This window comes from Bradyrhizobium sp. 482_C4_N1_8 (genome assembly GCF_052075965.1).
Classification (GTDB): Bacteria; Pseudomonadota; Alphaproteobacteria; order Rhizobiales; family Xanthobacteraceae; genus Bradyrhizobium; species Bradyrhizobium barranii.
Window position 1 is genome coordinate 1,575,348 of the sequence record NZ_CP197231.1, and the last position, 56,109, is coordinate 1,631,456.

Annotated in this window: 56 protein-coding genes (2 of these 56 running past the window's edge); 37 read left to right on the plus strand and 19 right to left on the minus strand. The window is 64.0% G+C overall.

The genetic code is table 11. From position 1 onward, the window contains the following. Nucleotides 1–1,004: the 5' portion of a sigma-54-dependent Fis family transcriptional regulator gene (locus tag AB7Z56_RS07405; RefSeq protein WP_063986104.1), read on the minus strand. It extends 874 nt beyond the left edge of the window; only the first 1,004 of its 1,878 coding nucleotides appear in the window; the start codon lies at nt 1,002–1,004; the stop codon falls past the left edge of the window. A 336-nt stretch (nt 1,005–1,340) separates the two neighbouring features. Here AB7Z56_RS07405 and AB7Z56_RS07410 point away from each other — a divergent pair, with 336 nt between their 5' ends. The 10 genes from AB7Z56_RS07410 to AB7Z56_RS07455 all read left to right on the plus strand — a co-directional run bounded on the left by AB7Z56_RS07410 (nt 1,341) and on the right by AB7Z56_RS07455 (nt 11,258). Beyond that, a complete protein-coding gene (locus AB7Z56_RS07410; protein ID WP_063981231.1) occupies nt 1,341–2,384 on the plus strand; it encodes an NAD(P)-dependent alcohol dehydrogenase in 1,044 nt (347 codons plus the stop codon). A 57-nt stretch (nt 2,385–2,441) separates the two neighbouring features. Beyond that, nucleotides 2,442–2,813 (plus strand): hypothetical protein, encoded by a 372-nt coding sequence (locus AB7Z56_RS07415; RefSeq protein ID WP_187387930.1) that lies wholly within the window; start codon nt 2,442–2,444, stop codon nt 2,811–2,813. Between the two features lie 20 nt (nt 2,814–2,833). After that, on the plus strand, nt 2,834–3,079 hold the full coding sequence (locus tag AB7Z56_RS07420; RefSeq protein ID WP_063986106.1) for a hypothetical protein: 246 nt from the start codon (nt 2,834–2,836) through the stop codon (nt 3,077–3,079). 150 nt (nt 3,080–3,229) lie between these two features. Then, nucleotides 3,230–4,900: an aromatic/alkene/methane monooxygenase hydroxylase/oxygenase subunit alpha gene (locus AB7Z56_RS07425; RefSeq protein WP_028156528.1), complete on the plus strand. Its 1,671-nt coding sequence runs from the start codon at nt 3,230–3,232 to the stop codon at nt 4,898–4,900. Between the two features lie 105 nt (nt 4,901–5,005). After that, nucleotides 5,006–6,046: a 2Fe-2S iron-sulfur cluster-binding protein gene (locus tag AB7Z56_RS07430; RefSeq protein ID WP_063986107.1), complete on the plus strand. Its 1,041-nt coding sequence runs from the start codon at nt 5,006–5,008 to the stop codon at nt 6,044–6,046. A gap of 49 nt (nt 6,047–6,095) precedes the next feature. Continuing rightward, complete coding sequence (locus AB7Z56_RS07435; RefSeq protein WP_063981232.1) at nt 6,096–7,199, plus strand: aromatic/alkene monooxygenase hydroxylase subunit beta; 1,104 nt, start codon at nt 6,096–6,098, stop codon at nt 7,197–7,199. Between the two features lie 46 nt (nt 7,200–7,245). Then, nucleotides 7,246–7,602, plus strand: coding sequence for an MmoB/DmpM family protein (locus tag AB7Z56_RS07440; protein ID WP_028150059.1), 357 nt, complete (start codon nt 7,246–7,248; stop codon nt 7,600–7,602). A gap of 111 nt (nt 7,603–7,713) precedes the next feature. Beyond that, on the plus strand, nt 7,714–8,757 hold the full coding sequence (locus tag AB7Z56_RS07445) for an amidohydrolase family protein (RefSeq protein ID WP_063981233.1): 1,044 nt from the start codon (nt 7,714–7,716) through the stop codon (nt 8,755–8,757). Between the two features lie 5 nt (nt 8,758–8,762). After that, on the plus strand, nt 8,763–9,551 hold the full coding sequence (locus AB7Z56_RS07450; RefSeq protein ID WP_256376462.1) for a metal-sulfur cluster assembly factor: 789 nt from the start codon (nt 8,763–8,765) through the stop codon (nt 9,549–9,551). Between the two features lie 78 nt (nt 9,552–9,629). Beyond that, entirely contained in the window at nt 9,630–11,258 is a 1,629-nt protein-coding gene (locus tag AB7Z56_RS07455) for a molecular chaperone GroEL (RefSeq protein WP_063981235.1), read from the plus strand. A gap of 94 nt (nt 11,259–11,352) precedes the next feature. Here AB7Z56_RS07455 and AB7Z56_RS07460 read toward each other — a convergent pair whose 3' ends face one another. Continuing rightward, nucleotides 11,353–13,278, minus strand: a complete 1,926-nt coding sequence (locus AB7Z56_RS07460) for a sigma-54-dependent Fis family transcriptional regulator (protein ID WP_063981236.1) — start codon at nt 13,276–13,278, stop codon at nt 11,353–11,355. A 440-nt stretch (nt 13,279–13,718) separates the two neighbouring features. Between AB7Z56_RS07460 and AB7Z56_RS07465 the strand changes: the two genes are divergently transcribed. Beyond that, entirely contained in the window at nt 13,719–13,865 is a 147-nt protein-coding gene (locus AB7Z56_RS07465; protein ID WP_187388109.1) for a hypothetical protein, read from the plus strand. Between the two features lie 116 nt (nt 13,866–13,981). Here AB7Z56_RS07465 and AB7Z56_RS07470 read toward each other — a convergent pair whose 3' ends face one another. The 7 genes from AB7Z56_RS07470 to soxC all read right to left on the minus strand — a co-directional run bounded on the left by AB7Z56_RS07470 (nt 13,982) and on the right by soxC (nt 21,137). Then, nucleotides 13,982–14,956 carry an HlyD family secretion protein gene (locus AB7Z56_RS07470; protein ID WP_063981237.1) on the minus strand — a complete coding sequence of 325 codons (975 nt, stop codon included), beginning with the start codon at nt 14,954–14,956 and terminating at the stop codon, nt 13,982–13,984. Next, nucleotides 14,943–17,273 carry an ABC transporter permease gene (locus AB7Z56_RS07475; RefSeq protein WP_354265729.1) on the minus strand — a complete coding sequence of 777 codons (2,331 nt, stop codon included), beginning with the start codon at nt 17,271–17,273 and terminating at the stop codon, nt 14,943–14,945. Before AB7Z56_RS07475 ends, AB7Z56_RS07470 begins: the two co-directional genes overlap by 14 nt. Beyond that, nucleotides 17,270–18,331: an HlyD family secretion protein gene (locus AB7Z56_RS07480; RefSeq protein WP_283017535.1), complete on the minus strand. Its 1,062-nt coding sequence runs from the start codon at nt 18,329–18,331 to the stop codon at nt 17,270–17,272. The genes AB7Z56_RS07475 and AB7Z56_RS07480 overlap by 4 nt, the downstream gene beginning before the upstream one ends. Before the next feature lie 153 nt (nt 18,332–18,484). Further along, entirely contained in the window at nt 18,485–18,820 is a 336-nt protein-coding gene (locus tag AB7Z56_RS07485) for a hypothetical protein (RefSeq protein WP_063981240.1), read from the minus strand. A gap of 32 nt (nt 18,821–18,852) precedes the next feature. Further along, a complete protein-coding gene (locus AB7Z56_RS07490; RefSeq protein WP_063981241.1) occupies nt 18,853–19,320 on the minus strand; it encodes a DUF302 domain-containing protein in 468 nt (155 codons plus the stop codon). 10 nt (nt 19,321–19,330) lie between these two features. Further along, complete coding sequence (locus AB7Z56_RS07495; protein WP_063981242.1) at nt 19,331–19,879, minus strand: c-type cytochrome; 549 nt, start codon at nt 19,877–19,879, stop codon at nt 19,331–19,333. Beyond that, nucleotides 19,866–21,137, minus strand: coding sequence for a sulfite dehydrogenase (gene soxC / locus AB7Z56_RS07500; RefSeq protein WP_063981243.1), 1,272 nt, complete (start codon nt 21,135–21,137; stop codon nt 19,866–19,868). Before soxC ends, AB7Z56_RS07495 begins: the two co-directional genes overlap by 14 nt. Before the next feature lie 220 nt (nt 21,138–21,357). On the opposite strand from soxC, the gene AB7Z56_RS07505 reads away from it, so the two are divergent. Further along, a complete protein-coding gene (locus tag AB7Z56_RS07505; protein WP_187387931.1) occupies nt 21,358–22,335 on the plus strand; it encodes an AraC family transcriptional regulator in 978 nt (325 codons plus the stop codon). Here AB7Z56_RS07505 and AB7Z56_RS07510 read toward each other — a convergent pair. Then, nucleotides 22,298–24,085, minus strand: a complete 1,788-nt coding sequence (locus AB7Z56_RS07510) for a peptide ABC transporter substrate-binding protein (protein WP_063981245.1) — start codon at nt 24,083–24,085, stop codon at nt 22,298–22,300. The genes AB7Z56_RS07505 and AB7Z56_RS07510 overlap by 38 nt on opposite strands. Before the next feature lie 263 nt (nt 24,086–24,348). Here AB7Z56_RS07510 and AB7Z56_RS07515 point away from each other — a divergent pair, with 263 nt between their 5' ends. Then, a complete protein-coding gene (locus tag AB7Z56_RS07515; protein WP_187387932.1) occupies nt 24,349–24,903 on the plus strand; it encodes a hypothetical protein in 555 nt (184 codons plus the stop codon). Between the two features lie 23 nt (nt 24,904–24,926). Here the strand turns inward: AB7Z56_RS07515 and AB7Z56_RS07520 are convergent, their stop codons facing one another. Continuing rightward, nucleotides 24,927–25,505, minus strand: a complete 579-nt coding sequence (locus AB7Z56_RS07520) for a TetR family transcriptional regulator (RefSeq protein WP_063981247.1) — start codon at nt 25,503–25,505, stop codon at nt 24,927–24,929. Between the two features lie 142 nt (nt 25,506–25,647). On the opposite strand from AB7Z56_RS07520, the gene AB7Z56_RS07525 reads away from it, so the two are divergent. Further along, nucleotides 25,648–27,093, plus strand: coding sequence for an MATE family efflux transporter (locus AB7Z56_RS07525; RefSeq protein WP_354132600.1), 1,446 nt, complete (start codon nt 25,648–25,650; stop codon nt 27,091–27,093). Here AB7Z56_RS07525 and AB7Z56_RS07530 read toward each other — a convergent pair. Next, entirely contained in the window at nt 27,067–27,300 is a 234-nt protein-coding gene (locus AB7Z56_RS07530; protein ID WP_354233139.1) for a hypothetical protein, read from the minus strand. The two genes, AB7Z56_RS07525 and AB7Z56_RS07530, sit on opposite strands and share 27 nt — an antisense overlap. Before the next feature lie 203 nt (nt 27,301–27,503). On the opposite strand from AB7Z56_RS07530, the gene AB7Z56_RS07535 reads away from it, so the two are divergent. The 10 genes from AB7Z56_RS07535 (at nt 27,504) to AB7Z56_RS07580 (ending at nt 39,016) form a co-directional block, all read left to right on the plus strand. Then, on the plus strand, nt 27,504–28,298 hold the full coding sequence (locus AB7Z56_RS07535; protein WP_028153283.1) for a MetQ/NlpA family ABC transporter substrate-binding protein: 795 nt from the start codon (nt 27,504–27,506) through the stop codon (nt 28,296–28,298). A gap of 123 nt (nt 28,299–28,421) precedes the next feature. Continuing rightward, nucleotides 28,422–29,456 (plus strand): putative FMN-dependent luciferase-like monooxygenase, encoded by a 1,035-nt coding sequence (locus AB7Z56_RS07540; protein ID WP_063981249.1) that lies wholly within the window; start codon nt 28,422–28,424, stop codon nt 29,454–29,456. 37 nt (nt 29,457–29,493) lie between these two features. Beyond that, a complete protein-coding gene (locus AB7Z56_RS07545) occupies nt 29,494–30,117 on the plus strand; it encodes a CMD domain protein (RefSeq protein ID WP_063986108.1) in 624 nt (207 codons plus the stop codon). Between the two features lie 12 nt (nt 30,118–30,129). Then, nucleotides 30,130–30,714, plus strand: a complete 585-nt coding sequence (locus AB7Z56_RS07550; protein ID WP_063981250.1) for an alkylhydroperoxidase domain protein — start codon at nt 30,130–30,132, stop codon at nt 30,712–30,714. Nucleotides 30,715–30,769: 55 nt separating this feature from the next. Continuing rightward, entirely contained in the window at nt 30,770–31,927 is a 1,158-nt protein-coding gene (locus AB7Z56_RS07555; protein WP_063981251.1) for an ABC transporter substrate-binding protein, read from the plus strand. A 56-nt stretch (nt 31,928–31,983) separates the two neighbouring features. After that, nucleotides 31,984–33,807, plus strand: a complete 1,824-nt coding sequence (locus tag AB7Z56_RS07560) for an ABC transporter permease (protein WP_441256179.1) — start codon at nt 31,984–31,986, stop codon at nt 33,805–33,807. Next, nucleotides 33,807–34,655 (plus strand): ABC transporter ATP-binding protein, encoded by an 849-nt coding sequence (locus AB7Z56_RS07565; RefSeq protein ID WP_063981253.1) that lies wholly within the window; start codon nt 33,807–33,809, stop codon nt 34,653–34,655. The genes AB7Z56_RS07560 and AB7Z56_RS07565 overlap by 1 nt, the downstream gene beginning before the upstream one ends. Beyond that, nucleotides 34,652–35,392, plus strand: coding sequence for an ABC transporter ATP-binding protein (locus AB7Z56_RS07570; protein WP_063981254.1), 741 nt, complete (start codon nt 34,652–34,654; stop codon nt 35,390–35,392). The genes AB7Z56_RS07565 and AB7Z56_RS07570 overlap by 4 nt, the downstream gene beginning before the upstream one ends. Before the next feature lie 254 nt (nt 35,393–35,646). Next, entirely contained in the window at nt 35,647–36,720 is a 1,074-nt protein-coding gene (locus tag AB7Z56_RS07575; protein ID WP_063981255.1) for a HoxN/HupN/NixA family nickel/cobalt transporter, read from the plus strand. Then, the gene (locus tag AB7Z56_RS07580) at nt 36,701–39,016 is read left to right on the plus strand and encodes a TonB-dependent receptor (RefSeq protein WP_063986109.1); all 2,316 of its coding nucleotides are present in this window, start codon (nt 36,701–36,703) and stop codon (nt 39,014–39,016) included. Before AB7Z56_RS07575 ends, AB7Z56_RS07580 begins: the two co-directional genes overlap by 20 nt. A 6-nt stretch (nt 39,017–39,022) precedes the next feature. On the opposite strand, the gene AB7Z56_RS07585 is transcribed toward AB7Z56_RS07580, so the two are convergent. The 4 genes from AB7Z56_RS07585 to AB7Z56_RS07600 form a co-directional block, all read right to left on the minus strand. Beyond that, nucleotides 39,023–40,534: an ATP-binding protein gene (locus AB7Z56_RS07585; protein ID WP_063981256.1), complete on the minus strand. Its 1,512-nt coding sequence runs from the start codon at nt 40,532–40,534 to the stop codon at nt 39,023–39,025. Between the two features lie 105 nt (nt 40,535–40,639). Beyond that, on the minus strand, nt 40,640–41,458 hold the full coding sequence (locus AB7Z56_RS07590; protein ID WP_063981257.1) for a YkgJ family cysteine cluster protein: 819 nt from the start codon (nt 41,456–41,458) through the stop codon (nt 40,640–40,642). Between the two features lie 242 nt (nt 41,459–41,700). Then, nucleotides 41,701–42,765 carry a ketopantoate reductase family protein gene (locus AB7Z56_RS07595; protein WP_063981258.1) on the minus strand — a complete coding sequence of 355 codons (1,065 nt, stop codon included), beginning with the start codon at nt 42,763–42,765 and terminating at the stop codon, nt 41,701–41,703. Nucleotides 42,766–44,134: 1,369 nt separating this feature from the next. Next, nucleotides 44,135–44,770 carry a MarR family winged helix-turn-helix transcriptional regulator gene (locus tag AB7Z56_RS07600; protein WP_063981291.1) on the minus strand — a complete coding sequence of 212 codons (636 nt, stop codon included), beginning with the start codon at nt 44,768–44,770 and terminating at the stop codon, nt 44,135–44,137. A gap of 616 nt (nt 44,771–45,386) precedes the next feature. Between AB7Z56_RS07600 and AB7Z56_RS07605 the strand changes: the two genes are divergently transcribed. Continuing rightward, nucleotides 45,387–45,563, plus strand: coding sequence for a hypothetical protein (locus AB7Z56_RS07605; protein ID WP_187387941.1), 177 nt, complete (start codon nt 45,387–45,389; stop codon nt 45,561–45,563). A gap of 56 nt (nt 45,564–45,619) precedes the next feature. Here the strand turns inward: AB7Z56_RS07605 and fliI are convergent, their stop codons facing one another. Genes fliI through AB7Z56_RS07620 form a run of 3 tightly spaced genes read right to left on the minus strand, consistent with a single transcriptional unit; the run spans nt 45,620 to nt 48,514 of the window. Beyond that, nucleotides 45,620–46,945, minus strand: a complete 1,326-nt coding sequence (gene fliI, locus AB7Z56_RS07610) for a flagellar protein export ATPase FliI (RefSeq protein ID WP_063981292.1) — start codon at nt 46,943–46,945, stop codon at nt 45,620–45,622. 36 nt (nt 46,946–46,981) lie between these two features. Further along, complete coding sequence (flgF, locus tag AB7Z56_RS07615) at nt 46,982–47,710, minus strand: flagellar basal-body rod protein FlgF (protein ID WP_063981293.1); 729 nt, start codon at nt 47,708–47,710, stop codon at nt 46,982–46,984. Between the two features lie 3 nt (nt 47,711–47,713). Beyond that, nucleotides 47,714–48,514: a DUF1217 domain-containing protein gene (locus AB7Z56_RS07620; protein WP_063981294.1), complete on the minus strand. Its 801-nt coding sequence runs from the start codon at nt 48,512–48,514 to the stop codon at nt 47,714–47,716. Between the two features lie 142 nt (nt 48,515–48,656). On the opposite strand from AB7Z56_RS07620, the gene motA reads away from it, so the two are divergent. The 12 genes from motA to flgI all read left to right on the plus strand — a co-directional run. Beyond that, complete coding sequence (gene motA / locus AB7Z56_RS07625; RefSeq protein ID WP_063981295.1) at nt 48,657–49,553, plus strand: flagellar motor stator protein MotA; 897 nt, start codon at nt 48,657–48,659, stop codon at nt 49,551–49,553. Further along, complete coding sequence (locus tag AB7Z56_RS07630; protein ID WP_028153460.1) at nt 49,550–50,491, plus strand: flagellar motor switch protein FliM; 942 nt, start codon at nt 49,550–49,552, stop codon at nt 50,489–50,491. Before motA ends, AB7Z56_RS07630 begins: the two co-directional genes overlap by 4 nt. Then, nucleotides 50,472–50,786, plus strand: coding sequence for a hypothetical protein (locus tag AB7Z56_RS07635; RefSeq protein ID WP_063981296.1), 315 nt, complete (start codon nt 50,472–50,474; stop codon nt 50,784–50,786). Before AB7Z56_RS07630 ends, AB7Z56_RS07635 begins: the two co-directional genes overlap by 20 nt. A 76-nt stretch (nt 50,787–50,862) precedes the next feature. Then, nucleotides 50,863–51,237: a flagellar motor switch protein FliN gene (gene fliN / locus AB7Z56_RS07640; protein WP_063981297.1), complete on the plus strand. Its 375-nt coding sequence runs from the start codon at nt 50,863–50,865 to the stop codon at nt 51,235–51,237. 2 nt (nt 51,238–51,239) lie between these two features. Further along, nucleotides 51,240–52,280, plus strand: coding sequence for a flagellar motor switch protein FliG (locus tag AB7Z56_RS07645; RefSeq protein ID WP_014492656.1), 1,041 nt, complete (start codon nt 51,240–51,242; stop codon nt 52,278–52,280). 13 nt (nt 52,281–52,293) lie between these two features. After that, on the plus strand, nt 52,294–53,379 hold the full coding sequence (gene flhB, locus AB7Z56_RS07650; protein ID WP_039153365.1) for a flagellar biosynthesis protein FlhB: 1,086 nt from the start codon (nt 52,294–52,296) through the stop codon (nt 53,377–53,379). An 85-nt stretch (nt 53,380–53,464) separates the two neighbouring features. After that, nucleotides 53,465–53,845 (plus strand): flagellar basal body rod protein FlgB, encoded by a 381-nt coding sequence (gene flgB, locus AB7Z56_RS07655; RefSeq protein ID WP_014492658.1) that lies wholly within the window; start codon nt 53,465–53,467, stop codon nt 53,843–53,845. An 11-nt stretch (nt 53,846–53,856) separates the two neighbouring features. Next, a complete protein-coding gene (flgC, locus tag AB7Z56_RS07660) occupies nt 53,857–54,273 on the plus strand; it encodes a flagellar basal body rod protein FlgC (RefSeq protein WP_014492659.1) in 417 nt (138 codons plus the stop codon). A 2-nt stretch (nt 54,274–54,275) separates the two neighbouring features. Then, the gene (locus tag AB7Z56_RS07665; RefSeq protein WP_014492660.1) at nt 54,276–54,605 is read left to right on the plus strand and encodes a flagellar hook-basal body complex protein FliE; all 330 of its coding nucleotides are present in this window, start codon (nt 54,276–54,278) and stop codon (nt 54,603–54,605) included. A gap of 17 nt (nt 54,606–54,622) precedes the next feature. Beyond that, a complete protein-coding gene (gene flgG, locus AB7Z56_RS07670; RefSeq protein WP_063981298.1) occupies nt 54,623–55,411 on the plus strand; it encodes a flagellar basal-body rod protein FlgG in 789 nt (262 codons plus the stop codon). Nucleotides 55,412–55,446: 35 nt separating this feature from the next. Further along, nucleotides 55,447–55,902, plus strand: coding sequence for a flagellar basal body P-ring formation chaperone FlgA (gene flgA, locus AB7Z56_RS07675; protein WP_063986113.1), 456 nt, complete (start codon nt 55,447–55,449; stop codon nt 55,900–55,902). Beyond that, nucleotides 55,899–56,109: the beginning of a flagellar basal body P-ring protein FlgI gene (gene flgI / locus AB7Z56_RS07680; protein WP_063981299.1), read on the plus strand. Its footprint extends 920 nt past the window's final position; 211 of the gene's 1,131 nt are visible here — the first part of the coding sequence; it begins with the start codon at nt 55,899–55,901; the stop codon falls past the right edge of the window. Before flgA ends, flgI begins: the two co-directional genes overlap by 4 nt.

The following is a 56,109-nucleotide window of genomic DNA, read 5'->3' on the forward strand; positions in this document are numbered from 1 at the left end:
ACAACGGAAGCGATCGCCGGATCGGCGGAGACGAACTGGGTGAGGACGTCCTTGGGCGCCGACGGCCGAGGCCGCGAGATGGCTTGCATCATCGAGAACTGGCGCGCGTTCTCGATTGTTGCGACGAACTGGCTACCGACCTCGTCCTCGAGGCGCTGGCGTTCCTTGCGCCGGCCTTCATCGACAAAGGCGTTGAATTTCGTACGAAAGACGTCGGCGAAGCGACGACCCGGTGAGGCTGGCAGACCGTGCAGCAGGACGCTTGCGGCCCTGTTGGCTGCAAGGATCCTGCCCTCGTTGTCGACGGCCAGCAGGCCCGCGCTCAACGTATGCAGATACTCGCCGCGGTTATGGAAAGCGATCAGGATGTTTCCGCGGTGATGTTCACGGAACAGACCATTCTCGATCTGGGTTGCCGCCATCACGACGAGCGCCTGGGTATGCGCCTGCCTCGACATGCAGTCCGATGACGCGTCCAGTATTCCGGCCAGTTCGCCATCGGGCGCGAAGATTGGCGCCGCGATGCAAGTAAGATTGTTGTAGCGCGAGAAAAAGTGCTCGCCCCCGTGAACGACGATAGCCCGCTTGAGATACGCAGCGGTGCCGAGGCCGTTGGTACCGCAAATGGCTTCAGTCCAGATAGTGCCGGGCCGAATGCTCGCTGCGTTCGAGGCATCACTGAAGCTCGAGTCCGAGATGATGTCGAGCAGCAAGCCGTCGGCATTTGCAAAGGCGATCATGAAATTGGAGCCGGCAATCTGCTGATGCAGCGTGTGCATCTCCGCTAGCGCCAAGCCGCGAATCAGTGAACAGCGCTGCTGCTCCTGGCGCAAAACAGCGGCGCTCACTAATTCGGGCGAAGGAGGGCGCAATGTATCGAGACCAAGCGAAATGCAGCGCATCCAGCTGTCGTAGATATCGGCCGATAGAAGCTCTGCCGGCGGCGCGCCGCGCTGATCGAGCGTCATCCAAGCATTGTCCATGCGTCGGCTGGCGGTCAGCATCATAGCTCCTCCGGGAGTCGCGGCTTGGCGATTTCCTCTTGGTCGTAGCCCGGTTCGGGTCGTTCTCGCGCGTGGCGCGGTTCTCACGATCATAGATCAAACAATCAAAAATCCAAATTTCTGCTCACCCGCTGTCGCAGCCGTCGAACTGTTCCGTCTCGGAACAGTCGCTCGCAAAATCTGCTCCGAGGCGGATCGGCGCGAGCACTCCCGAGATCGCAAGAACAATAGAAAGATCAGGCCGTTGTGCGCGTGGCACAGCCCTTGCTCAACTGTTCAGCGGGATGGCGATCGCGTCAGATCGACAGAATAAGAATTTTGCCGGGGAGGCGTTTAATGAAAGCGGCGGTGCTTCATGAGTTCGACGAGAAGCTGACGGCCAAGGAGTTCGTCAAGTTCGATGACGTAACTGACCCGAAGATCTCGCGCCCGATGGACGTGATCGTGCGCATCGGTGGTGCCGGCGTCTGTCGCACCGATCTGCACATCGTTGAGGGCATTTGGCGCAGCAAGGTCGACGTCAAGCTTCCATACATCATGGGCCACGAGAACGCCGGTTGGGTCGAAGCGATCGGCCCGGGTGTCGAAGGGATCAAGGTTGGCGACAGCGTAATTTGTCATCCGCTGGTGACCAGCGGGCATTGTCTCGCGTGCCGGCGCGGCGACGACATGCATGCGCTGGACAGCTCGTTTCCCGGCATCAACGCCAATGGCGGCTATGCGCAGTATCTGCTGACGGGACTGCGCTCCCTGATCAAGCTGCCGAAGTCGCTCGCACCGAAGGATGTTGCTCCCTACACCGATGCCGGGCTGACGGCTTATCGCGCCGCGAAGAAGGCATCCCGTCATCTGTTGCCCGGCGAATATGTCGCGGTGATCGGCGCCGGTGGGCTGGGCCATATCGGCATCCAGGTTCTCGCCGCGCTCTGCGCGGCGGAAATCATCGTCGTCGATCGCGCCGAACAGTCTCTCGAACTCGCCAAGAAGTGCGGTGCACATCATGTCGTGAAGGCAGACGGCAACGAAGTCGAGGCGGTGCTGGCGCTGACCGACGGGCGCGGCGCGGAGGCCGTGATCGATTTTGTTGGCGAGGGTGACGCTATCGCCAAGGGCCTGTCGATGACAGCGAACGCCGGCTACTACTACATCGTCGGGTACGGTGGGAAGATCGATATCCCGACCATCGACATGATCACATCGGAAAAGACCATCGTCGGCAACCTGGTCGGCACATACGCCGAGCTGGTGGAGCTGATGGCGCTCGCGGATCGCGGCCTCGTCGAACTCCACACCAAGGAATACAGGCTGAGCCAGGCCAATGACGCGCTTCATGATCTGCATCATGGACGCATTCATGGCCGTGCGGTCCTGATCCCGTAGGGCATGTGCCGCGACATGCAAAGCCTCGGTCCAGATCATCGAACGAGAGTGGCGCGAGTGACAAAGGACAGCCGATGCCGGCCACCGATCACCGCCGAGGAAGCCGCTGAATTGCAGCGCGCCCGCGATCGGATGATTGCCCGGGACAGGCTGATCGACGAGATGGTCGATAACAACGAGATGCAAGTCAAGAATGAGTACGCGCGCGGCGGAGCCGAAATCGAATTCGCGTGCGCCGTGCGTAGCGCGGCGCGCGCCGACGCCGGAAGCGACGCGCATGCTGAACTGGAGCGAGCGATCGCGCGCCTGGAGATGCTCCGGGAGGAGCATCGACGCCTGGTGGCCGAGCGTGAATGGCTCGACACGTCCCTGCTGGAGATCGACAACGGTCCTTCGTCCGGCGACCACCAACGTTCGGGGCACGCATGATGAGCAGGAACAACGCAACCATGATTGCATCAAAGCAACAGGCACAAATGCCGTCTCCGCAACCGGACATGAGCGAGGAAGCCGGGTCGAAAGACGCCTTCTTCATTCAGCTGGCCGAGATCGCGGAGGCCATGATCGCCGCGCACGGCAGGGATTTCGCTACTGGTGCGTTGGTCCTCTCGGCGAAATTCGTTGCCGAAGGCAAACCTCTCATCAAACGAGCCAACGGAGGTGACGAGACCGTCAGCGCCGAGAAATCGGGCTGACGCGAAACGACGAGTCAGCAGATCAATCAATCCATTTAACGGACTTAAAGTGTGTTTTGCGGCGGAGAATTTCAACAACGCGATCCAGGGGTTTGACCCGGAACCGAAGCGAGAATGCCGAAGATAACGCAACGTTCAAAGGAGCTGGAAATGTCTGCAAGTCTGACACTGAACAAGATCACCGCGCAGAAGGGGATCAGCATCGCTGAAGCGGCCAACCGCGTCGCGGACCTTGGTTGGACGCCAAGCTACGTGCAGGAGGCGATGACGTTCCCGACCGACTACAAGATCTCGAAGACACCGCGCGACCCGATGAAGCAGGTCCTGCGGTCATACTTCCCGATGCAGGAAGAGAAAGACAACCGCGTCTATGGCGCGCTGGATGCGGCGTTGCGCGGCGACATGTTCCGCAATGTCGAGCCGCGATGGGTCGAGTGGATGAAGCTGTTCCTGGCGATCATCCCGTTCCCGGAGATCTCGGCGGCGCGTTCGATGGCGATGGTCGGGCGGTTGGCGCCCGGCGAGGAATTGCGCACCGGATTCACCATGCAGATGGTCGACGAGTTCCGGCACTCGACGATCCAGATGAACCTCAAGAAGTGGTACATGGAGAATTACATCGATCCAGCCGGGTTCGATATCACGGAAGCCGCGTTCGGCAAATGCTATGCGACCACGATCGGCCGCCAGTTCGCCGAGGGCTTCCTGACCGGTGACGCAATCACCGCGGCCAACGTCTATCTGACGGTCGTCGCGGAAACCGCCTTCACCAATACTCTGTTCGTGGCGATGCCGTCGGAAGCGGCGCGCAACGGCGACTATGCATTGCCAACCGTGTTCCTGTCGGTCCAGTCGGACGAATCCCGTCATATCGGCAACGGTCACTCGATGCTGATGGCGATGATCAACGATCCGTCGAACCACCAGCTGCTGGAGCGCGATCTGAAATACGCCTTCTGGCAGAATCACGCGATTGTCGATGCCGCGATCGGGACGTTCATCGAGTACGGCACGACCAACCGCGACAAGAACAAGGAGTCCTACGCCGAGCTCTGGCATCGCTGGATCTACGAAGACTATTACCGGACCTACATGCTGCCGCTCGAGAAGTACGGCATCAAGATCCATCACGATGACGTCGCCGCCGCCTGGGATCGGATCGTCAAGAAGAACTATGTCCACAAGACCGCGCAGTTCTTCACGGTCGGATGGTCGGTGAACTTCTGGCGGATCGAGGCCCAGACCGAGCGTGATTTCGAGTGGTTCGAGCACAAATATCCGGGTTGGTACGCCGAATTCGGCGATTTCTGGAAATGGCACGCCAAGCTCAGCGTGCCCGGCGAGACCAACATCCTCTTCAACAGCGAGGTGGGCTATTCATACCCGCATCGCTGCTGGAGCTGCATGGTCCCTTGCCTGATCCGCGAGGACTTCGTCTGCGACGAGGTCGACGGCAAGATCTACACTTACTGCTCCGAAGGTTGCCGTTGGACCCACAAGGTGGCGTTCGCCGCGGAATACGAGGGCCGCGCGACGCCGGCAATGGGCCGCTTCAGCGGTCGCCGTGAATGGGAGGACTGCTATCACGGCTGGGACGTCGCCGACGCGATCAAGGATCTCGGTTTTGTCCGGCCCGACGGCAAGACCATGATCGCGCAACCCCATCTGCGCTTCGACTCCAAGGACATGTGGACGCTCGATCACGTGCGCGGACACACGCTTGGTAGTCCGTTGCGTGGCTTCAGAGCGCTTTCGCCGATCGAGCGCGAGGTGGCGACGGCCGAATACCGTAAGGGCTTCAAGATCAATCCCTGCCACTAAGCAGATGATGAGGGGGAGGGGCCGCCTTTGGCGGCCCCTCTTGCCGGGACCGGCAACGGTTTGCCGATCGTTCTGTACAACTGCCACGACGACAGGGCCGGGATCATGACGGACGTGCGGGTTCACATGGTTCGTTTCGAACCAGTGGGTATCGAGATGGAAGTGGAAGAGGGCGAGACCGTCCTGGATGCCGCGTTTCGTCAGGGCATCTCGCTGATGCATGGCTGCAAGGAAGGTCAGTGCGGCAGCTGCAAATCAAAGCTGGTCGAGGGGGACATCGAGCTTCTGAAATACTCGACCTTCGCCCTGCCGGACTACGAGAGCGAGACCGGCCACATCCTGCTGTGCCGGACGCATGTCTACAGCGACATCAGTGTTGAATTGCTCAACTATGACGAAGACCTGCTCAGCCGTTCGATCGCGGTGAAGGCATTTTCCGGCCGCGTGGCAGGGATTAGCGCGCTGACGTCAGACATCAGATTGCTGGAGATCGAGATCGAGAGGCCGATGAAGTTCTGGGCCGGCCAGTACGTCGATCTGACGCTTCAGGATGGCACCATCACCCGCGCCTTTTCGATGGCGAACCCGCCCGGAGAAGGCATCAATCTCCGCTTCATCATCAAGAAATATCCGAACGGGGCGTTTTCGTCCCAGCTTGATGGGAAGTTGGCCGTCGGCGACGCCGTGATCGCCAAGGGGCCGTATGGCACCTGCTTCCGGCGCGAAGAACGTCCGGGGCCGATGCTGCTGATCGGCGGCGGCTCGGGCATGTCGCCGTTGTGGTCGATCCTGGCCGATCACATCGGGAGTGGCGAGCAGAGACCGGTCCGGTTTTTCTACGGAGCGCGTACCCGCGCCGACTTGTTCTACCTCGATGAACTCGCGGCCATCGCGGCGCGGCTGAACGATTTCAAATTCGTGCCGGCACTGTCGCATGCGGAGACGGGTGACGGCTGGGACGGCGAGACCGGACTGATCCACGAGGTCGTGCTGCGCCATCTGCGCGAGGAGAAGCTGAGCGGCGCCATCGACGCCTACGCGTGCGGGCCGACGCCGATGATCGACGCCGTATTGCCCGTGCTGCAAATGAACGGCGTCGAGCCGGACCACATCTATTTCGACAAGTTTACGCCGGCGGTGCGATGACGGCGTTCGAGGTTCGTCGCAGAACAGAATGGCAGAAAGGGAGTAAGCAATGAGCGCGCAAACGAGCAGAGCAGCAGCGACCAAGCCTGCGGCAATCGTCAAATCCGGAGCCGCGGGGGCCGCGGTTTTCCCGGGCTCCGACAGCCGCAAATACAACTACTTCGAACCGAAGGGGCGCAAGGCGACCCATTACGAAGACATGACGGTCGATGTTCAACCCGATCCGGAGCGCTATCTGCTGCAGGATTGGATCATCTCATTCCCTGACGGAACGCCGACCTACTCCAAGGACTGGACGGCGGCAAAAAGCTCCAACTGGCACAAATTCCGGGCTGTCGACCAGGAGTGGGAGCGTACCCATTACCAGCGCCAGTCGACGATCTGCGGCATGGTGCAGAACACCATCGAGAATGGCCGGAAATCGGGCGCGCCGACCCGCTTCGATCCCGCCTGGGTGAAGATATTGCAGAACCATCTCGGAGCCTACAAGCATGCCGAGTTCGGTCTCGGCACCTCGACGATGCAGGCGCAGCGTTACGGCTACACGCAGATGGTCAACAATGCGATCTTGACCAACTCGTCCTACAAGCTTCGCTTCGCGCAGGACATCACTCTTTATCTGAGCGAAATCGGCCTCGACCTTCCAGGCTTCGACATTGCCGCCGGCAAGAAGCACTGGCTGGAAGATCCGATCTGGCAAGGCGTGCGCAAGTCGGTTGAATCAGTGATGGGTTCAAACGACTATCTCGAGCAATATTTTGCGACCAATGCGGTGTTCGAGCCGCTGGTCGGCGAACTCTTCCGCTCAGGCTTCCTGATGCAGGCGGCGTCTGCGCAGAACGACTTCATCACTCCGGCTGTCGTCTCCGCTGCGGAAGCCGACTATGAGCGCAATCTCGCCAACACCGTCGAGCTGTTCCACATCCTCGGCACTGATCCGACCTTCGGGGCGCAGAACCTTGCGTTGTTCAACAAATGGTTGGCCAATCATGCCGATCTCGCGCTCGATGCCGCCAATCATTTGCAGCCCATCTGGTCGCAGCCTCGGGTCAAGGTCGCGGCTTTCGCCGATGCCATGGCACACGCGAAGAATCGTATCAGGGGTATCGCCGCCGAGCTTGGCCTGACGGTTCCGGCCGGACTGGCGTCGTAATCGGCATCGCTTCACGCCCTCACACTCAATCCTTCTGGAGACCGACATGCTGCACGAGAATGACAACATCTTCAAATCGATGAAAGACATCACGTTCGAGGACACGGTGTCGCATCAATGCGGAGTGACAATGAACGATAGCGTCGAGGCGCGCGCTATCGCCGAAGTCATGAGCCGTCATGAACACATCAAGGTGACCTACATGCCGGCGATGATCCGTATCGATGGCGACGGCAAGATGGAATTCAAGATGGATGAGATTTCCGAGGAGTTGGGCCGCGTCATGACCCCGCATCTCTTCGAGATTTCAACCTCGACGCATTACGGCCGCATGGTCATGACGGATGACAACACCGTCATGCTGTTCGGCGACATGAACGAGATGATGAAATACATCGTTTAATGATCGCCAGCGAACCAGCCTGGCCGGCACCAGAGCCGGCCGGGCTCATTTCGACGACATCAATCGCGCCTCACAACAATACGCAATATCCAGCGGAGCGGGAGTAACGCCATGTACAGGACGGCCAAGGGTGAAGAGATTTTTGTCATCGATGGGCATACGCATTTCTGGGATGGTAGCCCGGCCAACCAGAAGAACATCCACGGCAAGCAGTTCATCGACTGCTTCTACGCCTATCACTCGAATCTGAGCCCACCGTCGGAGAAATGGGAGAAGGAGAAGTTCGAGAAGTACGACGCCAAGACGATGTTCGACGACCTGTTCGTCACCGGTTACGACGACATGGCGATCCTGCAGCCGACCTATCTCACCGACTTCTACAAGAACGGCTTCAATACCACCGAACGAAACTCGGCGATGAAGAAAAACCATCCGGACCGCTTCATCCTGAACGGCGCCTTTGACCCGCGTGACGGTACCAAGGGAATCGAAGACCTTCATGCGCTCGCCGAGAAGCACAAGCTGAAGGGTGTCAAGCTTTACACCGCCGAATGGCGTGGCGAGTCGAAGGGCTACAAGCTCACCGACAAGGCGTCCTACCAGTATCTCGAGGCGGCGCAGAAGCTCGGGATCAAGAACATCCACGTCCACAAGGGGCCAACGATCATCCCGTTGAACCGGGATGCGTTCGATGTCGCCGATATCGATGACGTCGCCACCTCGTTCCAGGATTTGAACTTCATCGTCGAGCATTGTGGCTTGCCGCGCCTTGACGACTTCTGCTGGATCGCGACCCAGGAAACCAATGTCTATGCCGGCCTCGCGGTGGCGTTGCCCTTCATCCATTCGCGGCCGGGGTACTTCGCCCACGTCATTTCCGAACTGCTATTCTGGGTCGGACCGGACAAGATCCTTTACGGCAGCGATTATGGCATCTGGACGCCGAAATGGCTGATCGACAAGTTCATGGCATTTGAAATTCCGGCCGACGTCACCAAGGAGACCGGTTCGGTGCTGTCGATGGAGACGAAAATCAAGATCCTTGGTCTCAATGCCGCGCGTATCTACGGCATCGATGTCGAAGCGCAGAAGAAGAAGATCCAGGCGGGCGGCGGTTATGCCTACTTGCCCGAAGCTGTTCACGCGCCGAGGTGATGGCCATGAAGCGTGGCGTTGAGGGGAGGGAGCGGCCGAGAAGCCATTCGTCAGATGACAGGCAGGCGCAGATATGGGCCTGCCTGCGAGACGTGATGGACCCGGAACTCGACGAGTCCGTCATCGACCTGAATTTCGTGACCAGGGCCGATGTCGACGCGAAGGATCGGGTCCACATCGAGTTCCGCTTGCCGACCTATTGGTGCGCTGCCAACTTTTCGTTCCTGATGGCGGACGACATGCGCCGGTCCATCAGCGCGTTGGACTGGGTCAAGGGCGTCAGCGTGGTCTTGGGTGAGCACATGTATGCCGACAAGATTAATGCGGGCCTCGCGCAGGGGCGCTCGTTCCAGGAAACGTTCGGCGCCGAGGCCGATGGCAGCCTCGATGATCTGCGTCAGACATTCCTCGTCAAGGCGTTCCAGCGCCGGCAGGTTGCGCTACTCAGTCACCTCGTCGCGCTGGGGCAATCGGCGGCAGAGATCGTGAGCCTGACGTTGACGGAGCTCGGTTGCCTGCCGCTCGACGATGCAGGTGAGACGCTGATTCAGCGCTATCTCGAGCGACGTGCCGTCGTAGGTCCGGCAAGCGGTGGTGAACCCGCCTTTGTCGATGCGAACGGAGCGCGGCTGAAAGCCGACGGCCTTGCCGCATACCTGTCGAATCTACGGCGCGTGGGCATCAATGCTGAATTCAACGGCGCACTGTGCCGCGGCCTGCTTGCCGCGCGGTTCGACCTCGACACACCGTTCGTACCGAAATCGAGGACGATGCCGGCGTCGCCGGGCACGTAACAGGTGCCGTGATGCGGGTGCGCAGCATCGATAACAAGTCCAGACCAGACGACCTCAAGGCAAAGTCGGGGATATAGAATGCCGAAGATCATGTTGCACGATGAAGCTGCGCGGGCCGCGCTGGGCCGGGGCGTCGCCAAGCTCGCCAAGGCGGTACGCGGAACGCTGGGTCCGAGGGGCATGAACGCGATCATGGACCGACCGATCGGCACACCGATCGTGTCGCGCGATGGCGTCAGCATTGCCAGCGAAATCGAACTTGAATGCCCGTTTGAGAATATGGGCGCGCAGGTGTTGCGTGAGGTTTCAGCGCGAACCAATGAGGTAGCCGGGGACGGCACCACCACGGCCACCGTGCTGGCCGATGTTCTTGTGCAGGAAGGCCTGAAATGTTTAGCGGCCGGCGCCAATCCGGTCGAGCTGGTTCAAGGGCTGGAGCTGGCGGTTAGTGAGACCATCACGGCGTTACGACGGTCGGCGAGACCGCTGCAGGGGTCTGCTGGCCTGCGGGCTGTTGCGAGCATTGCCGCCAACGACACAGCGCTTGGCGATATGGTCGGCGAAGCCTTCGAACGTGCCGGCAATCACGGAATCGTCGCGGTGGAATTTGGCAACACGGTCGAGACGACGCTGGAAATCGTTGAAGGCATGGCCTTCGATCGCGGCTATCTTTCACATCATATGGTCACCGATGTCGAGAAAATGCAGGTGGTTCTCGACAGTCCGTTCATCGTCATGACCGATCTCAAGATCCAGACCGGGGAGCAACTGGCTGGTGTGATCTCGCTCATCGAAAAGAGCGGGCGACCTTTGCTGATCATCGCCGAGGAAGTGGCGCCATCTGTCATCATGCAATTGCTGGCGCGTCGGGAGAAATCCAATTTCAAGGTTGCCGCGATTCATCCGCCGGAGTTCGGCCATTGGCGCAAGGCGATGCTCGAGGATATCGCGATCGCGACCGGAGGGCGCGTTATCTCGGCCGATCTCGGCGGGAGGCTCGAGAAGGTGGAGCTGCACGACCTCGGGTCCGCGCGCCAAGTGCGCATTTCCGCCTCGAAGACCCTGATCACGGCGGGAGGTGGCGATCAGAAGGCCATCGCGGCGCGACGCGAGCAGGTGTTGCGCCAATACGATGTCGCTCCCGAAAATATTGAGCGCGACAAGTTCCAGGAGCGCATCGCAAAACTGTCCGGCGGCACAGCGATGATTCTTGCCGGCGGCGCGACGCCGGTCGAGCAAAAACGCCGGACCCAGTTGATCGAGGATGCGATCAACGCGACCCGCGCCGCGATCGAAGAAGGCATTGTGCCGGGCGGCGGAGTGGCTTTGCTCAGGATCGCTGCAAGGCTCGACGAATTGATCAACCGTCTGGACGGAGGCGCCAGGCAGGGCGCCGAGCTGCTGCAGCGCGCGCTCAGTCGGCCTCTTTTCTACATTGCCGCCAATGCCGGTCTGAATGGAGAGGCGGAAGTTGCGAGAATTGCCAAGGCCACGAATGGCTACGGGCTCGACGTGCGCAATGGCTCGGCGGTCGATCTTGTCGAAGCTGGCATCATCGACCCGGTCAAGGTTTGCTACAGCGCGGTTCGCAATGCGGCATCGGTGGCCGGACTGATCCTGACGACTCAGACCTTGATCGCCAAGAAGCCGGATGACTACGATCCGACCGCTGGCCCGGCCCGGGGTGGTGGAGCTGAGCTGCTTTGAGCGGAGCCGATCATCGGTTCGAAGCGACCGCGCTCCGTCCATAGTAGGGCATGCTGCGATACTCGTAGCATCGGCGATTCGAGGCACTATGGCATCACTCGGGCTTCTTCTGCCCCAGTGCGCGATAGATGGTGTTTCTTGAGACGCCGAGGCGTCGCGCGGTTTCGCTGACGTTTCCGGCGGTCTCGGCATACACCACAAGGATTCGCGCGCGGTGGATGTCGTGGAGCGATCCGGACTCCGCTCCGGGGTGTTGAACGATGCTCTCCGCGCTGGCTTCGCTGATAGAGCCGTCCGCAGCGGCAAGGGTGAATCGCGCCAGGACGTTGCGGAGCTCGCGGACGTTGCCAGGCCAGGGACGTGCGGCGAGATGCGCAATGTCCGTCCGCGTGATTTCGCAATTCGGGTCGATCGCATTGAGCAGATGGCGAACGATGGCATCAAAGTCGTTGCGATCCCGGAGCGGTGGCAGGTTGACCTCGAGCGTATTGAGACGATAGAGCAGGTCGGATCGGAACCGGGCTTCGGCGATGGCCTTGTCCAACCTGGCATTGGTGGCGGAGATGAGAAAGACATCGACCTTCGATCTGACGCCGCCGACGGGGCGCACGGTCCAGTCGTCGAGCAGGCGCAGAAGCACCGCCTGCAGCGCGACGGGCATGTCGCCGATCTCGTCAAGGAACAGCGTGCCGCCGTCGGCCTCCTTGACCAGTCCAATCGCGCCGCCGCGCCGCGCCCCGGTGAATGCTCCGGCGGCATAGCCAAACAGCTCGCTCTCGATCAGACTTTCCGGCAGGGCGGCGCAATTCACTGGAACGAACGCGCCGGTCCGCCCACTCGCCATATGGGCGTGGCGGGCAAGCTGTTCCTTGCCGGTTCCGGTCTCGCCTCGGATGAGGATGGGCATCTTGCGTGCTGCCGCGGTCTCGACTTGACGGACGATGGCTCGGACCGCGGGGTCGTCCGCAACGAAGCCGGCGGCCATGCTCTGAAGAGACCGTGGTTCCGGCTTTGAATCCTTTCGGGCAGATGATGAGCTCGCGGTCTCGCGACCGTCAGATTCGGATCTCGATTTATGGACGTCGCGATGCGTGGTCAACTGCCGTCGTCGCGCATGCAGCACCACGATGGCGCCGATGCCGGAGCGTTCGTTCTCGACGAAGTTGAAGCTCGCGTTCGGAAGCAGCTCCTTCAACCTGCTCGGCCACTCATCGAAGGGAACCGTCTTCAAAAAGCGGGTTGGCGCGTCGTTGTAAATGCCGTGGCGATCATGCTGGAGTGCGTTCAGAGCACGCTCGGTGGCGTGGAGGATCGTGCCACGACGATCGAGCACGATGCATTCATCGTTCGCCCATTGCGATCTCCTGCCGAGAAAGCGGCACAGCAACTCCTCGTGTTCCTGTCGGACCGATTGGGCCAGAACGCTTTCCACGTGATGGCCGACCGCGACGGCCAAAGCCAGGCTCTGCGGATTGAAGGTGCTTGCAGGACCCGAGATGTCGACCACGCCAAGCAGTTCGCCATCGGTCGGGTCATGAACCGGGACGGCAGCGCAAGTCCACCGCTGCACCTCCGAGCAGAAATGCTCTGTACCGTGAATTTGGACAGGTTTCGATTCCGCTATCGCGGCGCCAATCGCGTTGGTGCCGATGTCGGCCTCGCTCCAGCGTCCTCCGTGTTCGAGATGGACTGCGCGGCCGGCGTCGATGACCCTGTCGTCGCCCTGCGTATCGATGATCAGCCCACTCGGATCGGTGAGGATCATGATTGAGTTTGCATCGCGCAGAAATGTTTTTGAGTTCTCGAGAGCGCAGCGGGCGGCATGACGGAGCGAGGCGTATTTGGAGCGATGACGAAACAACTCGGCGTCCGCGACCAGCGGCGCTCGCGCACGGTCGACGGTGACGTGATGGTTCCTGGATCGCTGCCACGACGCTGCGACCGATGATCTCAAGTCGGATGACAACGCTCCGCGCTCGACGAACTTCTCCCACGCCGCCAGCACTTCTCGTTGGTCCATCCCGGCTCCTCCGACGTGAAAGGTGCTGGACCCGCTCATGACGGGCCCTGCGATCATTCACCTGAATGCGGGGGAGTGCCTGCCGCAACTGCCGGTTCGCTCACGTAAAGTCCGACGGTAAGACCCTTCCCGGCCGCCGTGACGGCCGTCTGAATCGGATTCCATATCCGTCGCACCCGCCGTGAAGACGACCGCGCCTTCCGATCAAGCAACCCCTTCAGCGTTCCACGTCCCGAACGTCCCAGGCCTTTCTCTCAAGCCCGTTGACCGGATCAGCCTATACATTTTGAATGGTTCTAGCAAAGGTAGCGATCGAAGTTCCGCTGGGCCGCGGCTCGATCTGTTCGAAAGTCCGGGCTAGGCGCGCTGTAGTGCGGCGCAGCATCAGGGAATTGGGCGGCGCGCGCTAGTATCTTCGGTCATCCGCATGGGCCGCAGCTATGGACATCGGGGTGATTCACTTCCTGAAGAACGTGATGATGGCGGGCGGACTGCTCCAGATCGCGGCTTTCGGTGCGGGCGCTCTCAGCATCGACAACCGCGCGAAGAATACGGCGCCCTACACCGAAGCCGCCGTCACCAGCTAGGCTGAATTCGAATTCCGCAAGGCTGTTGAAAAACCCCAGTGGTCTCAATGACTGCTGGGGCTTCATTTTGCAGACGGTCGGAACCGCTTGGTTCCGCGAGCTCAAATCACCGGGGTTTAGGGGCCGATCCAGACGGTCATGCCCGGCTCAAGGCCTGCTAACTCTCCCTTCGGGTCGAGGCGCAGGCGAAGCGTGTTGCGGTCGTGATCGCCGATGACCCGCTCAGCTTGCCAGGTGGCAAACGTTCCGAGCGGCCGCAGCTCGGTGATGACCGCCTTGGTCGCGCCATTAGCGCCGTTCCGCATCACGTTCGCTGTTTCTCCCATCGCGAGACGATCGAGATGATCCTCGCGCACGTTGAACGAGAGCCATTGCCTGCCCGCGGCCTCGACCATCAGGATCGGTTGGCCCGCGCGAACATTTTCGCCGACCTCGGCGGCGATGACGCTGACCACGCCGTCGGCCGGCGCGCGCAACACCATCTTGTCGAGGCGGCGCTCGAGCACGGTGACCGCGGAGGCCGCAGCCTGCACCTGAGCGTCGGCGACCGCGCGCTCTTCCCGGGTCGGTCCCGCCACGGCCGCATCGTAATTGGCCTGGGCCTCCGCCACGCCGGCACGCGCGCTTGCAACGTCATTCTCGGCCTGGTCGAGCGACTGTTGGGATTCGAAGCTCTGGCGCGCCAGCGTGCTGGTCCGTGTGAGCTGAGCCTGCACGTAGTCGAGGCGGGCGCCGGCCTTGGCGATGGCGGCTTTCAGCGAATCGACCTGTTCGCGGCGCACGCCGGCATAGACGTTGTTGCGGCTTGCGACGGCGGACGCGAGCACGGCACGCGCCTGGTCCGCCTGCGCCGTCAACTCCACCGCCGAGAGCCGCGCCACGACGTCGGCGGCCTTCACAGAGGCACCCTTCTCGACCGCAATCGAGACCAGCTGGCCGTTGACCTCCGGCTCGACCCTGATCTCGGTCGCGCGCACGACGCCGACGATGGCGGCGGGCGGTGCCGCGTGGCGCATGACATAGAGCAGCGCGCCCGCCGCGACCAGCGCGAGCGGAATCGCGACGAAGGCGGCAGGTCTAAGGTTGGACATGTCCCTGTCTCCTCCTGACGGCAAATGCCGAGATCACCGCGAGCGCGAAGTAGCCGAGCGCCAGGCACCACAATGCGAGCCAGTCATGCGCAACCTCCCAGATACCGGCGCCGAGCTGGTTGACGCGCACGAGGCCGTCGATCGCGGAGTCGGCCGGGAATAACCGGCCGAACGCAAGGGCCACGTCCGGAATTGCTTCGCGCGGCCACGCGAAGCCGGCCATGAAGAACTGCGGCAGGCTCGTCGCCAGCAGCAGGATGGTTGCGTTCTCCGGCCGCGTGAACCAGGCCCCGACAGCCTGCCCCATGAAGCTCGTTGCCAGCAGAAAGACACTCGCGAGCGCGAGGATCTGCGGAAGATGGCCGAGTGTCGAAAAACCGTAGATCCGCGGCAGCACGATGAGATAGAGCGCGAGCGCAGGAAGGTAGACGGTCAGATGCGCGATGCCGCGGCCGAGCACGCCGGCAAAGGCTGCGCCTCCGCTCGCCAGCGCGGTGCCGGTCAGCATCGCTGCGCCGATCAGCAGGGTCTGCTGCAGGATCAGGATGAACGCCGCCGGAACGACGTAGCTCGCATAGCCGCCCACCGGGTTGAAGATCGGCTGCAGCAACACGTCGGCCGGGCTCGACGTCGCGAGCTTCGCCTTGACGAGGCTGCCATCCGAGCGCGCGCCGCGCGAAACCAGCTCGGACGTCAAGGTTCCGATGGCGGTGGCGACCCCGCTGGCGCTCGATCTGAAGATGAACAGATAGGTTGCGTCCGCATAGACGGGTATGTGGGCGGTGATGCCCTTGAGCACGTCGCGTTCGGTGTCGGGTGGAATCTCGACGGCGGCAAAGGCCTGCCCGCGATCGATCGCGCTGTGCGCCTCGGCGAGCGTTCGGGCGCGAACCGTCACGCTTAATGCGCCGCTCGCGTCCAGCGTCTCGACGATCTGCCGGCTGAGATTGCTGAGATCGTTATCGACGACCGCAATCGGAAGCTTGCGAAGGATCTGGTTCAGATAGGGCTGCGGATAGTAGATGCCGTAGACCAGGGGAGCGAGAAACAGCAGAGCGAAGGCGCCCCGCGTTCCCAGCACGCGCCGCCACTCCGCCACGAAGGCGCCGCCGACGCCGCGCGGTGTGGAGATGACCTCGTGTGGCTCGGCAGGCCGCGCTGTTGCGAACCAGCCCTTGCGGGTGACGTTCGCCATGCACATCCACGCCAGGCCGGCAAAGACCAGCGCCAGGCCGGCAAGTGCAGCGAAGGGAATAGCGGAATCCGCGACCGGCAATCCCCGCGCGGCTTGTCCCAGCAGGACGGCCATGTACCAGCGAAGCGGCAGGATCGCGCTCCATGTCTGCGCAAAGGCATTCATGCCGATGGTGGGAAAGCCGACGCCGGCATAGCCGAATGCGGGCGAGGCAATGAGGCCCGCAAGCCCGAGTCCGGTGGCGAGATCGCCGACCAGAAGCTGGAGCAGGGCGCCGAGCGACAGATAGGCGATGATCAGCAGCGAGGCCGCAGCGATCATCAACGGCAAGTCGCCCTTGAAGGGAATCTCCAGCACACCCTCCAGGAACAGCGGCTCGGCCAGCATGATCAAAATGAAGATGCAGAACAGCGGCGCGAGCTTGCCGGCCAGCGCGACAAGCGGATCGCCGCCGGCGCTTTCGAGCCACGCCCGCGCGTCGCGGCGGCGGAATTCGGAGCCGACGGAATAGCCGGCGGCAAGGGTAATCACCACATGGATGATGGTCGGCAGCAGCGCGCGCAGCAGGAACTGCGCGTAGTTCTTCTGCGGATTGACGAGCGCCATGGTCTCCGCCTTGAGCGCTCCCAGGGACGCTGGCGCAGGTGCCGCGCGACTGGCGGGAGCGGCCACCGCTGCCGCTGCGGAAAGTGAATCGCTCAGACCCGAGGATGCGATCCCGGAAGGAGTCAAAAACTGCTGGTTATAAAATCCGACGATCTGCGGGCGGCGCGCGGCCTTCAGGTCGCGCTCGAAATCCGGCGGGACGTAGACGGCCGAAATCGACTTGCCGGAGCGTATGTCCTGCACGGCCGTGGACAGCGTGCCGGAGCGGTCGACGATCTTCAGGCTTGGCGACGCCGCAATGTATTCCACCAGGGCGCGCGACGCGTCCGACTTGTCCTCGTCGACTACAGTCACGCCGAGCCCGCGGATGACCGGATGGCTAAAGACCGTGGTGAGAACCACGAACGCGAACAGCGGCACGCCGAAGATCAGGAGCAGCGCCACGCGATCGTGAAACAGCCAGCGGCACTCGCGCCGCGCGACCAGCAGAAATCCGGGCTTGGGCGCCGGCCTCATGGCCGTGACCGCCAATCCAGATAGGCGCTCATTCCCGGTCGCAGCTCGGGCACCGGTTGCACCGGATAGGCACGGATCGAAAACGTCCGCAGGTCGAAATCACCCGAAGCACGCGTGGCCCGCCAGCTTGCATATTCGCCCTTGGTCGCGATGAGCTTGACCTCGACTGTCACCGAGCGGTCGCCGAGGGCGGGAATGCGGACATCGAAGCGATCGCCGACCTTGAGGCCTTTGACGAGATCCTCTCGCAGATCGAAATGCACCCAGAGGTCCGCGAGATTGATCAAGGTGACGAGCGGGACGCCCGGCGAGACGTATTCGCCGGGTTCCACATTACGCTGATAGATCTGCGAGGCTACGGGCGCATAAACCACGAGCTGGTCGATGATCGACTGGACACTCTGGATATCGGCACTGGCCTTTTCGACATTGGTATTGGCAATGGCCCGCTCCTCCTTGGTGTAGCCATTGACCGCCTGCTCATAGGCCGATTTGGCCTGGTCGACGGCGCGCTCGCTTTCGTGCAGCGCATCGGTGGCCTGATCGAGGCGGGCTTGCGGCGCGTTGCCTTGCTCGGTCAAGGTGTGTGTGCGGTCAAACGTCTTCTGTGCCAGCACCAGCGCCGCCTGGGCGCGCTCCATCTCCGCCTTCCGTGCCGCGATCACTTCCACCCGCGTTCCGACGAGTACGTTGGCAAGCTGGGCGTCCGCAACGGCCTTGGCCGCCTTCATCTGGTCGTGTTTGGCCAGCGTTTCCGGATTGTCGATCTGGACCAGCACCGCGCCCGCAGCGACGTTCTGGCCGCGCTCGACGGGAATCTTGCCGACCCGTCCGTCCACGCGCGCCGCGATATCGAGCCGCGTTGCATCGACCTCGCCCTGAACCAGCAAGGGTTCGGGTCGTAAGAGATAGAAGGCGGAAAGCGCGACGACGGCAGCCGCAACGACACCGACGATGATGGAAGGAGTACGTGTTGGGTTGCGCGTGGTTTTCGCCTGTTCGTTAGCCGGCTCGTCGGGTGTGTTTTGAATGTCCTTGTCAGAGCTCGGCGCGTCCATGCCTGACTCCCTTTCTCGTGACGGGATGGCCCACTCTATTCGGTTGCCAGGCCCAGTCGCAATCGCGAAGCGGTGCGGTACTTTCAATACTCCGCGACGTGCCGGCGGCCATCTTATTCGGATTGCTCGTCGGGCAAAACACCCGTCACCCCGTCAACCCCTTGTTGCGGCTTCGCGCGGGCCGCTCTGTCCATCCTCCGAATCGCTCTCCGGCTCCCGGATCAGCACCACCGGTTCGTCATAGCCTTTGCGGCTGCTGTAGAACACCAGCGCCATCAGGCCGACGCCGACAACCAGCGAGAACACCACGCCGAGCACCAGCGCGACATAGCCGGACGCCGGCACGCTGGTATCCGTGCTGGTCCAGCCGAGATAGCCGAGAACACTCGCGGCGACGAGCATGGCGCACAACGCCGCGATGACCAGCCATCTGGCGAGCTTGCCGTCTTGCGCCTTGGGCGGCGCCGGTTGCCCGCTGGTCACGTTCATGAACCTCTCCTCGCGCGGCCGTCGCGGCGCGCTTACGGTGCGGTGGCCTTGGCCGCGATGGCATGCAGTGCGGCGGTCATCGCGCCGATGGCGGTTTTGGCCGGCTCGCCGACGCCGTGACGGCCGGCGAGATAGGCCGGATCGTTGTAGGACAGCCAGGTCGCGCCTTGCTCGTCCTGCCAGACCAGCGCCTTCAGCGGCAGGTCGATGCCGACGGTCTGCGCCTGCTGCATCAACGGCGTGCCGCCCTTGGCGTTGCCGAAGATGAGGAGATCGGTCGGCCGCAGAGTCATGCCGACGGCGGCAGCGCCCGCGGCGTGATCGACATGGGCAAACACGGTGAGGCCTTTGGCCTTCACCTCGGTCTCGAGCCGCGTCATCGTGTCCTGCGGGCCAAAATTGCTCTTGATGGTGATAAGTCCGTCTGTAGCCATTGCCTGCGTCTCCCAGAAACATGTCGCGACCAGCGCGGAGATCCGGATCAGTGTGAAGAGCCTCATGATGTCAGGCTCACTTCTTGCGGAATAATCGCGCCGGGTCGAATTCCGGCTCCGGAATGAAGCCGTCGCGATTGGGCATCCTGATTTTCGGCAAGGACTCCTTGTCGACCTTGCCGTCGGCGGGAACGATGCCGTTGAGGCTCAATATGTAGGCGGTGACGGCATAGGTCTCGTCGGTGCTGAGCGAGCCCGGCGTCGGATACGGCATCGCGCGATGAATGTAGTCGAACAGGGTCGTCGCATAGGGCCAGAAGCTGCCCACGGTCTTGACCGGCATGTTGGAGGCGAGCGTGCCCTGTCCGCCGGCGAGACGATCCTTGATGCCGCCCTGGCCGTTGTCGCCATGACAGGCCGCGCAATTGTCGGCAAAGATCTGCTTGCCTTGCACCGCCGTGCCGCTGCCGTCGGGCAGGCCCTTGCCGTCGGGGCCGACGTCGATGTCCCATAGCTTGATTTCCTGCGGCGTTGCCGGACGGCCGAAATCGAACGCCAGCGCGGGCGCGGCGAACAGGCCGGCGGCGAGGATGCCGGCGAGAAACAGCTTGTCATGCGAGAACATTGCGGACCCTCCCGGCTTCGTCGATGCTCCAGGTCTGCTGGGCGTTGTAGTGAAACAGCGCGTTGGTCCCCATCGCGGCGATGAAGGACTGCCGGTCCGGCTGAACGTTGCCCTGGTCGTCGGTCGAGCGGCTCACGATTTTTGTCGGCTTGCCGTCCCAGACCCAATCCATCTGGAAGCGCACCTGCGCCTTGGACAGCACCGGCTCGCTCAATTGCGCGGGTTTCCACGTCTTGGCGCCGTCAGTGGAGATCTCGACCTTGGCGATCTTGCCATGACCGCTCCAGGCAAGACCCGAGATGCGGTTATAGCCCGGCTGGATCTGCATCATGCCCGATGGTTGCGTGATGACGGAGTTGGTTTCCATCCGCAGCTGAAACTGCCGCGCCTTGCCGTTGGCCAGCAGCTGGGTGTAGCGCGCCGTCTCCCAGCGCGTCATCCAGGGCTCGCTGCCGAACTTGAGGCGGCGCAGCCATTTGATGTTGAGGTTGCCTTCGAAGCCCGGCATCACCAGCCGCATCGGAAAGCCGTGCGCGGGCCGCAGCGGCTCGCCGTTCTGGCCGTAGGCGACGAAAGCCTCGTTCACGATCTCGTCGGTGAGGGGAATGCTGCGATCGACACCCGCGCCGTCGCCGCCCTCCGCCAGCATCCAGTTCGAACCCTTGTCCTTGGCGACGAGGTCGATCAGGAATTTGAGCGGAACGCCGGTCCATTCATTGGTGCTGACGAGGCCATGCGTGTTCTGCACCGTCACGTCAGGATCGGCTTTTTTCCAGTTCTCCCAGCCGTTGCCGGTGCATTCGATGAACACGACGCGCGTCACCGACGGCATCCGCTTCAGATCCTCGACGCTGAACACCAGCGGCTTGCCGACCATGCCGTGGATCAGCAGCCTGTGCTGGGCAGGATCGATATCGGGCACGCCGGAATGGCTGCGCTCGTAATGCAGGTCCGTCGGCGTGATGTTGCCTACCAGTTTCTGATGCGGGGTCTTGGAATTGATGGCATCGCCGGGATCGACGTTGCGCTTGCCCGGCGTGGCCTCGGGGATGCGATCGAGTTTTGCAAACCGGGAGCGTTCGCTGTGCGCGCTCAGATCAGCGCCGGGCCCGCGATCGGGGACGTCGGCGAGCGTCTCGGCGCCCGCCGCCTCGGACGCCACCGCGCCAAGGATGCCCGCCGACAGGCCTCCCACGAAGCCGCGGCGCGACACATTCGCAGGCCGTGGCAACAACTCAACTGGCGTCTTGGACGTCATATGATCTCCCCGTGATGACCGTGTTTTTGGAAATCCCTGCCGCCTTCATGCCGTGACATTACCGAACACCGTGAGGATTGCTCGTTAGGATGTGTTAAAAGCCATGAGTACTGGTCCACTCATGCGCGGGACGGCCCTCTTGTATGGTAGATGCGCTTGGCTGTTCCATGGAATGGCCGGGCGGCTCGGAGACATGTCCGGGCGGATCAAGGGGAGAGGGATGTCGGAGGCGGACGCGGCGGAATTGTTGAAGGCGATGGTGCCGCTGTTCAGGATCCGTCCAATATTCGAGGATTCCTGCAAATTTGGCGGCAGCTGGGAGTCGCTACACGCGCCGAACGGCAAGGGGTGGGCGCAGTTCCACATGGTCACGCGCGGCGCTTGCGTGGTCGAGCGGCCGGGCCTGGGCCCGCAGCGGCTGGAAGCCGGCGACATCCTTCTCCTGCCGCATGGCGACAGTCACGCGGTTCGAAGCCGGACGGGCGGCGCTGTCAGGCGTGTTACGACCGAGGTCCGCAATGGCGTCCGCCAGCGCGCGACGGTCGAGGCCGAGGTCGATACCGAACTGCTGTGCGGCCGTTTCCTGTTCGAAACGTCGGATGATAATCCGTTGATCGCCGCGCTTCCCGACGAGATCATCCTGCGCACAGCGGAGGAGCCGCTGCTGGAACGGTTTCGGCGCCTGCTGATCGACATCCGAGAGGAACTGGACGCTGGACGGGTTGGATCGGAAGTGGTCGCGGCCGACCTCGCGAGGGCGTTGTTCGTGATGATGCTCCGCGACCATCTTTCGGACGATGCCTCCGGGAACGGGACGGTGTCGCTGTTGCGCGACCGCGTGACGGCCCGTGTGGTGTCGGCGATCCTCAACGATCTCGCCCGGGACTGGACGCTCGACGACATGGCGGCGGTGGCGATCGCCTCGCGCGCGACGCTGGTGCGCGCTTTTCAAAAGCGCGCGGGGGTCGCGCCCATGACGTTCCTGTCCGATTTGCGATTGACGGTCGCGCGCAAGCGGCTGGCCGGCACCTCCGATCCGATCGCGAAGATCGCCGGCGAGGTCGGCTATGCGTCCGAAGGCGCGCTGAGCAAAGCCATCATGCGCAGATACGGCATGCGACCCGGCGCCTTGAGGGAGCCGGGTCCTCGCGCGCCGGTCGTCAGACCCGATACCAGCTCCCCAAATTCCAGGTCGTGACGTCCCAGCCCGAGATGTCGGCCATGAGGTTATTGACGCCGGCGCCGACGATGTTGCGGGAGAGCAGCGGCACCAGAATATTGGCTTCGCAGAAGATCTCGTTGACCTTGATCAGGAGCGCGGCGCGCTTGACCGGATCGAGCTCCTGCTGCGCGGTCTTGTAGGCCTTGTCGGCCTCGGGATCGGACCAGCGCGAGATGTTGCGGCCGAGCCACTTGTTCTCCTTGTTGGCGATCTCCCAGGAGACGCACTGGTTCAAGAACCGCTCCGGATCGGGCTGCGGCTGCGTCGTGTTGTACATCTCCATGTCGCAATAGAGTTTCGAGTAGGTGTCGGGGTTGCCGACATCAGACGAGAAGAACACCGATGCGGTCACCGACTTCAGCTCGATGTCGATACCGGCCTTCTGGCAGGCCTGCTTGATGATGGCCTGCGTCTTCTGGCGCGGGCCGTTGATCGAGGTCTGGAAGACGTATTTGAGCTTCTTGCCGTCCTTCTCGCGGATGCCGTCCGCGCCCCGCTTCCAGCCGGCCTCGTCGAGGATTTTGTTCGCCTTGTCGACGTCGAATGCGTAGGTCAGCTTGCCCGACTTGAACTGCTGGGGCTGGTTGACGAAGCTTGCCGTGGCGATGCCGCCGCGGCCGTAGATGAATTTCTGGATCGCCTCGCGATCGATCAGGAGGTTGAACGCCTGGCGGACGACCGGATCGGACAGCGTCGGGTGCTTGGTCTTGACGCTGGAGCGCTCGCCGTCGACCTCGGTCCAGGGGTCCGTCGTGTTGAGGATGATGAACTCGACGTTGCCGGACGGCGTGATGTCGACCCTGCCTTTGCCGCTGGCCTCCATGCGCTTGAGGACCTCCTCCTCCACCAGCAGGTTCCAGGCATAGTCGTACTCGCCGGTCTGGAGCACGGTGCGCGCCGCGGAGACCGCGTCGCCGCCGCCCTTGACCTCGAGCGTGTCGAAATGCGGCTGGTTCTTGACGTGATAGTCGGGGTTGCGTTCGGCCCGGATCAGGTCGCCCGGCTTGAACTCGACGAATTTGTACGGGCCGGTGCCGACCGGCTTCAGATTGCCCGGCGCCTCGCGCGATTTCGCGCCGGCATAGTCGCCGAAATGGTGCTTCGGCAGGATCTGGCCGACCGAGCCGACGAAGGGGTCGGCCCAAAACGGGGTCGGGGCCTTGAACAGCACCTTGACGGTGTGGTCGTCGATCTTCTCGACGGTGATGTCCTTGTAGGATCCCGTGCTGTAGGCGGCGGTCGCGAGGTCCGCCGCATAGGTCCAGGTGAAGACGACGTCGTCGGCGGTGAAGGGCTTGCCGTCATGCCACTTCACGCCCTGCTTCAGCTTCCAGATAACGCTCATGCCGTCGGCCGCGAGGCTGCCGTTCGCCTTGGTCGGAATCTCGGCGGCGAGGCAGGGGATGAGGTTGCCGTCCTTGTCCCAACCGGCCAGCGGCTCGAAGAAGATGCGCGAGGCGATCTGATCCTTGGTGCCGATGGCGAAATGCGGATTGAGCAGGGTGGGGGCCTGCCACAGCAGGATCTTGAGCGGGCCGCCGCCGCCGGCCTTGGTCGGCTTGTATGGCAGCGTGGCATCCGCCATCGCGACGTCGTTCCAGAGCAGGATCTGGCTCGCGACCGGCGCGGCGATCCCGGCCGCAGCCATGGTCCGGATGAACGAGCGTCGCGACAGCGTGCCTTGCTTCACCTCCGCGATGGACTTGCGTATCTCGTCTTCGTTCATCGAATGACCCCCACCTCGAAGAAAAATCGTCTTCGGCACCCCATCATGTTGCATCATGCACGAGGCGGCAATGCCGGCGAGGCCGCAAGGCCCTGCGACGAAATGGCGAACGTGGAGATGGGCAGCTTCTGCCGGGACATTGTTGCCGGCGTGAAAGGGATGCCGGCCGGATTTCGCGATAAGCCCTTGATGGCAATGAGGCTCTCATCTGGCATGCGCATTGCACGCAAAGCGTGCGTTCGCAATGACAGTGGAGTGCGGGTATGAGCGTCAGCAGCATGAGCAGCATCGGTGGAAGCGCGGCGGGGTCGCCTTCATCCACCAGCCAGTCGAAATCAGCGGGTTCACAAGACGGCGCCTCGATGTTCTCGTCTCTGCTGGAGAGCGGCACGCCCTACGACGAGGTCAAGGTGAGCCTGCCGAATGGTATGTCGATCGGCATCGTCCATTTCGGTGGCGGCGGCTTCGACAGCAGCGCGCTCAAGTCCATCGAGGATTTCGTGCAGAAGCTCGCGAGCCAGCAGATATCAGGTGATCCGGCGTCCAGCGCCGACCAGGCGCAGAACGGCGACACGCCCGACGCCGTCGGGATCGACAAGGTTCATGTCGATCTTCCGAACGGAATCTCGTTCGAGGTGCTGCATTCCTCCGGCGGCCATGCCACGGACAGCGACGCCGTCCTGAAGGAGCTCACCGAGGCTGCCGAAGAACTCGCCGAATCGCTGTCGCACTATTCACCGGCGTCGGCCGCAGCTTCCGCTTATGCCTCGCAAGCAAGTTCGTCCGGTCGCAGCAGCCAGCTCGACGCGAGGAGCTGAGCAACACGCAGGCCGCCCTGGGGCTAGCGCCCCTTCGCAAGCGCCAGCGCGGCATCCACCGCGTTCTCGAGAATCTCCTCCGACAATTGCCTGTCGCTCACCGCGCGCGACAATTGCAGCGCGCCGACCATGGTGGCGTAGGCCGCGATGGCGCGGCGGCGCCGTTCCGCCGGCGTGCCCTCAGGCATTTGCGCTGCCATCAGCGCGAGGATGTCGGACATCTTGCCGGTGAAGGCCTCGCGCGTCGCCTTCGGATGCCGCGCGATCTCGGAGACGAGGGCCGCGGTCGGGCAACCGGTCGCCGCGCGATCGCGATGCCTGGGCGAGAGATAGTCGCGGATCACGGTCTCGAGCGCGACGCCGTTTTCGAGATTGTCCTTGTGCCGCTGCTCGCGCCGCTCCAGCGCGTCGAGCAGCACCGCGCGCACCAGATCCTCCTTGGAGGCGAAGTGCGTGTAGAAGGCGCCGTTGGTCAGGCCCGCTTCCGCCATGATGCCGGCGAGGCCCACCGCGGCGATGCCGCTCTCGCGGAACTGCGATGATGCGACATCGAGAATGTGCCGCCGCGTCGTGTCCCTGTGTCCCTTGTCATAGCGCGCCAACTCCGCCTCCTGCGAACCCGCCGCCCCCTATGCCACAAAATCGTGAGGTCTGTCCTATTGCATTACGTTCATACTAATACATTATGATCATAATGCAATGGGCGGCCGACCGGGCGGTCCGAGGGAACCACAGGATCGAACCATGTCCGTCGAAGATGCCGCCGCGCCGGCCTTGTCCGCCGCGCCATTCGTGGCCCACGCCGCGGCGCCGCTTCGCCAGGCGGCTACGCCCGCACCAAGCGCGGCTGAGCAAAGACGCGCCGCGCTCCTGACCGCGCCGATCTTGCCCACGCTGCTCAAGCTCGCGCTGCCGACCGTGACCGTCCTCGTGGCGCAGACCGCGGTCAACATCGCGGAGGCCTATTATGTCGGCTATCTCGGCACCGATGCGCTCGCCGGCGCCGCGCTGGTGTTCCCGATCTTCATGCTGATGACCATGATGTCGAACGGCGGGTTCGGCTCCGGCGTTGCGTCCTCGGTGGCGCGCGCGGTTGGAGCCGGCCGCCGCGCCGATGCCGAGGCGGCGCTGTTTCATGCCGTGGTGCTCGCGATCATTGCCGGCGGCGTGTTCACGCTCGGCGTCGTCCTCGGTGGTCCGCATCTCTATCGTGCCCTCGGCGGCACCGACGGTGCGCTTAGCGCTGCCACCACCTATTCCAACTATCTGTTCGCCGGCGCCATCCCGGTGTGGATCGTCAACCTCCAGGCTGCCGCGCTGCGCGGCGCCGGCAACGTCAAAGTGCCGGCCCTGGTGACTCTGGTCGGCGCCATCGTGACCATTCCGGTCTCGCCGGCACTGATCTTCGGGTTCGGGCCGATCCCGCGGCTCGGCATCGGCGGCGCCGGCATAGCCTTCGGCCTCTATTACGGCGCGGCGATGCTGTTCCTGCTGCGCTACATGTCGACGGGCGCGACTGGCCTGAAGCTGCACATCGTGCCGTTGCGCGCAAAAATCTTCGGCGACATGCTGAAGGTCGGCATCCCCACCGCGTTCAACGCGGTGCTGACCAACCTCACCGTCATTCTCGTCACCGGCGCGGTCGGCCTGTTCGGCACCTCCGCGCTCGCCGGCTACGGCATCGCCTCGCGGCTGGACTACATCATGATTCCGCTGCTGTTCGGGATCAGCACGGCGACGCTGACCATGGTCGGCGTCAACATGGGCGCGGGCCAGACCGCGCGGGCACGAAAGATCGGCTGGATCAGCGGTGTGGTCGGCATGATCATGACCGGCACGATCGGCTTGCTGGTCGCGATCTTCCCGACAGCCTGGCTGCACCTCTTCAGCCATGACGCGGACGTCGTCAGCGAGGGCATGACCTATTTGCGCATCGTCGCGCCGGCCTATGCCGCGCTCGGCTTCGGTTTTGTCAGTTCGTTCGCGGTGCAAGGCACCGGCCGAGCGACGGGGCCGCTCGCTTCGTCCTTTGCGCGCATCCTGATCGCGGCCGGCGGCGGCTGGATCGCGGTGGCGAGCTTTGGCGCGGGCATGGCGGGTCTCGCCACCATGGTCACGGCCTCGCTCGCCGCCTATGCCGCGATCTGCGTCCTGATCATGCTGTCACCGTGGACGTGGCGCTCCGAGTAAACAGGCATCACTGGATGCCGGTAGCGCCGACAGCAGCAGCAAGTTGCTCAGCAACTTGAGCGACGACGCGTTGATCAGCTTCATCGTCAGGGCGACGCCGGAATTGAACGGCACGCCCTGGAGCAGGGCATAGAGGCTCCGAGGCGCTTCGGGCTGGCGAACTTCGGGGCGGCGAGGGCGGTCATGGCTGAGCTCCTTGCTAGCCATGCTACTTATCTCGCATCCGGGGTGACACTTTGCCGTGATGCCCATCACGCTTGCGCAACGCGCCCCATGACCTGCGAATTCGTTTCCTATTTTGCGCCAAATGGAGAACGAGAGTCCGCCACCGGTAGTCATTATGGATTTTCATTTCATTGATTTCGCCTCACGGAGAAGCGAATACGGTTCCACTGATTGCCGCCCGCGTGATGGAGACCAAGATGTCGTTTCGCCTCCCCCTGATCCTCGCAACCGCGCTTGCCGCCTGGTCGGCCGCAGCAACCGCCGAGACGATCAAGATCGGTGTGACGCCGGGCCCGCATGCGCAGATCTTCGAGGCGGTGAAGCCGATCGCAGCCAAGCAGGGCCTCGACATTCAGCTGATCGAGTTCTCCGACTACGTCGTGCCGAATGCCGCGCTCGATGCCGGTGAGATCCAGGCCAATTCGTTCCAGAACCAGCCTTATCTCGACAACCAGAAGGCCGACCGCGGCTACAAGATCGAATCCGTCGGGCTGACCGTGAACTTCCCGATCGGCGTCTATTCGAAGAAGCACAAGGCCTTCGCCGATATCCCTGAAGGCGGCAAGGTCTCGATCCCGAACGATCCGACCAATGGCGGCCGCGTGCTGCTGCTGCTGCGCGACAAGGGCGTGATAAAGCTGAAGGACGGCACGGGCTTCAAGCCGACGGTGCTCGACGTCACGGAGAATCCCAAGAAGCTGAAATTCATCGAGGTCGATGCGGCGCAGGCGCCGCGCGCGCTCGACGATGTCGATGCCGCCGCGATCAACACCAATTATGCAACCCAGGCGGGCCTTGATCCCGTCAAGGATCCGATCCTGCGCGAGGACCCGAAGGGCCCCTACGTCAACCTGATCGCGGTACGCGCCGCCGACAAGGACAAGCCCTGGGTCAAGATCCTCGTCGACAGCTACCATACGCCCGAGGTCAAGGAGTTCGTCCTGACCAAGTTCAAGGGCGCGGTGCTGCCGAGCTGGTAGGCAATCTGCCTAGCCAAGGTCCAGCGCGGGGGCGATCCGGCGGGCAGCCTTGCGCAATGCCCGCTTGTCTGGAGCTGCGGCAACCGACATCATCGGGGCCCATCCTCGCCCGACAGGGGTCGTATGAAACGCTTTGCAAACCTGAAACGACTGGGGTTCTTCACGCGCCTCCTCGATGAAGCCCCGCCCGCGGAGCGCTACCGCTTTGCCGCCGAGCAGATCGTGCGCGCAGAGAAAGCGGGCCTCGATTCCGCGTGGATCGCGCAGCATCATTTTCACGAACGCGAGGGCGGCCTGCCGTCGCCCTTCACCTTCCTCGGTTACGTCGCGGCGCAAACCTCGCGCATCCGTCTCGGCACCGGCATCGTCACGCTGCCGCTGGAGAATGCGGTGCGGGTGGCGGAAGATGCCGCCGTGCTCGATCTGCTCTGCAACGGCCGCTTCGAGCTCGGCGTCGGCACCGGCGGCAATCCGTCGGCCTTTGCCGCCTTCGGCCTCGACAGTGCCCTGCGCAACGAGATCTTTGCCCGCAATCTTGACGTGGTCCGCACCGCCCTGGTCGGCAAGCCGCTCACTGGTGGCGATACGCTGTATCCGCAACGGCCCCAATTGGACAAGCGGATCTGGCAGGCGACGTTCTCGGTCGCCGGTGGTGCGCGCGCGGGCAAGGCCGGCGATGGCCTGCTGCTGTCGCGCACCCAGCCCCGGACCAAGGAGGCGCCGAAGGCCACGCTCGCCGAGATCCAGAATCCGGTCATCGATGCCTATCTCGAAGCGCTGCCGCCGGGATGCGAGCCCCGGATCATGGCCTCACGCAGCGTCTTCGTCGCCGACGACCGGACTGAAGCGATGCGCCTTGCCGACATCGGGCTGCGGCGCGCGCTGCCGCAGTTCCTCAAGGGCGGTCACGCCAGGCCTGGCGAGACGCTGGAGGAGATGATCACCGCATTCGACACGCATGTCGGCGCGGCCGACGACGTCATCGCCTCGCTCCGCGCCGACGCCACGCTGGAGCGGGTGACCGACCTCGTTTTCCAGGCGCATTCGGTGGACGCGCCGCATCCTCATATCCTGCGCTCGATCGAGCTTGTCGCGGAGAAGGTCGCGCCGGCGCTGGGCTGGACCCGGACGGCGGCTGACGTGGCTCTGGCGGGCTGATCGGAGCGAACATGATCGCGTTGCACGAGGCTGAATGATGGCTACGAAAGATATCATCGACACGCTCGCCGGGATCGAACCGGGCACGGCTCTGGATGGCATTCGGGCACGCCGCGTGCAGGCGCGCGAGAACGCGCAGAAGAGCTATCTCTCGCTGTTCGAGCCGATCGACGCCGGCGATTTTTCGCTTGTGGAGCGCGCCGCAGTCGGGCTCTTCGTGATCGGCCTTCACCGCGAGCCCACCATGGCCGCCTTCTACCGGGCGAAGCTCGCGGCGACCGCCGATGGTGCGCGCCTGGCCAAGGCGATCGAGGTCGAAATCGGGCGCGGCGAGACGTCAGGCCCGTACGGTGCGTATCCTGCCGGACCGCTGTCAGTCGAGAACACGGCCGGCCTGATCTATCGCGCGAGCGCGGAGGGCAAGTCCGTCCTTGGCGCCAGGCTCGCCGCAGCGCTGGAGCATGCGCATCTGCTGGTGTTCCGCCCGCGCGATGCCGCGTCCGCCGATATGAAGGCGCTGTTGGCCGCCGGCTGGTCCGACACCGGCATCGTCACTTTCTCTCAGCTCGTCGCGTTCCTGTCGTTCCAGGTGCGCGTCGTCACGGGCCTGCGCGTGCTCGGCGCCTCGCTGGGCACCGCAAGCGCGGCGGCTGGCGCGTAAGGAGACTGCATCATGAGCGCTGCAAACAACGTCAATCCGCCCGTCGTCTTCACCCAGGACGAGCTCGGCTGGGTGTCGTGGATCGACCCGCTGCCCGAGGCCGAATTGGCCGAGCGGCATTTCGCGGGCCTGGTCGATCGCTCCCGTGCCAAGTCCGAATACTTCCGCCTTCTCGTGCGTGATCCCGAGGTGCTGGAAGCCCGCACCAAGACGGACAAGGATATCTTCTACAACGTCGCCGACGGCCTGCCGCGCGCCGAGCGTGAGCTCGCGGCGGCCGCGACGTCGCGCTACAACGGCTGCATCTATTGCGCCTCCGTGCATGCGCGTTTCGCCAGCACCTATTCCAAGCGCCGTGACGACGTGCAGCGTCTGCTCGACGAAGGCGTCAAGGCCGACCTTGGCGAGCGCTGGAATGCGGTGGTCAAGGCCTCGGTCGCGCTGGCCGCGACGCCGATCGCGTTCGGCCCTGAGAATGTCGAAGAGCTGCGCCGCGCCGGCCTCGACGATGCCGAGATCGTCGACGTCATCAACGGCGCGTCGTTCTTCAATTGGGCGAACCGGCTGATGCTGTCACTCGGTGAGCCCTCGAAATAGGCGATCTCACCGGCACAAGAATTGCTGCTTGTTTCAACACTGGATGGAGCCGTGCATGAGCAACATCGATCGTCGTACCCTGGTCAAGGGCTCGCTCGCCGCCATGATGGCGGGAGCGGCCGGTTCGCGCGGCGCCTTCGCGCAATCCTCCGAGCCGATCCTGCTCGGCGTCAGCGGCCCCCTGACCGGGCCGAACGCGCAATATGGCACGCAGTGGAAGCAGGGCTTCGACCTCGCGCTGGACGAGATCCAGGCGGCCGGCGGCATCAACGGCCGCAAGCTCACCTACAATTTCGAGGACAGCCAGAGCGATCCGCGCCAGTCGGTGGCGATCGCGCAGAAATTCGTCTCCGATCCCCGCATCGTCCTTGAGCTCGGCGACTTCTCCAGCCCGGCCTCGATGGCGGCCTCGCCGATCTATCAGCGCGCGGGCCTCGTGCAGTTCGGCTTCACCAACTCGCATCCTGACTTCACCAAGGGCGGCGACTTCATGTGGAGCACCTCGGTCAGCCAGGCCGACGAGCAGCCGCTGCTGGCGTCCTATGCCGTGAAGCGCCTTGGCCTGAAGAAGCTCGCGGTGCTGCACCTCAACACGGATTGGGGCCGCACCAGCCGCGACTATTTCGTCAATGCTGCAAAGGAATATGGCGCGGAAATCGCGGTCACCGAGGGTTATATCGCGGAGGAGCGCGACTTCCGCTCTACCCTGGTGCGCGTCCGCGACGCCAACCCAGATGGCTTGATCCTGATCTCCTACTACTCCGACGGCGCGCTGATCGCGCGTCAGGCGCGACAGGTCGGGCTCAAGCAGGTGATCTGCGCGGCGAGCTCGGTCTACTCGCCGAAATTCCTGGAGCTGGGCGGCGAGGCCGTCGAAGAGGTCCATGTCGGCACGCGCTACTTCCCGGAAGACCCGCGGCCCGAAGTGCAGAAGTTCATCGCCGGCTTCAAGAAGAAGTACAACGGTCTGGAGCCCGACGCCTTCAACGCCTACGCCTATGATGCGATGAACATGGCGGCTGCCGTGGTGAAGATCGGCGGCACCGACCGCAAGGCGGTCCGTGACGCCTTCACCAAGGTCAAGGACGTGCCGAGCGTCATCTTCGGCGCCGCGACGTTCGACGTCGCGACCCGCCGCGTCAAGGGCGCCATGAACGCCGAGCTCGTCGTGCGCAAGGGCCAGTTCGCGCTCTGGGACGGCAAGCCGACCTGACATGATGGCCGGAGCGGGGGCTCCGGCCGCTTTCCTCTCTACGTGGTGATATCAGCGTGTCTTCCTGGCTCGACTACACGATCAACGGGCTGATCGTCGGCAATGTTTACGCGCTCGTTGCGGTCGGGCTTGCGCTGATCTTCGGCGTCAGCCGGCTGATCAACTTTGCCCAGGGCTCGATCTATCTCGTCGGCGCCTATATCGGCTGGGTCGCGGTGGTGCAGCTGCATACGCCGCTGCCGCTCACCATCATCGTGGTGGCGGTGGCGGCCGCGATCGTCGGACTGATCATCGAACGGTTCGGCCTGCGTCCGCTCCAGAACTCCGTGCGCATCGCACCATTGCTCGCGACCATCGGCATCAGCTTCGTGCTCGATCAGCTGGTGATGCTGACCTTCTCGCCCAACCCGCGCGCGCTGCCGAGCCAGCTGCCCGACGTTCGCTTCCAGGTTGGTGGCGGCACGATCGGACCTCTTGATCTGCTGATCGCCGGCGTCGGCCTCACCAGCGCGCTGCTGCTGTTCGTGTTCCTGCGCTACAGCAAGCTCGGCTGGGCGGTGCGCGCCACCGCGCAGGACCGCGATGCCGCGATGCAGATGGGCGTCGACGTCAACCGCGTCAATCAGGCCGTATTTGGCATTGCGGCGGCGCTCGGTGGCGTCTCCGGCCTGCTGGTCGGCATGTACTACAACCAGATCGACACCGCGATGAGCCTGCAGGCAACGCTCAAGGGCGTCGTTGCGGAAGTGGTCGGGGGTGCCGGCAACGTGCCGGGCGCCGTGATCGGCAGCTTGTTGCTCGGGCTGGTCGAGAGCTACGGCGTCGCCGTGTTCGGCACCAGCTACCGCAATCTATTCGCGTTCCTGCTGCTGGTCGTCGTGCTCGTGCTGCGTCCGAACGGCCTGTTCGCCAGCGCGCGGCAGGCGCCACCCGAGCCGCTCACCGGCACTTTCATCGCGCCGAGCCGCCCGGTGCGGATTCCGCGTTGGGCGCTGCTGGTCGCCGTTGGCGTGTTCGCGATCCTGCCGTTCTTCCCGGTGTCCTTCTACGTGCTCCAGACCCTGATCAACGCCTGGCTACTCGGCATGCTCGCGCTCAGCCTGACGCTGGTTGCGGGCACGGTGGGACAGGTCTCGCTCGGACATGCCGCGCTGCTCGCGATCGGCGCCTACACCTCGGCGCTGCTGTCGCTGAATTTCTCCGTCCCCGTCGGCCTCTCCATCATCGCCGGCGGCCTGATGAGTGCCGCGCTCGGCACGGCATTGATCTCGCCGTCGTTCCGCCTGCGCGGGCATTATGTGTCGATCGCGACGCTGGCCATCGGCGAGATCGTGTCGCTGGTGATTTTGAACTGGGAGAGCGTCACCCGCGGCCCGATCGGCATCTCCGGCATTCCGCCGCTGTCGCTGTTTGGCTACGATCTGGTCAGCCCGACCTCGATCTACTGGTTCAGCTTTGTCGTGATGGTCGTGCTGGCGCTGCTGCAGGGGCGGCTGCTCGGCTCGCATCTCGGCCGCAGCTTCCGCGCCATCCGCGACGACGACATCGCCGCGCGCGCCTATGGCCTCAGCCTGAACCGCTACAAGTCGCTGGCCTTCATCTTCGGCGGCTTCGCGGCCGGTGTCAGCGGCGGCATCGCCGCGCATCTTTATTCCTACATCAACCACGAGACCTTCAACACGCAGCAATCCATCCTGGCGCTGACCGTCGTGATCCTCGGCGGCCTCGGCAACGTCGTCGGGGCCATCGTCGGAGCGGTCGCGCTGGTCGGCCTGCCGGAGGTGTTCCGGATCGCGGCGGAGTATCGCATCCTGATCTACGGCATCGTGTTGCTGCTGCTCGTGCGGTTCAGGCCGCAGGGCCTGTTGGGAACGTTATGATGGCAGAGCAGCACACACCCATGCTGTCCCTGCGCGGGCTGACGCGTCGCTTTGGCGGCCTGACTGCAGTGGATGCCATCGACCTCGATCTCGCCAGGGGTGAGCTCATCAGCATCATCGGCCCGAACGGTGCCGGCAAGACGACGCTGTTCAACCTCGTGACCGGGCTCGATCGGCCCGATGCCGGCCATGTCCACTTCGAAGGGCAGGACATCACGGGTCTCTCGCCCGAACGGCTCGCGGCCGGAGGCATCGCGCGCACGTTCCAGCTCGGCCGTGTCTTCGGCAATCTCAGCGTCATGGACAACGTCCTGATCGGCGCGCACACGCGGCTGCGCGCGGTGAAGCCCGCGGTGCCGGTGATCGGCCCGCTGCTGGAGTTGGGGCTGGCGCTGTTGCGTCCGGCCAGCGTCAGGGACGAAGAGGAACGGCTGCGCGAGGAGATGAAGACTATTCTCGCACGCTTCGGCGAGCGGTTGCTGCCGCGGATCGACCAGCCGGCCTACAGCCTGTCCTATGCCAACCGCCGCCGCGTCGAGATCGCGCGCGCGCTTGCGCTGAAGCCGCGCCTGTTGCTGCTCGACGAGCCGACCGCCGGCATGAACCCGACCGAGACCGCGGAGATGCAGGGCCTCGTCGCCGAGCTGAAGGCCGAGGGGCTGACCATCCTCCTGATCGAGCACAAGCTTGAAATGGTGATGCGCCTCTCCGACCGCGTCATCGTCATGGACGAGGGCAAGAAGATTGCGGAAGGGCCGGGTGAAGTGGTGCGTGGCGATCCCAAGGTGATCGAGGCCTATCTCGGCCATGGCCTGTCGGAGACGCCGGAGCGGGAGAGCGTGGTATGACGACTGGCGCATCCGAGCCGCTGCTGGCGCTCTCGAACGTCAACACTTTCTACGGCCAGGCGCAGGTGCATTTCGACCTGTCGATCACGGTCGGCCGCGGCCATATCGTCTGCCTGCTCGGCGGCAATGCCAGCGGCAAGTCGACCACGATGAAGATCATCTTGGGCCTGGTGAAACCGCGCTCGGGTGACGTGACCTTCGACGGTGCCTCGCTGCTCGGGCTCACCACGCCGCAGATCGTCCGCCGTGGTATCGCATCTGTTCCCGAGGCGCGGCGGTTGTTCGCGGACATGAGCGTGCGCGAAAACATCCTGATGGGGGCCTTCGTGCGCAACGACCGCGATGCGGTGGCGCAGGATCTCGACAAGATGCTGACGCTGTTCCCGAAGCTTGGTCAGCGGCTGTCGCAGCGTGCCGGTTCGCTCTCCGGCGGCGAGCAGCAGATGGTCGCGATGGCGCGCGCGCTGATGAGCCGTCCGAGGATGATCGTGATGGACGAGCCGACCATGGGCCTGTCGCCGCTCTATGTCGACCGCGTGCTGGAGTTGATCCGCACCATCAACCAGGAAGGCGTGTCGGTCTTCATGGTCGAACAGAACGCCAGCCTCGCGCTCGAGATCGCGCACGAGGCCTATGTGCTCCAGACCGGCAAGATCGTGCTCTCAGGCCCGGCGCGGGCGCTGAAGGACGACCCCCGCATCCGCGATGCCTATCTTGGTGGTTCCGAGGCCGCGTAGCACCATCTCGGCCTGCATGGTTCGCCCGGCGATGCAGAGCATCGTCCGGACGCCCGCTGCGCGGGCTCCTCACCATGAGGGTCTGCTCGCAACGTGGCCGCGAATCCAGGCCTCATCCTGAGGACCCCGCGCAGTGGGCGTCTCGAAGGATGGTTACAAGCATTCCTGCAAAGCGGCCCCCTGGAATTGCATTGGTTAGTGTGATCATTCTATGAAAAGATCATACCGTTGCCGCGAAGGGGCGTGCGAACGGAATGATTGTCGTGACGAAATGGTCCCTACGGGCGGTGGAGCCCGCCACCGTGTTGCTGTTCGGCGGGCTCATCGCCGCCAACGTCGCCGCATGGGCCTGGGCCTTCGCGGCGTTCGGTGACCGGCCGACGGTGATGGCGACCGCGCTGCTGGCCTGGGTGTTTGGCCTCCGCCATGCCGTCGATGCCGACCACATCGCCGCCATCGACAATGTCGTGCGCAAGCTGATGCATGCGGGCGGTGCGCCGCGCAGCGTCGGCCTCTATTTCGCCCTCGGCCATTCCACCGTGGTCGTGGTCGCGACCATGCTGCTGGCACTCGGGGTGGTAAGCCTCGGCGGCGACAGCCTGCTCAGGGATATCGGCGGCCTCATCGGCACATCGGTGTCGGCGCTGTTCCTGCTCGTGATCGCGGCCATCAATCTCGCCATCTTCGTCGGCCTGTGGCGGACGTTTCGCATCGCGCGCGCGCAGGGCATCCACGACGCCGCGCAGCTCGACGCGCTGCTGGCGAGCCGCGGATTCCTGGCGCGCCTGCTCGGCCCGATGTTCCGCCTGGTGACAAAGCCCTGGCACATGCTCCCGCTCGGGTTCCTGTTCGGGCTCGGCTTCGACACCGCGACCGAGATCGGCCTGCTCAGCATCTCCGCGACGGAAGCCGCGCGCGGCGCTTCGCTCGTCGACGTCATGGTCTTTCCCGCGCTGTTCGCGTCGGGCATGGCGCTGGTCGACACCGCCGACTCGGCGCTGATGGTCAGCGCCTATCGCTGGGCCTTCGTCGATCCCCTGCGAAAGCTCTGGTACAACCTCACCATCACCGGCGCGTCCGTCGCGGTGGCGCTGTTGATCGGCGGCATCGAGGCGCTCGGCCTGATCGCCGATCGGCTTGGTCGAACCGGCGGCGTGTGGGCGCTGGTCGACGGCCTCAACGAGTCGCTCGCCAATGTCGGCTTCGCCGTGATCGCGCTGTTTGCGATCGCCTGGCTCGTTTCGATCGTGCTCTATCGCCGCATGTTTGCGGGCGCCGCGTCCCGCGCGAATGTACTTCGGGGCGCCGATGCGACCGAGGCGGCCTGAGTCTGGCCGTCGTCGCGGAGCGTTGACGGCATTTTCGGCCATCATGCTTCTCGCGGATGACGGCAGCGCCTTCGCGCAGAGCAGTGGCGCCTCGCGCGAACTGCCGCCGATCCAGGTCTCCGGCGGCGAGACGAAGCCTCACAAGCGACTGCCCGCATCGCGGCGAGCCAGCAAGCCGGTCCCGGCCAATCGCCGTCACGTAGCTCAGTCGACGCAAGCCCCGGCCTCGGACGCCCGCAGCGTCGCCTCCGGCGCAAAGGGCCCGCCAGGCATGGCGAGCGAGATCACCGTTTCCGGCGATGAGATCAACGCGCGCCCTTTCATGCGGCCGGGTGAGGCGCTCGAAGTCGTGCCGGGGTTGATCGTGACCCAGCATTCCGGTGAAGGCAAAGCCAACCAGTATTTTCTGCGCGGCTACAATCTCGACCACGGCACCGATCTCGCCATCTATGTCGATGACGTCCCCGTCAACATGCGCACCCACGCGCATGGCCAGGGCTATGCCGATCTCAACTGGCTGATCCCGGAAACCATCAGCGCGATGGATGTGCGCAAGGGGCCGTACTTCGCCGACGAGAGCGATTTCGCCTCTGTCGGCAGCGTGCGCATCGGCCTGATCGACCGTACCGAAAAGGGTCTCGCGCAGGTGACCGCCGGCAGCTTTGGCTATCGTCGTCTTCTCGGCATGGACTCAGCGAAAGTCGGTGACGGTTCGCTGCTCGTCGCCGGCGAGCTCGGCACCTACAACGGCCCCTGGGAAAATCCGGACAACGTGCGCAAGCTGAACGGTCTCGTGCGCTACAGCCGGGGCACCGCGACGGATGGCCTGACCATCACCGGCATGGCCTATGCCAACAAATGGAATTCGACCGACCAGGTGCCGCAGCGCGCGATCACCGGCGGTTTTCTCGATCGGTTCGGCTCGGAAGATCCGAGCGACGGCGGCAACACCAACCGCTTTGCGCTCTCGGGCCGCACCGCGCAGAGCGATGATGTGGGGTCGTGGCAGGCCAACGCCTATGTCGTGAAGAGCCAGCTCGACCTCTTCAACAACTTCACCTATTTCCTCAGCGATCCCGTGCTCGGCGACCAGTTCCACCAGCACGACGACCGCCTGATGGCGGGCGCCAACATCTCGCGCACGCTGAACGGCTCGTTCGCCGGCCTGCCGATGCAGACCACGATCGGCCTGCAATCGCGCTATGATTCGATCGATCTGGCGCTGAGCAACACGTTCCAGCGCGGCTTCCTCTCAAGCATTCGCAGCGACAAGGTCGGCGAGGGCAGCGTCGGTGTCTTCGCCGAGAACACCGTGCGCTGGACTGATTGGCTGAGGACCACTGTCGGCCTGCGCGGCGACTACTATGCGGCCGACGTCACCTCGCTGTTCAATGCCAACAATTCCGGCCGCACTGACGCCGCGCTCGGCAGCCCGAAATTCCGCGTGGCGCTCGGCCCGTTCAACCAGACCGAATTCTTCCTCGGCGCCGGCACCGGCATGCACTCGAACGACGCGCGCGGCGCGACCACGACGGAAGATCCGAGCGATCCCGCCACGCGACTGACGCCGTCGCCGCTGCTGGTGCGTACCAGGGGCGCGGAGGTTGGCGTCCGCAGCAAGATCGTGCCCGGCCTCGACACCTCGTTCAGCCTCTTCATCCTCGATCAGGATTCCGAGATCCTGTTCTCCGGCGATGCCGGCGATACCTCGGCGACCCGCGCCAGCCGCCGCTACGGCTTCGAGTGGACCAATCATTACCGTCCGCGCTCGTGGATCGACATCGATGCTGATCTCGCCATGACGCATGCGCGCTTCCGCGGCACTGACAGCGAGCAGGCGGAGGTCTATGCCTCGCTCGCGGGCTATCCCGAAGCGCAGATCGGCAACGCGCCCGGCAACTACATTCCGAACGCGCCGGCGATGGTGGCCTCAGCGGGCATCACGCTCGGCGAGAAGACCGGCTGGTTCGGGTCTTTGCGCTGGCGATATCTGGCGTCGAGCCCGCTGACGGAAGACAATGCGTTCCGCTCGTCCGCGACCAGCATCTTCAACAGCCGCCTCGGCTATCGCATCGACAATGGCTGGCGCATCCAGCTCGACGTGCTCAATCTCTTCAACACGCAGGCGAACCAGATCACTTATGCCTATGGCTTGCTGCTCAAGACCGACACGCTGTACAATCTCTGCACCGGCGGCGTCGCGCCGACGGCGGTCTGCCAGAATGGCGTGATGGATTACGTGCTGCACCCGGTCGAGCCGCTGACCTTTCGCCTGACTGTCGCCGGGACGTTCTAGGCGATCTCAAGCCGAGGCCGCGCTCGGAACCGGCTCGGCCGGCAGATCGTCGCCGTTGGGATCACCCGGCGCGGTAGCCCAGGCCAGCTCCACCAGCGTCACGATCCGGCGGCCGGCGCCGTCGAGCTGGCAGACGATCAGGCCCTGCTCCTCCATATAGCCGAGCAGGCGCTGGGCGCGGCGCAGCGAATGCGAGCCGTAGGCGCGCGCGATCGCGGCGTCGCCGGGACAGGGCCAGCCTTCCTTCGCCGCGCGTGCGATCATCATGAACACGCCCTGCATGTCGTCGGGCAGGATCGAGGCGCGCAGCGACACGTCCTGCCAGACGTCGTCCTCGGCATGCTCGGCGCCGAGCCCGGCGCGTGCGCGTGTCAGCATGCGGCGGAATTCGTTCAGATCGGGCACCGCGGAGCCGAGGCCCTCGATTCGGCAGCGAACCACGAACTCCTGATAGAGCACGCCGACGGCGCGGAAGCCGGCATCGGGCTCGGCGAGCACGGCGCGAAGCGTACGATCGACGCGCTCGCGCCGCTCGGCGAGCTCCTCGGCGCTGATCGGCACCTCGGTCACCTCAGGCCGGATCTCCGGCGCGGCCGCCTTCGCGGCGCGGAGCTGCTCGAGCAGATCGGGCGCGGGCCGGCGCTGCGGGCGGCTGGCATCGGGCGGCGGTGCGGCCAGGATCACGGCGCGCATATCCTCGAGTGCGGCTTCCGGCATCGGCATCAGCCGCGGCGTGGAATTGCGCGCGTGGGTGTCGGTCGGGCCGATATGCAAACGCAGGGGGCGTCGCGACAGCGCCGGGCCGAGCGCCATGAACTGTCCGCGCTCGAGATCGCGAAAGGATTCGGCCTGCCGCCGCTCCATGCCGAGCAGGTCGGCGGCGCGCGCCATGTCGATGTCGAGGAAGGTCCGGCCCATCAGGAAATTGGAGGCTTCCGCCGCGACGTTCTTGGCGAGTTTTGCCAGGCGCTGGGTCGCGATGATGCCGGCGAGGCCACGTTTGCGGCCGCGGCACATCAGATTGGTCATCGCGCCGAGAGAGAGCTTGCGCGCCTCGTCCGAGACCTCGCCGGCGACCGCCGGCGCGAACAGCTGCGCCTCGTCGACCACCACCAGCATCGGGTACCAATGATCGCGGTCGACGTCGAACAGGCCGCCGAGGAACGCCGCGGCACGCCGCATCTGGTTCTCGGCGTCCAGCCCTTCGAGATTGAGCACGGTGGAGACGCGATGCAGCCGCGCCCGCTCGCCCGCGACCTGAAGGCCGCGCTCGGTGTGATCCTCGGCCTCGATCACCAGATGGCCGAATTGCTCGGCCAGCGTGACGAAGTCGCCTTCGGGGTCGATGATGGCCTGCTGCACCCAGGGCGCGCTCTGTTCGAGCAGCCGCCGCAACAGATGCGACTTGCCGGAGCCCGAATTGCCCTGCACCAGGAGCCGGGTCGCCAGCAGTTCCTCGAGGTCCATGGCGGCCGCGGCGCCTGCCGTGGTCTGCCCCATCTCGATCGCAACTGTCATGTCCCCGACTCAAGTCCCCATCATTCGCGGAGTGGGGCTTATCAACCCGGCCGGGGCGCGTCGAGCGGCACCGTGCGAATCATGCGGTGTTGCCCACGGCGGAGTTCAGGCGTGATTCGATTGCCGTAAAAGTGCGGGCCGATAGGGCGCCTGCGGATCGTCGTCCTCGTTCTCGGGGATCGCACAGGAGCCGAATTCCTGCCGGATACGCTCGATCTCGGCGATGCGCTCGTGCAGCCGCTGCAGATGCTCGGGCGATGTCGCGCGCCAGAACCGGAAGGTGTCGGTGGTGAGCGGCAGGAACGCCGTTCCGAACAGCGTCGGCTCGGGAACGATGGTGCGTCCGAGCAGCAGGAACCGGTTCTCGCCGGAGACCACGAGGGTCGCGTAGCCGCGGTTACCGATCCGCCTGATCCCGTTCAGCGACCATTCGACGAGCTTGCTGAAATAAGGCTCCTCGCGCCAGCGATCGGGGCAGTGGTCGTCGACCGTCACGTTGACCGCGTCCTGGCTGAAATGCACGATGATGCCGGACGTCGCCGGAAACCAGGCATCATCGAGATGACCTTGCAGCCAGGCGCAGACGAACGACCGGCACATCTGCGGGCGGCGGTCGTAGATGGTGCACCCGGTTCCCGTCTGCCAGTGTCTGCACAGCTGGTTCACCGGCTTGTCGACGGCGGCCACTTCAAGGATATCGCAGCAGGCGTTGCACGATCCGCACTGCCGGGTCAGCGGCGCCGTTTTCGGCAGGCCGGTCGCGCGAAAACCCTGGCCGTCGCGGACCAGGAGCTTTTGCTTCTCCAGCGTGCTCAGCGCGCGCTCGACCTTGAGGCGGGACAATCCGGTCGCGTCAACGATCCCCTTCATCGTCGTCGCGCCGGCCTCCACCGCGCGAGCGACCTGCAACGCCGTCTGATCCATCGTCTTCTACTTGTTCTTCAGCCCTTCGATCCGGCCATCGCGCTGCCCCGGAACCTGCGGAAATCGGCGCCCGCGTGACGGCTAGCAGTCGCATGTATGCGGGATTTACGCAAACGGACTGCTGAGCAGGATCGCCCGTATTGGGCCAAATTGTAAGCCCATGCTGAGGGGCGATCCGATCTGCATCGACAATTCGATCAGTGCAGGCCGGCGCGACCTATGACGGCAGCGCCGGCACGCTGCTACTGCGCGCCAGATCCGCCCTGCACGATCTTCTCGTTCAGCTTCAGGTCCACGGTCTCGACCGTGCGGTCGATCTCGGCATTGGGGGTGCCGAGCTGATGCGAGATCAGCTTCACCAGCAGGTCGACGCGCTCGATGAAGGGCGCGCCGCTCGCGACCGCGCGCGCGGCCGATGACGGCTTGAGCAGGCTTTCGGCGGCCTTGGCGTATTTCGCGAACGGCACCTGGTCCTGCGGATCGGCGCCGAGACGGCGGGCGATCGCGTCGACATGATCGTAGATCGTCTGCGAACGCTTGAGATCGCCGTGCACGGCGTCGCGGATCGACTGCGGCTCGTGCGGCGTGATGCAGCGATAGTTGCCGGTCAGCAGCATCGACCATTTCGCCAGCGGCACGAACAGCGAAGAGAACACTTTCAGCTTCACCGGCACGTCGTGACCGTCGAGCGTCACCGCGTCGATGTCGGCTTCGAGCTCGCGCAGCACCTTGTTGTGCTTCTCGTCGGCGAAGGCCGATGCCTTGAAATTCGTCGGCAGACCGACATGAAGCACGTTGGCGGCTTCTTCCGGCGGACGGAAGGCCTGCGGGTCGGGCGAGCACAGCGTCACCAGGCCGGGCTCGAAGCGCTCCCACACCTGAGCATTGGTGTAGGCCTCCTCGAGATCCATGTCGGCGAGCGACGGGATCCGCTTCAGGTAGGGCAGCGGCGGCATGTTCATGATCGACAGGCACGGCAGCTTCGCCGCGGCGATCTTGACCATGAGAACGCGGACCGTGTGGTTGGTGTATTGCGGCTCCTGCATTGCCAGGCCGACCATGTCGTAGCGCGAGAGGTCGACATTGCCCGGCGTCACCGCGTCGAGCTTGCCGGGCAGGTCGCGCGAGAAGATCGCCCGGTGCACCGCCTCGTCGCGCAGCTTGATGCGCACCTCGGTACCGTCACGGTTGATCAGCTCGGCGGTCTTGGCGCGGCAGACCAGGGACACGTTATGGCCCGCCATCAGCAGCTTCGTGCCCAGCAGGGAACCGTAGGAAGCCCCGAGAATCAGGATGTTACGCGCCATATTCCGTCCCTTTGAAAATGTGTGTGATTTTTGAGCCCCGGCCGTCATCTGCGGGCGAGTTGCCGGCATGTAAAGCGAAGTCCGCGGGGATGGCAACTGGGATAATGCATACAAGGCGGAAGGCGGACTGCCGGGCGGGCGCGGGTGATCGGTCGCCCGGATGGAGCGCAGCCCGATCCGGGACCGCTCGTCCGGCGCTCACGCCTTTCCCGGATTGCGCGGAGCCCGTGATCGGGCGGCGCTTCGCGTCGACCCGTTGGCTCCATCCGGGCGACGGGGTCTCGTTGCCCGACGGGCAAAACACCCGAGAGGGCGTCAAGCCGCGCGGGCGAAAATATTCCACTTTACCGAAATTCGGAATTGGCGTATGTGTCGCCCATCCCGGCTCACCAAGAGGGGCGATCTTGTGTCGTCACTGTCGCGAGTCGGGCTTGCGGTGGACGCGACAGCGTCGGGCGCGAGAGGTCAAGGGCAGGGCGGATTGCTCTCCGTGAGCCCAAAACTTCGTGCCGGATGAGCGGCGCTGTCAGGTTCGTCTCGTCTGTAAGTTTCCGGCTCCGTCGACAGGGCTGGAAAAACTGCGGCGAAATGGCGGGCCGTGCGTGCGGCAAAACCGTGTGGTCCTGGCCGTCGTTGCTACGGTCAAGTGCTTTGCGAATGCGGCAGTCGCGTCAACCGGGGTGGTGGTGGTGACTTTTGCAAGCGTGAGGGAGGCCAGAAGGAACTCGGCTCCCGGGAGAGCACGGCATAAGCCGTCCAACCACTGCGCAGGGAAGGCCGAGTGATTGGCACCACCTGTATGCTGCTGTGCGGTTTCCTTGCGTTACCTTTCGCGCAGCGGACCGCGGGTGCGAGGTCAGCACCCGGCCTTCCCTGCGCCCTCTTGGCTTCGAGGGTGGAGTGACCAGGCAAAACTCGGGCGAAACATGCCGCGAGGATGCGAAGGCGTGTCTGCGACCAGGCACTCGCTGTCGTCGCCCGGCTTGACCGGGCGATCCAGTATTCCAGAGACGGCTGTGATTGAGCCGAGAGGCCGCGGCGTACAGGATTCCCCCGCTTGCCGCCTACGCTAAAGCTTCGGCGGCCCTGGACCTCAGCCCCGGCGAAGCCTTGGCGTAGCCGGGTCGCGGGGAACGACAGGGGTACTTGGAGGACGACGCCGATGTCTCATACTCCGTCATTGCTTTGCTGCGCTCGCAACGACGTGGAGGGAGCGTGCGCCACTATGCTCCCGTGCTTGGTCAGCGCGTCCGGGAGACCGGAGGAAACGAGTGTTTCAAAGAACGATACCGCTGAGAAACTTTACGCAAGCGCCGGCGATCGCATTCGCCCGAAACTTGCGCGTTCCATCACGTCGCGAACTCCCGCCTCATCCCTGGCTCGCCATGCGCGCGCGGTCGAGATGCCCCTCGATCTTCGGGCGGTCGCGGGTGCGCTCGAAGCTGGTGCAGAGGAGCTCGGTCTCCTCGAGAGAAACCGGGGCGCGGTACAGCCGGCACATGAATTCGGCGCTCGCGCGTCCCTTGCCCGCGCCGGGACTGCGTTCGGCGAGAAACATGCAGTCGCGGCAGATGCTGGCATCGAGCCGCTGATGGGCCGCGTCGAGATGATTGAGGATCTCGCGCAGCGAGTCGCGCAGCCTGACGCATTCGTCGGTGCCGAGAGACGTGACCGCGTTCACCACGTGATTGATCGGGTCGTGCTGGCTCAGGCATTTCTCGCCTTGCGCGGTGACGTGCAGCACGACGGACCGCTTGTCCTCGTGCGACGGCTTTCGCACCAGGAAGGACTTGGCTTCCAGCGTCTTCACGATCTGCGATGCCGTGGCCCGGGTCGCGCCGATGAAGCCGGCCAGCGCGGACGGCGTGCGCGAGAACCTGTTGGCGCGGTGAAGAAAGCGCAGCGCCATCCATTCCCGGTCGCGCAACCCGTGCTGATTGCCTTCGAAATACCAGGCTCTGGCCGCCTGAACCAGCAGCTCGACGGCCTCGCGTGCCAACGGCATAAATTCCTACCTTGCCCCGGATATCACGTCTGCGGCGCCCCGGAGCCGCCTTCCGTCGTTGCGCACCAGTCCTTCGCGAGAAGCCGTACCAACCACAACATCCGACACATGCGCAGAGCCAGGCTCTCGCGCGAAAGCACGGACTGTTCTGCCGCCGAACTCGACAGATGGACCCTGCGAGATACGGCGCGAGAAGCTGTGTCGATGATGGTGTGCCAATCGTGGCGTCGTCGAACGAAAGCCCGAGTTGCCGTCACAGCCGGACGATGGATCGGTATTGTTCAACCGTAGCCCCTGAAGTTCAAGTCACACGCAGACGTTTCTTGTATTCCATCGAAACGATGAATGAGCTTCTCAACAAAATCAAGTAGAGACGCTCCCGAAGACTGGCTGTCGCTCGAAGCGATTGTAACGTTCAAGACAATCTCGTTCGTCAGGACACATGATGGTGATCGTAATACGCAGTGTAACAAGCTACTTGCACGCAAATGTGCGACGGTTTGATTGCACGCCTGTTGCTGTCCGCCGTTGATGCAAATTGATGGAAGCTTGTGCATGACGGTGACGCGCAGCGGCGCGTCATCCACAACTTGCGCGATCCGTCACAGAATCGGCAATGGAACTCGTAGAGATTGCACGCAGCGGTTGTTGTGATAATGACAGCGAGACGGGTTCGCCGGATCGCTTTCGCCTCGGCGGCGCGATCTCCACTGAACGGCCGATGCTAGCGCGCGACGGAAAGCAGCAGTTGGCGACGGGTGCGCATGCGCCGGAGGCGCAGCGGTATGCGTGATCGACTGTCGCGATAATGAGCAGGTCGACGACGACGGGCGCGCCGGCCGCGCCCGGCTAGTCGCCCTTGAGCATGTCTCGCAGCTCGCGGAATGGATCGGCGCTCGGCCCTGCCGAGGCGTCCTGCCGCATGGCGCTGTAGATCTTCGGGACCATGTCGACGGCCTGGTCGAGACCCGAATCACGCCCCGTCTGATATCCGCCCATCAGGCGAAGATCGCGCGTGTCCTCGTATTTGGCGATCATGGTGCGCAGCTTGCTCACCAATTCGCGCTCCTCGGGGTCCCAGACGTTGTGGGCGAGGCGGGAGACCGAGGCCAGAACATCGACGGCGGGATAGCGCGCCTGGTCGGCGATGTGCCTGGAGAGCACGATGTGGCCGTCGAGGGTGCTGCGGATGGTGTCGGCGATCGGCTCGTTGTGATCGTCACCGTCGACCAGCACGGAGAAAATGCCGGTAATCGTCCCGGATCCCTCCTCGCCGGGGCCGGCGCGCTCCAGCAGGCGGGGCAGGTCGGTGAAGACCGTCGGTGCGTAACCGCGGGCGACCGCAGGCTCGCCGGCGGCGAGGGCGACCTCGCGGGCGGCATGGGCGAAACGGGTGATCGAATCGACCACCAGCAGGACCGATTCGCCCCGGTCGCGGAAATATTCGGCGACCGCCATGGCGGTCTTCGGTGCCAGCCGCCGCATCATCGGGCTTTCATCTCCCGTCGATACGATGGTGATGGCGCGGCTGCGGTTGGCGCCGAGCACGTCCTCGATGAATTCGCGCACCTCGCGGCCGCGTTCGCCGACGAGCGCCAGCACGACGGTGTCAAAGCCTTGGCTGCGGGCCAGCATCGCCAGCAGCGTCGATTTGCCGACACCGGAGCCGGCAAAGATGCCGACGCGCTGGCCGGCGCAGATCGGGGCGAACAGGTCGATGACGCGCACGCCGGTGTGCAGCGGCTTGTGGACGCGCGCCCGCTTCATGGCCGCCGGCGCCTCGGCTTCCGCCGAGACGGTGCGCGATCCCGGGGTGAGGGGACCTTGTCCGTCGAGCGGCGCGCCGAGCGCGTTGATGACGCGGCCCTTCCAGCTCGGATCGGGCGCGAAGGACAGTGGCGGCATCCGGTAGGCAACCGAGCCGAGGCCGCCGGCGAACTGCCGGTCGAACGGCTTGGCGATGATGCCCTCGCTGTCGATCCGCACCACCTCGCCGATCTGGGGCTTGCCGCCGGAGTTGACGCCGATCAGTTCACCAAGCCTGACGAAGCGCGACAGGCCGGAGACGCGGAAATGCGTCGGAGCGATCTCGGAGATCGCGCCGCTGACGCTGGCCAGGGGAGTGCTCTGCTGAAGCTCCAGCAGCGCCCACTCGAGTTGCCGAAGAGCGTTCAAGGAAACCGTCCACCCTCAATGCGCATGCAGCGCAGTCTATTTGCCCGGCTCGCCCAGCGTCCGGATTGCGTTCTGGAGCGAGCTCTCGGTGCCCTCGATCATCGAATTGGTGCCGTCGAAGGCGCGCGAAGCCGCGATCAGCTTCGTCAATTCCATCATCGGATTGGCGCTGGAGCCCTCGACATAGCCCTGCTTGAAGCCGTCGCGGGAGAAATCGGCGATGGCGGTCGCGGGCCGGTCCGGCGTGACGCCGGAATTGCCGTAGCGCTCGAGATTGGCATCGGCGGGAATGTTGAACAGGCCGATGGAGCCGATCTCGTTGTTGTCCTGGGTGATCGCGCCGCTGCGGGCGATCGCGATCGGTCCGCCGTTCGGGTCGAGCGTGATCTGCGCGCCGCCGGCATCGATCACGGGGAAGCCGGACACGGTCTGAAGGTCGCCGTTGGGGGCGATCTGGAGGCGGCCGTCGCGCGTATAGACCGTGCCGTTCGGGCCGGCGAAGGCGATCCAGCCCTGTCCAACCACGGCGACGTCGAGCGGGTTGCCGCTCTCGGTGATGCTGCCCATCTCGCGCGAGATGATGTTGTCGCCGGGCGAGGAGAAGGCGACCGGGTTCGCGCCGGCCTTCGACAGCACGGTCTCGAACTTCACGACGTCGGTGCGGAATGCCGCCGTGTTGACGTTGGCGACGTTGTTGGCGATCGTCTGGAGGCGCTTTTCGAGGGCGACCTGCGCCGACAATCCCACATAGAGAGCCGATTGCATGACTTACTTTCCGAACCGGATGGACTGAAGCTTCGTAAGCATGTCGGTATCCAGGCCGGCCATCGACGACGCGCCGCCGATCAGGACCAGCGCGGAGTTGGTCGAGTTGCCATTGTTGATGTCGTTCTGGGCCTGGGTCGCATCCCACATCGCGGCGAAGCGCTGCACGAACTTGGTGACCTTGGCCGGGTCCTGGAAATCGGTGAGGTCGATCTTGCTCGTGATCAACTTGGCCTGGGCGTCGATGTCTGCCGCGCTTATGGTCGACGGCAGGCCGAGCGCGGTCTGGACCACCTGCGTCATCGCCTTGTCGGCGAGGATCTGGTAGGAGGTGCTGATGGTGGAGGCCTTGCGGGTGAAATAGAGCGCCAGCCGCAGACCCTCGTTCTGGTCGCCGGCCTTCTCCTCCATCGTCTGCGTGACGTATTGGGTCGCCGTACCGGTGGTGGCCGCGGCGGCCTGGGTCGCTTTGTCGCCGAGGGCGGCGAAATTGAAGGCGGCGGCGAATTGCCGGTAGCGGGTGTCGGTCAGCTTGTTGGCGAAGCTCTTGGAGTCGGAGACACCCTCGGTCAGCACCTTGCGCATGAACGCCTTGGCATAGGTCATGTCGCTGAGACCAAAGGCCTTCATCGCGTAGGAGTAGAGGCGATAGTCCTTCAGGAAGTCGTCGATCGTCTTCACATTGCCGATATGGCTGAGAAAATAATCGGTGTCGCGGCTGACGTCCGGCTGGGCCGCGACCTGCGTCAGCGATTTGCCCATGTCCTTGGTCAGTCTGGTGTAGTCCGCGATCGTGGATAGCATGGCACGCGCCCCTCTGGCCGCCGTTGCGACTTCGTCTCAAGCTGCCGCCAATTGCTTGCGCGGGGCTGGCGACCACGAAGCCAGCCTCGCGCAAGCGTCGCCGACTAGATATTCCCGATGGGATCGGCGATGGAGTGGCGCGTTGCTCAGTTTCGTGGGGATTTTCATCACGGTAGCGGCACTGCTCGGCGGATTTGCCGCCATGGGCGGGCATCTGGCCGTGCTCATGCAGCCGTGGGAATTCGTGATCATCCTGGGCACCGCGATCGGCACCTTCATCGTCGCCAATCCGTGGAAAACGGTCGTTGATACCGGCGTGGCCTGCATGCAGGCCATCACCGGCGCAGTGCCGAGTGAGCGCTATTACCTCGATCTGCTCGGAGCGCTCCATGCCCTGATGCGGGAGCTCCGGGGCAAAGGCCGCAACGAGGTCGAGGCGCATATCGACGATCCCGCGTCCTCGGAGATCTTCAAGGCGTTCCCGAGCGTCCTCGGGGACCCGCCGTTGCTGCAGTTCATCTGCGACTATGTCCGCCTCATCATCATGGGCAATGCGCGCACGCACGAGATCGAAGCGCTGATGGACGAAGAGATCCACACCATCGTGAAGGCCAAGCTGGCGCCCTACAATTCGATGGTGGTCGTGTCCGAGGCGCTGCCGGCGCTCGGCATCGTCGCCGCCGTGCTCGGCGTCATCAAGGCCATGGGCGCGCTCGACCAGTCGCCGAAGCTCCTTGGCGGCTTCATCGGCGCGGCGCTCGTCGGCACCTTCGCCGGCATCTTCCTGTCCTACGGTGTCCTCTCGCCCTTCGCGATCAAGATCAAGATGACGCGAGAGAAGCGCTGCCGGCCCTACATCATCGTCAAGCAGACGCTGCTGGCGTTCATGAACGGCGCCATGCCGCAGATCGCCGTCGAGCACGGTCGCAAGATGATCGCGAGCGGCGAACGGCCGTCGATCGACGTGGTCGAGAACGAGACGATTGCGGGTCCGAAGGCCGTCGCGACCGAGGCTGAACCGAAGGCTGCCCGCGCATGATGACGGAAGACCTCGACGTCGATCAGCGGAAGCAGCTGCCGAACTACCTGCTGGACGCCGCCGGCATATCGATCGAACGCATGCCGATGCTCAATGTGATCTTCGATCGCATGGCGGCATCGTGCACCGACAGCCTGCAGCCGATGGCCGGAACGCCGTGCTACTTCTCCGTCAACGGCATCACCAACGACCCGCTCGGCGACATCATCAAGGATTACGAGGGCAACGCGGTTGCCGCCGTGCTCTATGCCGAGCAGTGGGACTCGCGCGTCATCATTATGCTGGATCGCGACTTCGTCTTCACCATGGTCGAGGCGATGTTCGGCTCCGACGGCGCCGAACCGCCGCTCGACGTCGAACGCACCTTCTCGAACATCGAGATCCGGCTGGTCCAGGCACTGTTTGAGCGGTTCGCCAAGGCGCTGCAGGGCGCCTTCGCCGGCACCTCCAATGTCACCTTCCGTGTCGAGCGAGTCGAGACGGCGATGGCGTCGCTCGCGATTGGCCGCGCCAGCAATATGTCGATCTGCGCGAACATGATGGTGCAGGCGCTCTATCGCGGCGGCCAGATGTTCCTGATCATTCCGCACTCCGCGCTCAATCCGCTCAGGCAGAAGCTCGCCCACGTCGTCGTCAGCGACGGCCGCGCGGCCGATCCGCGCTGGCGCGAGCAGATGGAGAGCGAGGTTCACCGTACCGAAGTGACGCTGAGCGCGGTGCTCGACGAGAAGATGATTTCCCTCGAGGACGTCGTGCAATTCAAGGTGGGGCAGGTTCTGGAGCTCGAGGCCACGCCGCGCACGCTGGCCCGGCTCGAGAGCAACAACCAGGTGCTGTTCTGGTGTCAGATCGGCCAGCTCGATGGCTATTACGCCATGCAGGTGGCCGATCCCGTCGATCAGAAGCGGGAGTTCGTCGATGATATCCTATCTCGTTGATGCCGTGCTGCTGATCGCGCTGGCGTTCACCAGCATGAGGGTGACCCGGATGCACCGCGAATTGGCGCGGCTGCGCAGTTACCAGGGCGAGTTCTCGACCATCGTCCACGAGACGGCGGGCGCCTTCGACACCGTCATCACCGCCGCGCATGATTCCACCGCAAATCTCGGCCGGCTCGCCAACGTGCTGAGCACGAAGATAGATCAGGCCCACGAGGCGATCGCGGCGCTCGACGCGCGGAGCGGGCTCCAACCGGCCTCAACCGTGAGCGGCGCCGAGGCGAACAAGCATTGAATTCGGGACTTGAAGGACACGTGCGATCGGACCGTCGCGACGCTCCGGGAGCGGAAATACCAAGAGGCGATACCAAATGGCGCAATCTTTCGACTATGAGTCTGCATCGGCATCGGGAGAGACCGATGCGTCTCCGCTGGAGCGGCTGGCGGAGATCGCCGCGCGCACGGCGGAGGAAACCGGCAAATTCGCCAATGTCGATGCCATCCTGCGCATTCCCGTCACGATGCAGGTCGTGCTCGGTTCGGCGACCATTCCGGTCGCGAACCTGATGAAGCTCGGCCGCGGCGCGGTGGTTCCACTCGATCACCGCGTCGGCGAGCCCGTCGACGTCGTGGTCAATGGCCGCGTCGTTGCCCGCGGCGAAGTGGTCGTCGTCGAAGAGGACAATTCCCGCTTCGGCGTCTCGCTCACAGAGATCGTCGGACCGCTGGGGCAGGGTGATACCTGATCATGGCGGCACAGGTCGGCGTCGCTCCTATCAAGCAGCGAGGCGTTGCCACGCTGGGCGGAACGGAAAAGGTCGCGGCACTCCTGCTGGCCATGGGCCGGCAGGCGGCCGCGAGCGTGCTCTCGCAGTTCGAGCCGCAGGATATCCGCATCGTCACCAAGGCCGCGGCCGAGCTGCGGCCGATCACCGCGCAGGAGCTCGAGTCGATCGTCGAGGAGTTCGCTCAGCAGTTCTCGATGGGCGCCAACATTCTCGGCACCATCGGCGGTCTTGAAGCTGTACTCGGCGACGTGCTGCCTGCCGACCAGGTCTCGGCAATCATGTCGGACCTGCTCGGCAATTCGAGCCGGTCGGTGTGGGACCGCGTCTCGTCGGTGTCGGAAAACTCGCTGGCGACGTACCTCTCCAAGGAGCATCCGCAAACCGCGGCGCTGATCCTGTCCAAGGTCAAGCCGTCCTGCGCCGCCAAGGTGATGAGCCAGCTGCCGTCGAGCCTGCGCAATGAGCTGATGCGGCGCGTCCTCAGCCTCAAGCCGATCGTCGACGACGCCATGAAAGTCCTCGAGAAGACGCTGCACGAGGACCTGACGCTCAATTTCGCCCGCAACCTCGGCGCCGACACCTACGCGCGCGTCGCGGACATCATCAACAAGATGGAGCGCGGCCATATCGAGGACATGCTGAAGAGCTTGTCGGAGAAGCGTCCGAAGTCGGCCGAAGTTCTGAAGGAACTGCTGTTCACCTTCGACGACGTGGTCAATTTGACCCCGAAGGCGCGCACCATGATCTTCGACCAGGTGCCGACCGATCGCATCGTTATCGCGCTGAAAGGCACGGACAAGCATTTCCGCGAACTCATCCTGTCCTCCGTTGCCTCGCGCGTCCGCCGCGTCGTCGAGCACGAACTCGCCATCGGCGAGCCGTCGAACCAGCGCGACGTGCTGGAGGCGCGCCGCGTCATCACCGACCTTGCACTCGACCTGGCGGAAAAGGGCGAAATCGAGCTCAACCCCGAGCAGGAGGACGAGCTGGTCTTCCGCTGACCGCTGAACGGGCATGGCAGAAACATCCGATCAGGAGAGCAAGACAGAAGAGCCGACCGAGAAGAAAGTCCGCGATTCGCTCGAACAGGGCAAAATCCCGGTCTCTCGGGAGGCTTCTATCTTCGCCTCGATGGCCGCGCTGATGGTGATCCAGGCGTTCCTGATCGGCCAGGGCGTACAGCAATTGACGCCGACGCTGAAGAGCCTGCTCGACGATCCCGAAGGCTTCCCTCTCAGCAACGGCGCGGACGCGCGCAACCTGCTCACGGTGGTGGGCCTCGAGGCGTTGCGATTCCTGGTGCCGCTGGTCGTCACCCTGGCGGTGTTCGGCCTCGCCGCATCGTTGCTGCAGAATGCGCCGCGCCTGGTGCTGGAGCGCATCAAGCCGCAGCTGTCGCGAATCTCGCCGATCAGCGGCTGGAGCCGGCTGTTCGGAACGCAGGGCCTCGTCGAATTCGCCAAGTCGCTGTTCAAGCTCGTCTCGGTGACGGTCGTCGTCGTGTTCGTGCTGCGCTCGTCCGAAGCCAGGGCGTTCGAGGCGATGTACACGGATCCGGTCGCGCTGCCGGAGATGATTCTCAACATCGCGATGCGGATCGTCTCGGCGATCTGCATCGCCACCATCGTCCTGGTCGCGATCGATCTCGCCTGGGCGCGCTTCCACTGGCGGCGCGAGCTGCGCATGACCAAGCAGGAGATCAAGGACGAGCACAAGCAGGCGGAAGGCGATCCCCTGATCAAGGCGCGCCTGCGCTCGCTGGCGCGCGACCGTTCGCGCCAACGCATGATCGCATCCGCCTCGCGCGCGACGCTGGTGATCGCCAACCCGACACACTTCGCGATCGCGCTGCGCTACAAGCGCGAGGAAAACGCAGCGCCCATGGTCGTCGCCAAGGGCATGGACGTGATCGCGCTGAAGATCCGCGAAGTCGCGGAGCAGAACCGGATCCCGGTGATCGAGAACAAGGCGCTGGCGCGCGCGCTCTATGAGGCGGTTCAGGTCGACCAGGTGATTCCGGCGGAATTCTTCCGGCCGGTCGCCGAGATCATCTACTTCCTGCAGTCCAAGCAGGCGCCGCGGACCGAGAAGGTTCAGTAGATTTCCGAGCATAGCGTCGGCTGCATCAGCCTGACGAAAGCTTGCGGCCCTAAACTTAATCTTAAGAAATCAGCATGGGGCCGTCGTGGGACCGCTTTATCTCTTCGAACTCGCATCGTCGCAGGCGCGGTACCTCGAGCTCCGCCAGTCGACCATCGCGACCAACGTCGCCAACGCCAATACGCCGGGCTTCAAGGCGCGCGACGTCGAGCCCTTCAACAAGGTGCTCGACGCCACGCCGGTCAGGCTCGCGACGACGTCACCCTCGCACATGCAATTGTCCGCGGCCGAGACCGATACGCGGAAGACCGCGAAGAAGGACAGCTGGGAAGTGGTTCACTCCGGCAACTCCGTCAGCCTCGAGCAGGAAATGATCAAGGGCAGCGACGTCAGTCGCGACTACTCGATGAACTCGGCGGTCGTGCGGTCGTTCCACCGCATGCTGCTGTCGAGCGCGAAGAGCTGAGGTGAATTGACATGCTGGACTCACTGCAAGCGTCATTGACGGTCGCGAGCTCCGGGCTCGAAGCGCAGTCGACGCGCATGCGCATCGTTTCGGAAAACCTTGCCAATGCGACCTCGACGGGGCGCACGGCCGGCGCCGATCCGTATCAGCGCAAGACCATCACTTTCGATGCCGCCATGGACCGCGCCTCGGGCGCGCAGCTTGCGAAGGTCAAGGAGATCGGGGTCGACACCACGCCGTATCGCGTGGAGTACGAGCCGGGACATCCCGCCGCCGACAAGGCCGGTTACGTCAAGCTGCCGAACGTCAACATGATGATCGAGATGGCCGACATGCGGGAAGTCAACCGGTCCTATGAAGCCAATCTCCAGGTCGTGAAACAGGTGCGGTCGATGCTGGGCATGACCATCGACCTGCTGAGGAGCTGACAATGCTTGAGGCAATTTCATCCACCGCGATTTCCGCCGGGCAAGCGGCGAGCCGCGCGACCGAGACGCAGGCCATCGCGCCGGCGGCGCCGACCGCCATTCAGTCCACCGACGATGTCGGATTCGAATCGGTGATGAAGCAGGTGACGACGGACGCGATCGGGACGCTGAAGGCGGGCGAAGCGGCGTCGATCTCGGCGATGCAGGGTAAGGAATCGACCCGGAAGGTCGTGGAGGCGCTGATGTCGGCCGAGCAGGCCTTGCAGACCGCGGTCGCGGTTCGCGACAAGGTCGTGCAGGCCTACCAAGAAGTCGTCCGGATGTCGATTTGATCTGAGGGAATGAAGCTGTGAAATCGCTCGCCATTGCGGCCACGGGCATGAACGCCCAGCAGACCAACATCGAAGTCATCGCGAACAACATCGCCAACATCAATTCGACGTCGTACAAGCGTGCGCGCGCGGAATTCACCGATCTGTTCTACCAGATGGACCGCATGCAGGGCGTCGCGAACGTCAATGGCTCCTCGCCGATCCCGGAAGGCTCCAATCTCGGTCTCGGCGTCAAGTCGACGGCCATCCGCAAGCTGCACATCCAGGGCGCGCTCACGCAGACCGGCAACCCCTACGACCTCGCGATCAACGGTCGCGGCTGGTTTCAGGTGCTCGGCCCGAACAACGAGGTGCAATACACGCGCGCCGGCTCGTTCAGCCCCAACGCCAACGGCCAGCTCGTCACCACCGACGGCTATCTGCTGGATCCCGCAATCACGATACCGCAGGGAACGGTTCAGGTCGTCGTCAACCAGACCGGACAGGTGTTTGCCAAGCTGGATACGGAAGTGAACCCGCGGCAGATCGGCCAGCTCAACCTCGCCAATTTCGCCAACGAAGCGGGCCTCGAGCCGCTCGGCAGCAACCTCTATCGCGAGACCACGGCGTCCGGCACGCCGGTCGTCGGGCTGCCGGGCGATTCCGGGTACGGCAAGATCAATCAGCAATATCTCGAAGCCTCGAACGTCGACCCGGTCAAGGAAATCACCGAGTTGATCTCGGCGCAGCGCGCCTACGAAATGAACGCCAAGGTCATCCAGGCCTCGGATGAAATGGCCCAGACGGTCTCGAAGGGCATGCGCTAGTTCCGGTGTTCTCGATGTCGAACAGGGTGGGCTTGATGGTGCGCGGGTTGGCCGCCGTGCTGCTGGTTCTCGTCTCGGCGCGCCTCGCTGCGGCCGAGGAGAAGCGGCTTCCCGTGCCGGCCGTGTCGATCCGCGCCGGCGAGCTGATCCGGGACGACATGATCACGGAACGTGCCTTCGCGCCGAATGTGCTCGGCGTTGCCATGTTCATCGAAGGACGCCAGATCCTGGTCGGACGCATGGCACGGCGCGCGCTGCTGCCGGGCCAGCCGATTCCGACCAATTCGGTGGAGGATCCCTGGACGATTGCCCGCGGCGCCATGGTCAAGGTCGTGGTGGAAGACAGCGGCCTGTCGATCGTCACCTACGGCGCGGCGATGCAGTCGGGCGCGACCGGCGCGCTCATCCCGGTGCGAAACACCGACACCGGCGTGATCATCAGAGGCGTCGTCCAGCCGGACGGCACCGTCAAGGTCGTGGATGGATCATGACCAGATTCCTGCTTGCGCTCATCCTGCTCGTTTCCGCCGCCAGCGCCCAGGCGGCCGTCCGCATCAAGGACATCGCGGACATCAAGGGATTGCGCGAAAACCAGATCGTCGGTTACGGCCTCGTCATCGGCCTGAACGGCACCGGCGACACGCTCCGCAACGCTCCGTTCACGGAGCAGTCCCTGCAATCGATGCTCGAGAACATGG

Coding starts and splice junctions, on each gene's coding strand:
- AB7Z56_RS07410 (WP_063981231.1), top strand. CDS start 1,341: ATGAAAGCGGCGGTGCTTCATGAGTTCGACGAGAAGCTGACGGCCAAG.
- AB7Z56_RS07420 (WP_063986106.1), top strand. CDS start 2,834: ATGATTGCATCAAAGCAACAGGCACAAATGCCGTCTCCGCAACCGGAC.
- AB7Z56_RS07425 (WP_028156528.1), top strand. CDS start 3,230: ATGTCTGCAAGTCTGACACTGAACAAGATCACCGCGCAGAAGGGGATC.
- AB7Z56_RS07430 (WP_063986107.1), top strand. CDS start 5,006: ATGACGGACGTGCGGGTTCACATGGTTCGTTTCGAACCAGTGGGTATC.
- AB7Z56_RS07435 (WP_063981232.1), top strand. CDS start 6,096: ATGAGCGCGCAAACGAGCAGAGCAGCAGCGACCAAGCCTGCGGCAATC.
- AB7Z56_RS07440 (WP_028150059.1), top strand. CDS start 7,246: ATGCTGCACGAGAATGACAACATCTTCAAATCGATGAAAGACATCACG.
- AB7Z56_RS07445 (WP_063981233.1), top strand. CDS start 7,714: ATGTACAGGACGGCCAAGGGTGAAGAGATTTTTGTCATCGATGGGCAT.
- AB7Z56_RS07450 (WP_256376462.1), top strand. CDS start 8,763: ATGAAGCGTGGCGTTGAGGGGAGGGAGCGGCCGAGAAGCCATTCGTCA.
- AB7Z56_RS07455 (WP_063981235.1), top strand. CDS start 9,630: ATGCCGAAGATCATGTTGCACGATGAAGCTGCGCGGGCCGCGCTGGGC.
- AB7Z56_RS07460 (WP_063981236.1), bottom strand. CDS start 13,278: ATGGACCAACGAGAAGTGCTGGCGGCGTGGGAGAAGTTCGTCGAGCGC.
- AB7Z56_RS07465 (WP_187388109.1), top strand. CDS start 13,719: ATGGACATCGGGGTGATTCACTTCCTGAAGAACGTGATGATGGCGGGC.
- AB7Z56_RS07470 (WP_063981237.1), bottom strand. CDS start 14,956: ATGTCCAACCTTAGACCTGCCGCCTTCGTCGCGATTCCGCTCGCGCTG.
- AB7Z56_RS07475 (WP_354265729.1), bottom strand. CDS start 17,273: ATGAGGCCGGCGCCCAAGCCCGGATTTCTGCTGGTCGCGCGGCGCGAG.
- AB7Z56_RS07480 (WP_283017535.1), bottom strand. CDS start 18,331: ATGGACGCGCCGAGCTCTGACAAGGACATTCAAAACACACCCGACGAG.
- AB7Z56_RS07485 (WP_063981240.1), bottom strand. CDS start 18,820: ATGAACGTGACCAGCGGGCAACCGGCGCCGCCCAAGGCGCAAGACGGC.
- AB7Z56_RS07490 (WP_063981241.1), bottom strand. CDS start 19,320: ATGAGGCTCTTCACACTGATCCGGATCTCCGCGCTGGTCGCGACATGT.
- AB7Z56_RS07495 (WP_063981242.1), bottom strand. CDS start 19,879: ATGTTCTCGCATGACAAGCTGTTTCTCGCCGGCATCCTCGCCGCCGGC.
- soxC (WP_063981243.1), bottom strand. CDS start 21,137: ATGACGTCCAAGACGCCAGTTGAGTTGTTGCCACGGCCTGCGAATGTG.
- AB7Z56_RS07505 (WP_187387931.1), top strand. CDS start 21,358: ATGTCGGAGGCGGACGCGGCGGAATTGTTGAAGGCGATGGTGCCGCTG.
- AB7Z56_RS07510 (WP_063981245.1), bottom strand. CDS start 24,085: ATGAACGAAGACGAGATACGCAAGTCCATCGCGGAGGTGAAGCAAGGC.
- AB7Z56_RS07515 (WP_187387932.1), top strand. CDS start 24,349: ATGAGCGTCAGCAGCATGAGCAGCATCGGTGGAAGCGCGGCGGGGTCG.
- AB7Z56_RS07525 (WP_354132600.1), top strand. CDS start 25,648: ATGTCCGTCGAAGATGCCGCCGCGCCGGCCTTGTCCGCCGCGCCATTC.
- AB7Z56_RS07530 (WP_354233139.1), bottom strand. CDS start 27,300: ATGGCTAGCAAGGAGCTCAGCCATGACCGCCCTCGCCGCCCCGAAGTT.
- AB7Z56_RS07535 (WP_028153283.1), top strand. CDS start 27,504: ATGGAGACCAAGATGTCGTTTCGCCTCCCCCTGATCCTCGCAACCGCG.
- AB7Z56_RS07540 (WP_063981249.1), top strand. CDS start 28,422: ATGAAACGCTTTGCAAACCTGAAACGACTGGGGTTCTTCACGCGCCTC.
- AB7Z56_RS07545 (WP_063986108.1), top strand. CDS start 29,494: ATGGCTACGAAAGATATCATCGACACGCTCGCCGGGATCGAACCGGGC.
- AB7Z56_RS07550 (WP_063981250.1), top strand. CDS start 30,130: ATGAGCGCTGCAAACAACGTCAATCCGCCCGTCGTCTTCACCCAGGAC.
- AB7Z56_RS07555 (WP_063981251.1), top strand. CDS start 30,770: ATGAGCAACATCGATCGTCGTACCCTGGTCAAGGGCTCGCTCGCCGCC.
- AB7Z56_RS07565 (WP_063981253.1), top strand. CDS start 33,807: ATGGCAGAGCAGCACACACCCATGCTGTCCCTGCGCGGGCTGACGCGT.
- AB7Z56_RS07570 (WP_063981254.1), top strand. CDS start 34,652: ATGACGACTGGCGCATCCGAGCCGCTGCTGGCGCTCTCGAACGTCAAC.
- AB7Z56_RS07575 (WP_063981255.1), top strand. CDS start 35,647: ATGATTGTCGTGACGAAATGGTCCCTACGGGCGGTGGAGCCCGCCACC.
- AB7Z56_RS07580 (WP_063986109.1), top strand. CDS start 36,701: ATGCGACCGAGGCGGCCTGAGTCTGGCCGTCGTCGCGGAGCGTTGACG.
- AB7Z56_RS07585 (WP_063981256.1), bottom strand. CDS start 40,534: ATGACAGTTGCGATCGAGATGGGGCAGACCACGGCAGGCGCCGCGGCC.
- AB7Z56_RS07590 (WP_063981257.1), bottom strand. CDS start 41,458: ATGGATCAGACGGCGTTGCAGGTCGCTCGCGCGGTGGAGGCCGGCGCG.
- AB7Z56_RS07595 (WP_063981258.1), bottom strand. CDS start 42,765: ATGGCGCGTAACATCCTGATTCTCGGGGCTTCCTACGGTTCCCTGCTG.
- AB7Z56_RS07600 (WP_063981291.1), bottom strand. CDS start 44,770: ATGCCGTTGGCACGCGAGGCCGTCGAGCTGCTGGTTCAGGCGGCCAGA.
- AB7Z56_RS07605 (WP_187387941.1), top strand. CDS start 45,387: ATGGAACTCGTAGAGATTGCACGCAGCGGTTGTTGTGATAATGACAGC.
- flgF (WP_063981293.1), bottom strand. CDS start 47,710: ATGCAATCGGCTCTCTATGTGGGATTGTCGGCGCAGGTCGCCCTCGAA.
- AB7Z56_RS07620 (WP_063981294.1), bottom strand. CDS start 48,514: ATGCTATCCACGATCGCGGACTACACCAGACTGACCAAGGACATGGGC.
- AB7Z56_RS07630 (WP_028153460.1), top strand. CDS start 49,550: ATGATGACGGAAGACCTCGACGTCGATCAGCGGAAGCAGCTGCCGAAC.
- AB7Z56_RS07635 (WP_063981296.1), top strand. CDS start 50,472: ATGATATCCTATCTCGTTGATGCCGTGCTGCTGATCGCGCTGGCGTTC.
- fliN (WP_063981297.1), top strand. CDS start 50,863: ATGGCGCAATCTTTCGACTATGAGTCTGCATCGGCATCGGGAGAGACC.
- AB7Z56_RS07645 (WP_014492656.1), top strand. CDS start 51,240: ATGGCGGCACAGGTCGGCGTCGCTCCTATCAAGCAGCGAGGCGTTGCC.
- flhB (WP_039153365.1), top strand. CDS start 52,294: ATGGCAGAAACATCCGATCAGGAGAGCAAGACAGAAGAGCCGACCGAG.
- flgC (WP_014492659.1), top strand. CDS start 53,857: ATGCTGGACTCACTGCAAGCGTCATTGACGGTCGCGAGCTCCGGGCTC.
- AB7Z56_RS07665 (WP_014492660.1), top strand. CDS start 54,276: ATGCTTGAGGCAATTTCATCCACCGCGATTTCCGCCGGGCAAGCGGCG.
- flgA (WP_063986113.1), top strand. CDS start 55,447: ATGGTGCGCGGGTTGGCCGCCGTGCTGCTGGTTCTCGTCTCGGCGCGC.